We start from the raw sequence: 57,157 nt of genomic DNA, 5'->3' as shown, positions 1-57,157 counted from the left end.
GGAACTGCGGCTGCCATGGTGCGGCGCTTGCAGCCAGTGCGTCGGCAGCGCCAACGGACTTTCCAGCAAAACCCGTTCGGCAGCCGTGTCGATATCGCCGGTCAGCAGCAGCCGCTCGCCATTGGCATCGATCTGTAACACACAGGAGCGCTGATTGCTGTCATGGGCCGCCGACCATTGCCACAGCTGAAAACTGACCCCGTCCCACTGCCATTGACGTCCACTTTCACAGGCCTCGGCCTGCAGGATGGCGGGTAGCCCCGGCGGATCGCCGCTGATCACCCGCGTCACTTTCAAGCCCCGCGATACTGCCAACGCACCACCGGCATGGTCGGCGTCGGCATGACTGAGCAGCATCAAATCAATGCGCTCGACCCCCAGTTTGTGCAGCGCCGGCAGCACCACCCGCTCCCCCAGATCGAAATCGCCGAAGCGTGGACCGGCGTCGTAGAGCAACGCGTGATGGCGGGTGCGGATCAGGATCGCCAGGCCCTGACCGACATCGAGCTGCCAGACATCGGCCTGGCCCTCGGCCACCCGCTCGCGAGGCGGCGCCAGCAGAATCAACAGCAACGGCCAGCCCAACGGTCGCAATGGCACCCCGCGCGGCAACAGCAACAGCAAGGCGCCGAGACTGCCGAGCAGCAAAACCCACCACGGCAACGACGGCGAGATCCACGCCGGCCAAGCCCCGGCGATCAGCGACAAGCCACGAAACAGCCAGTCGATCAAACCACCGGCCAGCCACAACAAGCCTGCACCGACGTAAGGCACCGGCAACAACAGCGTGCCGAGCAGCGCCGGTGGCAGCACCAGCAGACTGACCCACGGCACCGCGAGCAGATTTGCCAATGGCCCGCTGAGGCTGATCGGCAGGTTCAGCGCCAGCAACAGCGGGCACAGACCCAGCGCAATCAGCCATTGCGCGCGGGTCCAGGTCTGCCACCATTTCCACGCACCGAGTCGCCCGCCGAAGGTGAAAATCAAAATCCCCACCGCGGCGAACGACAGCCACAAACCCGGACGCAAACTGGCTAACGGGTCGAGCAACAGCAACGCATCGAATGCCAGCAACAGCGGCCACCACGCGCCGAGATGGCGAAAGCGCAGGCGCCACAACAACACCAGCCCGACCATCACGCAGGCCCGTTGCACCGGCACGTCAAACCCGGCGAGCAAGCCGTAACCAAGCGCCGCGGCAAACGCCAGGCCGCAGGCCCATGGCAGCCATGGCCAGCGCAGCGGCCACCAGCCGTAGCGCGCCAGCCCGGCGACCAACAGATAGATGACCGCCGCCAACATCCCGATGTGTTGACCGGAAATCACCAGCAGATGCACGGTGCCGGTGTCCTGCAGGATCTGCCAATCCTCGCGACTGAGCCCGGAGCCGTCGCCGAGCACTAGCGCCGCCAATGCACCGCCCCGGCCTTGGGCATCGACTGCCATCAAGCGCTGACGAATGCTGTCGCGCCATGCCCAGTTTGCCTCGGCCAGGCGCTGACCATCCTTGATCGTGCCGGTCGCGCCGATGCGTTGCGCCAACAGCCAGGCTTCGTAATCGAAGGCGTCGGGATTGAGCAAACCACCGGGGCGCCTGAGCTTCACCGCCAGGCGCCAGCGCTCGCCGCTGTTGAGCGGCGGTCCGGCGTACCACGCCAGACGCATCAACGACGGCAATTTCTCGTGGCGCGAACGAGCATCGGCTAACTCGAAACGCACCACGCCCTCGCTGTTTTGCGGCAAACCTACCACCCGCCCCTCAACCCAACGGGTTTCGCCATCAAGCACTGCGGGCAGACGATCATTCAATGCCCATTGCGCACTGACGCACGCCCAGGTGAAACCGAACAGCAGAAACGCCAGGGGATAGCTGCGAAACGGCAGCAACATCAGTCCCACCAACGGCAACAACATCATCAACCCGACCGGCGGTAAAACCGGCAAAAAAACCGGAACCAGCAGACCGACTGCCAGCGCCATCATCCCTGTGCGCATAAGCCCGTCCTTGAGAGTTCGTGCATTAGGCGTAGCTGGTATGAGGGCGGGTCGTCGTCAACAATTGTCACAAAGTCTGAATGGGCGCTTCGTAGAATCCAGACATACTTGCCGCCTTAACCGACCGAGAAGCCTTATGCCCCGGCGCTTATTCAAACGTTACATGCCCGATCCGACGAGCATCAGGGAACACAAATCCTTACGCTTTCTCGGCAAGTTGCTGCATGACCCGAACCTCTGGCACCTCAATCGGCACTCGGTGGCCCGGGCGATGGCCGTCGGCCTGTTCGCGGCGTTCCTGCCGATTCCGGCGCAGATGCTGGTGGCGGCGGCACTGGCAATCACTGTGCGCGGCAACATGCCGATTGCCGTCAGCCTGGTCTGGCTGACCAACCCGATCACCATGCCGGCGGTATTTTTCTGCACGTACCAGACCGGGGCCTGGTTAATGAGTGTGCCCGCCCGCACCCTGCCCGATTCGTTGACCTGGGAATGGATCAGCGGAGAGTTGTCGACCATGTGGCAGCCGTTTCTGCTGGGATCGGTGGTATGCGGGCTGCTACTCGGCATCCTCGCCTACTTCACGGTCATGCTGTATTGGCGCTGGTGGGTGGCGCGGCAATGGGCGCGGCGCAAGAAAAGCCGCAAGCCTTGAATGCAAAACGGCCTCCGCAGTGGAGGCCGTTTTTTGTAGCGTCTGAATAGGCCCCATCGCGAGCAGGCTCACTCCTACATAGGAACGCGCCCTTCTGTAGGAGTGAGCCTGCTCGCGATGGCAGCGACGCGGTTTCGGATCAGGTCCGCATCCCGCGCCCACTCACCAGCAACCGCGCACAACCGAGGTACAACACCACCGTCGCCACCAGCATGAAGGTGATCGCGATGCCGATGCGGATATCCGATACGCCAAGAATGCCGTAACGGAAGGCGTTGACCATGTGCAGCACCGGGTTGGCCAGCGACACGGTCTGCCAGAACGGCGGCAGCAAGGTGATCGAGTAGAACACGCCACCGAGGTAAGTCAGCGGCGTCAGCACAAACGTCGGGATGATCGAGATGTCATCGAAGTTGCGCGCAAACACCGCGTTGATGAAGCCCAGCAGCGAGAAGATCGTCGCGGTCAGCACCACCACAAGGATGGTCACGCCGAGGTGATGCACCTGCAGATGAGTGAAGAACAACGACAGGATGGTCACGATGACCCCGACCATCAAGCCACGCAGCACGCCGCCAATGGTGAAGCCGATCAGAATCGTGTGCGGCGACACCGGCGAGACCATCAGTTCCTCGATGGAACGCTGGAACTTGCTGCCGAAGAAACTCGAGACCACGTTGCCGTAGGAGTTGGTGATCACCGACATCATGATCAGCCCCGGCACGATGTACTCCATGTAACTGAAGCCACCCATGCCGCCAATCTGCTTGCCGATCAGGTTACCGAAGATCACGAAGTACAGAACCATGGTGATCGCCGGCGGCAGCAGGGTCTGCGGCCAGATCCGCGTGAAGCGTTTGACCTCGCGATAAACGATGGTCTGGAGGGCGACGAGGTTGGGGCGGAACTCGGAACTCATACCGCCACCTTCGACAGATTCTTCTCTACCAGAGACACGAACAGCTCCTCGAGGCGATTGGTTTTGTTACGCAGGCTCAGCACTTCAATATTCTGCTGCGCCAATTGGGTGAACAGCGCGGTGATGCCCATGGATTTGTCGACCTGGACCTCCAGGGTATGGCCGTCGAGCAACCGAGCGGGATAGCCGATCAGTTGCGGCGCGGCGTGCAAGTCGTTTTTCAGGTCGAGCAGGAAGGTTTCGACGTGCAGCTGGCCCAGCAGCTGTTTCATGCTGGTGTTCTCGACAATGGTGCCGTGGTCGATGATGCCGATGTTGCGGCACAGCTGCTCAGCCTCTTCCAGATAGTGCGTGGTGAGGATGATGGTGATGCCTTTCTGGTTCAGCTCGGTGAGGAACGTCCACATCGAGCGACGCAGTTCGATGTCGACGCCAGCGGTCGGCTCATCGAGGATCAGCAGGCGCGGCTCATGCACCAGGGCACGGGCAATCATCAGTCGGCGTTTCATGCCGCCGGACAGCGAACGCGACGGCACATCGCGCTTGTCCCACAGGCCGAGCTGGGTCAGGTACTGCTCGGCGCGTTCCTTGGCGATCTTCGCCGGGATGCCGTAGTAACCGGCCTGGGTCACGACGATGTCGAAAGTCTTTTCGAACTGGTTGAAGTTGAATTCCTGGGGCACCACACCGATCGAGCGCTTGAGCGCGGCGGGGTTCTTGTCCAGGTCATGACCGAAGATATTCACCGTGCCGCTGGTCTTGTTGACCAGGGTCGAGAGAATGCCGATGGTCGTGGATTTGCCGGCGCCGTTGGGGCCGAGCAAGGCGAAAAAGTCACCTTCGGCGACGTCCAGATCGATACCACTCAAGGCCTGGAACCCGTTGCCGTAGGTTTTGGTTAGCTGCCGGATGGACAGAGCGGAACTCATATCGGATTTACGCACCAAGAAGGGAAGAAAAGGAAAGATTGGGCCGGGCGGCGAACAAAACAACCACGGCGCATGAGCGCAATGGTGCTTGCCGCCGCCACACAAGTACAGTCAAGAGTGTCGATAGTTATTATCAAGTCAACGCGGTCATGACTGCTTTTTGATAAGCCGGACGCTGCTTCAACCGTGCATACCACGCTTCCAGATGCGGCTGCGCGGCGCGTTCGATGGGCATCTCGAACCAGGCATAAATGAAACTGCCCAGCGGAATGTCGCCCATGCCGATTTCGCTGCCGGACAGGTACGGCTGGCTGGCGAGGGCCTGATCGGCCATGGCCAGCAGCGCGGTGCATTCCTTGATTGCGGCGTTGATCGCCGGCCAGTCCTGCTGGTCCGCTGGGGTACGCAATACGCCCCAGAACACGGTGCGGAACGGCCCGGCAAAACTCGAGGTGGTCCAATCCATCCACTTGTCCGCGATGGCCCGGGCTTGCAGGTCTGCCGGATACCAGGCGCTGTTCGGTGCATGCCTGGCCAGCAGGTAACGCACGATGGCATTCGATTCCCACAGCACGAAGCCGTCATCCTCGATCACCGGTACCCGGCCGTTCGGGTTCATCGCCCGGTATTCAGGCGTGTCGACCACACCGAAGGCGCCACCGGCGTCAATCGCCTCGTAGGCCAGGCCCAGTTCCTCGGCGGCCCACAGTGGCTTCCTGACATTCGATGAGTTTTTCCGTCCCCAGATCTTCAGCATGACCGCCTCTTTTCCAATGCGTGGGCAGGCAGCATACGCCGGATCAGACCCGACTCAAATCACTCTGCATATCGCCCAAGACCTTCGCCTGATGTTCGCCGAACAGATGCGGGTAGCACTTTTCCAGGTGTTCGAAAAAGAACTGCTCCGGCACATCGGTGAACTGGCCGTGATCGACCAGATACTCCATCAGCAGCGCGCCGTCACGGTTGTACGGGTGGAAAACGCTGTCATTGATCCCGTCAAAGTCCAACGGTGCGACGTTGAACAGTTCGCACAGTTGCTGATTGAAGGCCGGCGTGGCTTTGACCCAGCGCTCGTTGAGGAACAGCTCGGTGTAACCGTGCATGGCGAACACATCGCTGCGCAACAACTCCAGCAAACGCGGGGTCGACAGGTGATTCTTGACGTCGGCCAGACCGATGCGTGCGGGAATGCCGCAATGCCGTGCGCACCCGGCCAGCAATGTGGCCTTGGGCACGCAATAACTTTCCCCGGCCGCCAGCGCATGACTGCCGCACAGGGTCTGTGGGTCGAGGCTGAAGGTATAAGGGTTGTAGCGCACCGCTTCGCGCACGGCGTAATAGAGACTGATCGCCTGCGCGAGCGGGTCGCGGCTGGCACCACGCTGTTGTTCGGCGAACTCCACCACCGCCGGGTGGTCACTATCGATGAAGCGGCCGGGGCTCAGATACTCGCGCATGACGATGTTCTCCTGGGTAAGCCCCGAGTCTAGCGACAGCTCAAGCACAGAGATAACGACGTTTCGGCCAAACATGCACGCGAAGACGCGGGAGCGGCGAACGATTTCCCACGGGTGTTGCCCACCGAACCTACGAAAACCATCCGGGGTTTCCCACGAGTTCAATCACCATGTTCTGACCACCCCGTTTTACAGATGCCGTCTACGCTCTGAAGGGTCGGTTTGCCTTGGTTCACGGAGGATTACATATGCTGTTGTTGTGGATACTGGTTCTGATCGTCGGTGTGGCGTATCTCGCCCACCGCCGCATCGCCCCCCTGCCCGCGTTGGGTATCGTCGCCGTATACCTGCTGGCGATGGGCATTTTCAGCCATGCCCCGGGCTGGCTGCTGCTGGTATTTTGGGTGGTGCTCGCGGCGGTTGCCGCGCCGCTGCTGCTGCCTGACCTGCGCCGCAAACACTTCACCGCGCCGCTGTTCAACTGGTTCCAGAAAACCCTGCCGCCGATGTCGCAGACCGAACGCGATGCGATCGATGCCGGTACCGTGTGGTGGGACGGTGAGCTGTTCAGCGGCCGTCCGGACTGGGACAAGTTGTTGTCCTACCCGAAAGTGCAACTGACCGAAGAGGAACAGGCCTTTATCGACGGCCCCACCGAAGAACTCTGCGCGATGGTCACTGACTGGCAGATCGGCCAGTCGATGGACCTGCCGCCCGAAGCCTGGAGCCACATCAAGGAACACGGTTTCTTCGCCCTGATCATTCCCAAGGAATTCGGCGGCAAGGGCTTTTCGGCCTATGCCCACTCGCAAGTGGCGATGAAACTCGCGACCCGCAGCGGCGACCTCGCCTCCACCGTGATGGTGCCCAACTCCCTCGGCCCGGCCGAACTGCTGCTGCATTACGGCACCGATGAGCAACGCAACCACTACCTGCCGCGGCTGGCCCGTGGCGACGACATTCCGTGCTTCGCCCTCACCGGCCCACTGGCCGGTTCCGATGCCGGCGCCATGCCGGACACCGGGATCATCTGCAAAGGTGAATGGGAAGGCCAGGAAGTCATCGGTCTGCGCCTGAACTGGGAAAAACGCTACATCACTCTCGGCCCGGTCGCGACCCTGCTCGGTCTGGCCTTCAAAGCCTATGACCCGGAGCATCTGCTGGGCGACAAGGAAGATCTCGGCATCAGTCTGGCGCTGATCCCCACCGATACACCGGGTGTGGAAATCGGCCGTCGTCACCTGCCACTGGGTGCCGCGTTCATGAACGGCCCGAACTCGGGCAAAGACGTGTTCATCCCGCTGGACTACCTCATCGGCGGCCAGGACATGCTCGGCAAGGGCTGGATGATGCTGATGAACTGCCTGTCGGTCGGGCGTTCGATTTCGCTGCCGGCAGTCGGCACTGGCGCGGCCAAATTCACCAGTCTGGTGACCGGTCAATACGCGCAGATACGTGAGCAGTTCAACGTCCCGCTGTCGGCCTTCGAAGGCATTCAGGAAGCCATGGCACGCATCGGCGGCAACGCCTGGATGATGGACGCCGCGCGCATGCTCACCGCCAACGCGGTGGATCTGGGCGAGAAACCATCGGTGCTGTCGGCGATCCTCAAGTATCACCTGACCGAACGCGGCCGCGAGTGCATCACCCACGCCATGGACGTGCACGGCGGCAAGGCGATCATCATGGGGCCGAACAACTACCTCGGGCGCAGCTGGAACGGCGCGCCGATCTTCATCACCGTGGAAGGCGCGAACATCCTCTCGCGCAACCTGATGATCTTCGGTCAGGGCGCCATTCGTTGCCATCCGTTCGTCCTCAAGGAAATGGCCCTCGCCGGCCGTGAGGACAAGGAACAGGCATTGAAAGAATTCGATGGCCTGCTGCTCAAGCACATCGGTTTTGCCGTCGGCAACGCCGCCAGCACCCTGGTGCTGAACCTGGGCTTCGGCCACTTCGAACATGCACCCGGGGACAGGATCAGTCAGGGCTACTTCCGCGCACTCAATCGGCAGGCAGCGGCATTTGCCATGCTGGCCGACTTCAGCATGATGCTGCTGGGTGGCGAACTGAAGCGCCGGGAACGCCTGTCCGCACGTCTTGGCGATGTGTTGAGCAACCTGTATCTGGCCTCCGCTGCGCTCAAGCGTTATCACGATCTGGATTCGCCGGCGCATATGGAGCCGCTGTTCCGCTGGGCCATGGAAGAAAGCCTCGGCCAGTCGGAACGGGCGCTGGATGAGCTGCTGAGCAACTTCCCGAACAAAGTATTTGGCTGCCTGCTGCGGGTGATCGTGTTCCCGTTCGGCCGTCGCCACAAAGGCCCGTCGGACAAGCTCGGCGCCGAAGTGGCAGCGGTGATCGGTCGTGCCAAAGGCGATCCGACCCTCGAAGAACTGCTCGCCGGCTGCTATCGCCCGCAGTCCGTCGACGATGCCGTCGGTGCCCTGCAACACGCCAGCGATTTGCTGAATGCCGCCCAACCGCTGCACAAAAAACTGCACACCTCGCTCAAGAGCGGTCAGGTCAAACCGGTGGCTGGCGAACACGCCATCGACGCCGCACTGGAGGCCGGGGTGTTGCAACCGCAGGAAGCACAGACCCTGCGCGATGCCGAAGCGGCGCGGCGCAAGGTGATCGACGTCGATGATTTCGACAAGGAAGAACTGAAACAGGCTGAGGGCAAAGTCCGCTGATGCCGACGACCGTGTAGCTGTTTATTTGTGAAAAACGGGCACGAGAGCTTTATACTCCCGCGCCCGTTTTGCTCTTGAGGACTTATCTCGTGTCCAACGTCGTTGCCGATCATCTGGTTTTGCTCGACCATCTGCGCAGTATCCTGGTCGCCGTAGGTGAGGCCGAACAGGTTCCCGAAGAAAGCCATGCCTTGTTCCTGGAGCGCTTTGACGAACTGCTGGCGTCCCTGCCGATCGATCCGATCGAAAGCCAGTACCTGGGCCAGGACATCCTGACCCAAGTGATTACCCGTTATCCGCAAATTGCCCACCTGATTCCACGGGATCTGCTGTGGTTCTTTGCCGGCGACTGCCTGCACTACCTGTCCGATGAAGAAATCGACCTGTATCAGGCACTGGAAGAACGTCGCTACGAGGCCGAACAGAACGACGAACCGTTCGACTGGAATCAGGAAAAACAGTTGCTGGCGATGTCTGCTCAGGACAGCAAGCACTGATTTTCTGCCCGGTTGAGAAAAGGCCCGCATGGTGATTCATGCGGGCCTTTTTATTGTTCGGCGTTTACAACAATCCTTCGCTTTCGGGCAGCTCGTAGGCCATCGCCAGATTATTCGGCGCCCCCGCCTTGCCCGGCTTGCTCAACGTCGGCTCCTTTTCCAGGCACTCCACCAGATAGTCGATGAACACCCGTAGCTTCGGCGGCAGATAACGCGTGGGCGAATGCAGCAACCACAGACCACCGTGGTAGGAAGCGAGGAACGTCCACTCCGGCAACACCTGCACGATCAACTTCTGCTCAAGCGCATAACGCGCGGTGAAGTACGGCAAGCTGCCAATACCAATGTGCTGCAACACTGCCCCGAGCCGCACGCCGGTATGGTTGGCGGCATAGCGGCCACGTACGCCGACGGTCACCGCTTTACTGCCCTTCTTGAATTTCCAGCGTGCATCGCTTGGGGTTTCCCCCAGATAGATGCAGCTGTGATTGAGCAAGTCATGCGGGTGGGTCGGCGTGCCGTGTTCGGCCAGGTATTGCGGGGTGGCGCAGAGCAAATGGTCGATGGTCAGCAACTGCCGTCCGACCAGCCCGGCCGGCGGTCGATCAGTGATACGAATCGCCAGGTCGACATGATCGTCAATCAAATCAACCTGGCGGTCTTCCAGCAGCAACTCGACATCGACTTTCGGATAACGCCGCAGAAACTCAGGCATGTGCGGATGAATCACGAAACGCCCGACCGCTTTCGGCACACTGACCCGCACCAGCCCTTCCGCCTCGTGGGTGAACTGCCCACTGATCTCCATCACCGATTTGGCGGCGCTGACCATCTCCTGACAGCGCTTGAACACTTCCTCGCCACCGTCACTCAAGCGCAGTTTGCGCGTAGTGCGCTGCAGCAAACGCGTGGCCAGGGCCTTTTCCAGCCGGGAAATGCTGCGACTGATCGCCGACGGCGACGAGCCCAACTGGCGGGCCGCCTCGGAAAAACTGCCGGTCTCCACGACCTTGACGAAGATCGCCATTTCACCGAGCAGTGGCAGCGGAAGATTAATGCTCACAGCGCACAAGTCCTTTGATGTTTGAACGGATTATCACGTTATTGCACGATTCATATAATAAAAACAGACACTTTAATAAGGGCATGGAATATGACGCTTCGCCTCTTTTTCCATAGTGATGACCTCAAGGCTAATGTGGAAGTCCTCGACTGCACGCCCCACGAGAACGAATTTGCCGTGGTGCTGCGCGCCACGTTGTTTCATCCGCAAGGCGGTGGTCAGCCTTGTGACACCGGCATGATCGGCGAAAGCCAGGTGCTGCGCGTGGTGCAGGAACCTGACCGGATAGTGCATTACGTCGATCGTCCGGTAAAACCCGGCATGACCTGTATTCATGTGGATGAACAACGTCGCCGCTACAACACCCGCATGCATTCGGCCGGGCACCTGATCGGGCATTTCGTGCAGGCCATGGGCTGGACGCCGATCAAGGCACACCACTGGCCAGACGAAGGCCGGGTGCAATTCAAGCCGGGCGATGCCGCTCAGGAAGTCGACGCGCCAACCGTTCAACACGGTATCCGTCAGTGGATCGAACACGATCTGCCGCGCCTGACCTCACTGCGCGAAGGCGCGCGGGAAATCGGTTTTGGCGAGCTGCCGGCCTATGGCTGCGGTGGCACCCATGTACGCAGCCTGAAGGATTTGGGCACAGTCACGATCGCCTCGCTTTCGCAGAAGAAAGGCACGTTATCCGTCCACTACAGCGTGGATTAAGCTTCTCGGGCGCTGCTCTGCGCAGCGTCCGACGCCGGGGGAACCGCACTCGTCGGTTCCGTTGACTATCGATAGATGGACCTAAAAACAATGATGCTAGACGTCGAGCGTCTCGATGAGACGTGCATAAAAAAACTGGCCAACGAAGAAGTCCTCGCCATCCGCGTCAAAGGCTTCTTGCCCGAGCCGCTGGCGATCGAGATTGGCGACAAGATTCTTGCACCGGGCTTTGAGGGCTACATCAACGCGCCGAGCATCGGCCGGATCGGCATGGCGTTTTACGAGGCGGAAAACCAGCCGCTGCTGATCGAGGACTACTTCGAGCGCGCCACCCGCAACATCGCCGAACTGCGCGAGCGCTGTGCGCCCTATTCCTCGCCGGTCGACACCCTGCGCTGCATGCTCGACGAGTCGTGGCCGGCCGGCGCGCATCTGGAAAACCTCTATGGCCGCAAGATGTATGTCGGCCTGTCGCGGGTGGTCAAACCCGGTGTGTGCTTCCTTGCCCACCACGACATTTTCGCCAAGGACGCCCCGGACAGCTTTCAGGCCCGCAGCCTGGAGGCGCAGTTCGCCTGTAACGTCTACTTGAACATGCCGACCGAGGGCGGCGCACTGCAGATGTGGGACGACGACATCACCCCGGATCAGTTCGACCAGATGCGTGGCGACAGTTACGGCATCGACCCGGCGCTGCTCGGCCCACCGACCCTGGAAGTGCGGCCTGAGCCGGGCGATTTCATCATGTTCAATTCGCGCTGCATGCACTCGGTGACCCCGGGCGTGGCGGATCCGCGCTTGAGCCTTTCGTTCTTTGTCGGCTATCGCGGCAATGCTTCACCCCTGACCTTCTGGAGCTGAGATGTTATCGAACTACCTGGGCGAATTTCTGGCGCTGGCCACCATTCACTTTCTGGCCGTGGTCGCTCCCGGCCCGGACTTTGCCGTGACCATTCGCCAAAGCGTGCGCTTCGGCCGACTGGTGGGCATCTGCACCGCACTGGGCATCGGCACCGGCATTTCCGTGCACGTTCTCTACACCTTGCTCGGCGTTGGCGCCCTGATGCACACCACGCCGTGGTTGCTGACGGTGGCCAAGGTGATCGGTGGCGCATACATCTTTTACCTCGGCATCAGCCTGATCCGCAGTAAACCGAAGACCACGCTCGAAGGCGAAAAAAGCGCTGACGAACCGCTGGTCGAGCAGTCGCTGTTCAAGGCGTTCAGCACCGGTTTTCTGACCAATGCCACCAACCCCAAGGCCACGCTGTTCTTCCTGGCGATCTTCACCACGATCATCAGCGCCAGCACCCCGCTGAATATTCAGGCGCTGTACGGGGTGTGGATGTGCTTCGTCAATGCGCTGTGGTTCGTGATCGTCGCGCTGTTTTTCTCCAGCAGCCGGGTACGCACCCTGTTCATGCGCATGGGCCATTGGTTCGAGCGCAGCATGGGCGTGATCCTGATTCTGTTCGCCGGCAGGCTGGTGCTGTCGATGTAAAAACGACACCCAAAGACAAGGCCCGGTCAGTTGCACACTGCTCGGGCTTTTTTCGTTTGTGCGCCGCTTTTGCATTTCTGTGCGACGGATCCCACTTCAGGGGCTCCCCTTCAACACCTTCGCGGTGTTAGTTTGGAAAAGATTTGTTTCAACTTTCAAACACTTCCACTCAACTGCCTGCAAAGGAATGCCCACCGCAATGAATTTTTCTCTCAAGCGACTGGCCGCTACCAGCCTGATCCTGGCCAGCTTTTCTGCGTTCACCCTGCCCGCGCAGGCCAACATCACTCCGCAACAGAGCGCAGCCATTCTCAAGAGTTTCGATGAGGCGAGCCTCACCGACTTCCGTCAGTTTCTGGGTGCCGTAGGCAAGAGCGACCTGGGTAAAACCGACAACCTCGGCCCGGCGATCAACGCCTTTCTCGACAACAAGACCCCGAGCGCGGAACAGCAGAACGAGATCTACCGCCTGCTGGGCATCTACACCCGCGCCAAGTACGGCAAAGCCGCCTTGGAAACCCTGCGCGAACTGGTTGAAATCCCGACCTTCCAGAAAGAAGGCGTGGCCCAGCACGACAATCCGGAGTTCATCAAGATCGCCGAAAAGATCAAGAACCTCGCCGAATCGTTCAACCTGAAGTTCCGCAACGTCGACAACCGCGTCTATGAAATTTCCCTCGACGGCAGCGGCGACGAAGTCGTGGGCATTCACGCGCACGCCGACGTGGTGCCGGTCACCCCGGAAAACTGGGTGCTGAAGGACGGCACCAAACTCGACCCGTTCAAAGTCACGCTGATCGGCGACCGCATGTACGGTCGCGGCACCGAGGACGACAAGAACGGCATCGTCGTCGCGATGTACGCGATGAAAGTGATCAAGGAAGAAAAGCTGCCGCTGGCACGCAACTTCAAACTGCTGGTGGACACCACTGAAGAAACCACCGGCGACGCGATCCCGTATTACTTCGAACACAACCCGACACCGAACTACAACATGGCGCTGGACGGTGGCTACCCGGTGGTTATCGCCGAGAAAGGCTACGGCACGGTCATGGCCAACTTCCCGCTGCGCAAGGCTGAAGGCAGCGGCGCAGAAATCATCTCGATGACCGGCGGCCTGGCAACCAACCAGATTCCATCGGTCTCGGTGGCGACACTCGTCACCGACAAGCCTGAGCAACTGGCTGCGAGTCTGCAGAAAGCCGGCAGCGAATACGCGAAAAAACACGGTGGTGACTTCCAAGTCGCAGCCAAGGTTGACGGCAAAGACGTCAAGCTGAGCGTTACCGGCGTGTCAGCGCACTCCTCCGAGCCAGAGTCCGGCGTCAACCCGGTCGCGCGGATGCTCGACTTCATCAACAGCCTCGACGGCGAGGTGGCGCTCAAGCACAACCAGATCACCGACGCTGCACGCTATGCGTCCACCAACTGGGGCCTGGATTACCTCGGGAAAAAACTCGGCGTGGGCTTCTCAGATTCGTTCATGGGCCCGTTGACCACCTCGCTGACCTACGTTGGCGTGGACGACAAAGCCTTCAAACTGGCAGTCAACCTGCGTGTGCCGAAGGGCAAATCGCCAGAAGTGCTGAAGAAGCAAATCGCTGACAAGCTGGCGGCCTGGAGCAAGAAAACCCACGTTGCCGTGGACTTCACCTACTCGATCGCCGAGCCGATGTACCGCAATCCGGAAGGCGAATGGGTCAAAGCCCTGCTGGCTGTGGCCACTGAAAACCTTGGCATGAAGCACGAGTTCGGCACGTCTGCCGGCGCGACCTCAGTGCATGAACTGCCGAACGGCGTGCAATTCGGCCTGGCCCGGCCTGAAGTGAAATACACCGGGCATACCGATGGCGAGTTCAAGACGGTTGACCAGTTCCTGCTGGATCTGCAGATCGTTACTGAGATGATGGGCCGTGTCGGCCAGCTACCGAAGCTCTGATAAGGCATGGGCCCGTGATTCAGCGGGCCTGACGTGAAAACAAAAAAGGACCCGAAGGTCCTTTTTTGTTGCGCGCTGAATGCTGCACAAACAAAAACGCCGATCATCACTGATCGGCGTTTTTGTGAAATTGGAGCGGGAAACGAGACTCGAACTCGCGACCCCGACCTTGGCAAGGTCGTGCTCTACCAACTGAGCTATTCCCGCAATGGCGTCCCCTAGGGGACTCGAACCCCTGTTACCGCCGTGAAAGGGCGGTGTCCTAGGCCACTAGACGAAGGGGACAGGCTACAACTTTCACTAATAAAAACGCCGCTCACTGAGCGGCGCTTTTAGAATTTGGAGCGGGAAACGAGACTCGAACTCGCGACCCCGACCTTGGCAAGGTCGTGCTCTACCAACTGAGCTATTCCCGCAAATGGCGTCCCCTAGGGGACTCGAACCCCTGTTACCGCCGTGAAAGGGCGGTGTCCTAGGCCACTAGACGAAGGGGACACGCTACCCGGAACACATGGTGTGTGTTTCGGTGTCCAGACCCGCATCCGAAGACTTGGTTCTGGTTTCACTCAGCCCCGCCCTAGAGCAGTGCTGTTTAAAATTGGAGCGGGAAACGAGACTCGAACTCGCGACCCCGACCTTGGCAAGGTCGTGCTCTACCAACTGAGCTATTCCCGCATTGGCGTCCCCTAGGGGACTCGAACCCCTGTTACCGCCGTGAAAGGGCGGTGTCCTAGGCCACTAGACGAAGGGGACACGCTACAACATTCACTCCCTGCCGCGTTTCGCTGTGTGCTTTACGCTGCAAGTGGCGCGCATTCTATGGATGGTTTGAGAGGTCGTCAACCCCCGAATATAAATTTATTTAAATCAATGACTTCGACCTGCTTTACGGGAGCATTCGGGCTTTTCCGTCGCCCGACGATTGACGCCTATATTCCGCCACTCGCCAAGGCGTTATAGTCCGCAACACAATGATGGCAATCTGCGCACCTTGCGCCAGCATTCATATAAGCAGTGTGCAGCCGATATAGACAGAAGCTGCTGAATCAACTCGTCGAGCGGCGCTGGGCGCCTGAATGTCCAGCCACTACACTCGCATGCGAACCCTATAAAGAGGTCTTACCGGTGACACCACTCATGATCACCCTGCTAGTCATAGCCGGGATCGCAATTCTGATCGCCATTGGCTACATGAACCATGTGGTGGAAAACAACAAACTGGAGAAGGCCCGCACCAAAGTCGAACTCAACGACCGCCTGCGCCGCTGCGGTGAGCTGACCGAAACCTTCCCCGGCCAGTTCATGACCCCGGCACTCAAGCTGCTGCTGACCCGTCTGGAGCTGAACGTCTGCCAGCGCCTGCTGAACCTGGAAAAAACCAGCGCCACGACCAAGGCACGGATCACCGAACTCAGCGCACTGGTGGCCCAAGGCGAATCGATCCCGGTCAACAACCCGCCGGCACCGATCCTGACCGAAGCCAAAGCCAAGGACGTCCGCTTCCTGCTCGAAGCCCTGCACGGCCAGATCACCCGCGCCGCCCATGACGGCTTCCTGCCACCGAACGAAGCCAAACACTGGATCAAGGAAGTCCGCCACATCCTGGTCCTGCTGCACATCGAATTCTTCAACAACCTCGGCCAACAATCCCTGCAACAAAACCAACCCGGCCAGGCCCGCCTCGCCTTCGAACGCGGCGTGCAATACCTGCGCAAACAGCAAGACCCGCAGATGTACTCGGAACAACTGCAATACCTGGAAAAACTCCTGGCCCGTGCCAATGCCCAGGTCATGGACAAGATTGCTCCGGTTGAAGGCGAAGTCAACCAGTTGACCGAAGGCCTCAAAGAAGTCGAAGCCGATGCGGACTGGAAGAAGAAAGTGATTTACGACTGATGGTCGAGAGTTGAGAGAAGCCACCGGGAGGTGGCTTTTTTGTGGGTGATGGGCTGACTGCCATTGCGAACATTCAGTTAGAGATTGGTTGGCAGTAAGGCCGCCTTCGCGAGCAAGCCCGCTCCCACAGTGGGCATGAGTTTATTCAGTTGGAGACTGGTCGGCTGTCAGGCCGCCATCGCTGGCAAGCCAGCTCCCACAGTGGGATAGGGTGAGTGAGTTAGAAAACTTGTCGGCTGTCAGGCCGCCTTCGCGAGCAGGCTCACTCCTACAGAAGAGCGAGATAGTGCACCGCTTCGCTCTTCCCCACTCAAATGGCCGAGTGTCAGCTCGCCGAAAGCTCTTGATCTTGCCGTGCCGGCCCCGTCGGCAGGCTGAGTGGAGGGGTTCATCCGGGGGTGGGAGCGCAGCGACCGTTTGGCGCAGCCAAACACATCGAGAGCAGGTGCAGCGAAGCAAACCGGAGGCGATGCGCCCGGATGAATCCCGGAGCGAAGGAACCCGAGCCTAAGCGAGGGCCGAACGCCGGGGCCAAGCCTTTTGCTTACTTTTCGGCGTCTGGAAAAGTGAGCCGCTGTAAGAGCGGAACCATAAGAAGCCGTTACCGCAGCAACGGATATTCACCCAAAACCCCAAGAACCTGGTCGGCCCAGAGGCCGCCAAGTCAAAGCCGAAAATGCCCAACCATCCCCTTGAGCTCCCCTCCCAACCGCGCCAGCTCAACACTCGAAACCGCATTCCCCCGCATCGCCATCGAAGACTGATCCGCACTCGCACGAATACTCGTCACACTGCGATTGATCTCCTCAGCCACCGAACTCTGCTCCTCCGCCGCCGCCGCAATCTGCTGATTCATCTGCTGAATCAACGAAACCGCCGCCGCAATACTGCCCAGCGCACTCTCGGTCTGCAGCGCATCACTGACCGCCAGCTTCACCAAGTCACCACTGCTCTGAATCTGCTGCACCGACGAATGCGCCGCCGAACGCAACGCACTGACCAGCCGCTCGATCTCCTCGGTCGATTGCTGCGTACGCCGCGCCAACGCGCGAACCTCATCAGCCACCACCGCAAAGCCCCTGCCCTGTTCCCCGGCCCGCGCCGCCTCGATCGCGGCGTTGAGCGCCAGCAGATTGGTCTGCTCGGCAACGCTCTTGATCACATCCAGCACCGTACCGATGTTCTGGATCTGCGCACTGAGGCTTTCGATGCTCGAACTGGCTGATGTCGCCGAATCCGCCAGTTGCTCGATCCGCACCATGCTCTGGCGCACCACCTGCTGCCCGCTCTCGACCTTGGCATCCGCCGTTTGTGCGGCCAGCGCGGCCTCCTCGGCATTGCGCGCCACGTCATGCACGGTGGCGGTCATCTGGTTCATGGCCGTGGCCACTTGCTCGGTCTCTTCCTTCTGGCTGTTGACCTCAAGGTTGGTCTGCTCGGTTACCGCCGACAGCGATTGCGCGGAACTGGCCAACTGCTCGATGCCCGCCTGCAAACCGCTGACGATCGTGCTCAGCCCGGTGCCCATCTGCTGCATCGCCAGCATCAGTTGCCCGATTTCATCACGACGAGTGACCTCTATCCTCGCACTCAAATCCCCCGCCGCAATCTGCTGTGCGACCCGCATCACGCTGCGCAACGGCGTGACAATCAAACGGGTGATGAGCCACGCGGCAATCAGCCCGACCAGCAATGCCAGCGCCGAAGAACCGATGATCAACACCGAGTTCTTCTTCAATTCCGCCTGCATCGCGCCGTCCTCGGCGCCATACGCCTGATCCACACGCTCCATCACCTGCGCCGCACGCTGGTGCAACTGTTCGTAGACGGTTTTTTCCTGGGCCAGCAGGCCGGTGTACTCGGCGAGCTTGTCGTTGAAACCGGCGATGTGCCCGGACACTTCATTGAGTACCGTCAGATAGCCCTCATCCTTGACCGTGGTCTTCAACTGCTCGGCCTGAGCCTGCGCCTGGGCGGCCTGCTCGATATTGCCCTTACCGGCACTCTCGGCATCGCCCTTGCGGCTCTGGTCGAGACGAACCCGCGCCTCGTTCATCGCCTGCAACATCAGCCGCGACACCTGGCTGACCTGGCTGGCCTGTTCGATGAACTGTGCGCCGTCCTTGCCTTCGGTGTCCTTCAAGGTATACGCGCCATCATCGGCCAGACCGGCCTGCAATACGTCCAGGTTATTGGCCACGCTGGACACCGACCAACTGGCCATTTCCAGCGCCAGATCCTTGGCCTGGGTCAGCGAGACAAACTCATCGAAAGCCTTGCGATAAGCGCCCAATGCCTGTTCGACATCGCTCATCACCGCCACGTTGGCCGGGGATTGCGCCTTGAGTTGCGCGGCCTGGGCCAGCAAACCGTCTACGCCTTCGTGCAAGGCATCGACGGTTTTCGGGTTGCTGTGCAGCGCATAGTCCTGCTCCAGCAGCCGCACCTTGAGCAGTGCACTGTTGAGCGACGACATCTGCTTCAGCCCATCGAAGCGCTGACTGATGGTCTGCAGGGACCAGACACCAATGGCAGCCACCAGCGCAGTCAACAGCAGCACCAGCACGAACCCGATACCCAGTTTCTTCGCCATACCGAGGTTGGCAAAACGTCCTTGCACGGCGGAAATCATTGCGCGTAGTCCCCTGCCAAAGTCTGTTGCCGAAGATTCGCAACGGCCATGGAGCAGCACAAGTCTCTGGCGACGGAATAATGGCAAAAAGCTACGCACGCGTCGTTTTCAGAACGCTTGAGGTCGATTCACACCGGTACTGCGAAAAAACTGCCGGGCCCTGGGATCACAGGCATAGGCCACGTTGATCCGCTGCCACTCACTGGGTTCGCCACTCGGACTGAAGGCCCCCGGGTCGCAAAGGCTGACACCATTGCACTGCGCCTGACTGTGCAAGCGGCCAGTATCGCCCAGCGGGGCACGGGCCCAGATGAACAGGCCGCCACACGGCTTACCGAAAACCTCCCAGTCGGCGTCCTCCAGCGCCTGCAACGCGGCGACCCGATCGGTATTCAACCGTTGACGCTGGCGCTGGACCATTTTGCGATAGGCGCCATTGGCCAGAAGAGTGGTCAGCACCGCCTCATTGAAACTCGAAGCGCCCATGCTACTGATCATCTTGATTCGCCCCAGCCGCGCAATCAGCGCTGGCTCGGCGTACACAAACCCGACGCGCAGCGAGCTGCTCAGTGTCTTGGAAAAGCTGCCGACATAGATCACTCGCTCATCGAGTGCCGCCAGGCGTGTGCCATTGCCATTGTGCAGGTCGGCGTAGACATCGTCCTCGATCACTCGCACATCGTGAGCGTTGCACAACCGCAGGATCTGTTGGGCAACGCCAAGTGTCAGGCAAGAGCCGGTGGGATTGTGGTGGTGACTGTTGATGAAGATCGCGACCGGCCGGAACTGCCGCAACAGTGCTTCCAGCGCCTGGGGATCCGGCCCGCTCGGCGTGCGGCGCACTTCCAGCAACTGCACGCCGTACAGGCGCAACAGCTCGAACAGCGGCGCATAGCCCGGGGTTTCGACGACAACGCAGTCACCGGCCTTCAACAATGTGCGCGCGAGCAGATCAAGCGCCTGGCTCGCACCGGAGGTCGTCAGCACCTGTTCATCCAGAGCCTCGACGCCGATCAGCCTGAGGCGTTTGACGATCTGCTCGCGTAAAGCCGGCAGCCCCAGCGGGCTGCTGTAATTGAACAGACTCGCCATGTCGGTACGGGCCACCTGACGGATCGCATAACTCAGGTCGTCGGATTCACGCCAGCTCTGCGGCAAGCCTCCCTCGCCGAGTTTCAACCCGCTGTGTGCCTGCCCGCAGTCAATCCCGATCACCCCACGGCCCTGCGCGGCCACCATGAACCCGGCGCCCTGACGCGGGGCCAGAACGCCTTGCGCCACCAGCCGTTCGCAGGCTTCGGCCACACACGACTGACTCAGCAGATTGGAGCGCGCAATCTGCCTGACGGAGGGCAAACGCGTGCTCGGCGCCACACCGCTTCGCGAGATCCACTCAGTCATGCCATCAACAATCTGCTGTACGACCGGCACCATTGCCTGTCGGTCAATTCTCAATTCCATGAGCACGCAAACTCCTGTCCATTTTGCTGGCGGCAGTAAATCACAGCCGCGTCGCTCAGGCTGTGCGACAACGCCGTCAAAAGCAGCCGTTCTAACCGTTTGATACACATTGTTTAGCGGTTTAACGGAACGGGCGCCCAGCAACAGGAAAACCCGCACTGAGGCGGGTTCCAGAGTCTTGCCACTCGGCGTCAGAAAGCCGTGACGCCGCCATCCACGGCCAAGGAATGACCGGTGGTAAACGCCGCGCCATCGCTGCACAGATACAGCACGGCGCTGGCGATTTCCTCGACCTTGCCGATGCGCCCCACTGGGTGCATCGCGTTGGCGAATTCGCCTTTCTTCGGGTCAGCCTCGTAAGCGCGACGGAACATGTCGGTATCGATCACCGCCGGGCACACGGCGTTGACGCGGATTTTCTTCTTCGCGTATTCGATCGCCGCCGACTTGGTCAGGCCGATCACCGCGTGTTTCGACGCCGCATAAATGCTCATCTTCGGCGCCGCACCAAGCCCCGCCACCGACGCGGTGTTGACGATCGCCCCGCCGCCCTGAGCGAGCAACAACGGCAACTGGTACTTCATGCACAACCACACACCTTTGACGTTGACGCCCATGATCGCGTCGAACTCGTCCATCGAGCCGTCGGCCAGTTTGCCTTGCTCGATTTCGATCCCGGCATTGTTGAAGGCGTAGTCCAGACGACCGTAGGTATTGATCACCTCGTCCATCAGATTCTTCACTTCGCTTTCGACGGTAACGTTGCAGCGTACGAAGGTCGCTTCGCCGCCGGCTGTACGAATCAGCGCCACGGTGCCTTCGCCCCCTGCCGTGTCCAGGTCGGCCACCACCACTTTCAAACCTTCGGCGGCGAACGCCTGGGCGGTCGCCCGGCCGATACCGTTGGCCGCTCCGGTGACTACGACCACTTGGCCGGAAAACGTCATGCTCATTGTTATGTCCTCGAAGGGAGAGATGCAGGAGGGATTTGCAGACTCGCAGCATAGTCACCGGGGCCCGTCCCGAGTCAGCACTATCAGAAGGCTGTTTATGCCTTCATCCGTCGCAGTGATAAAAGCTGCCGTGGGACTATCACTGCACTGGATCATTGCGCATTCGCCGCATCAGCCAACCTTGCGGCATTGGCCTCGAGGGTCTATCAACTAGGCTTCATTCAGTTCGAGTGCCTGCCATGACCAGCCAGACCAATCGCCAGTTCCTCCTCGCCAAACGCCCGGTGGGGGCTGCGACCCGTGAGACCTTCACTTATCAGGAAGTCCCGGTCGGCGAACCGGGCGCAGGCCAGATCCTGGTGAAAAACCAATACCTGTCCCTCGACCCGGCCATGCGCGGCTGGATGAACGAGGGCAAGTCCTACATTCCGCCGGTGGCGATTTGTGAAGTCATGCGCGCCTTGGGCGTAGGTCAGGTCATTGCCTCGAACAACCCGGGCTTTGCAGTCGGCGACTACGTCAACGGTGCCCTCGGCGTGCAGGATTATTTCCTTGGCGAGCCCAGAGGTTTCTACAAGGTCGATCCGAAACTGGCGCCGCTGCCAGTGTATCTGTCCGCGCTGGGCATGACCGGCATGACCGCCTATTTCGCGCTGCTCGACGTCGGCGCCCCGAAGGCTGGCGACACGGTGGTGCTGTCCGGGGCTGCCGGGGCGGTGGGCAGCATTGCCGGGCAGATCGCCAAAATCAAAGGCTGCCGGGTGGTGGGCATCGCCGGGGGCGCCGACAAGTGCAAATACCTGATCGATGAGCTGGGCTTCGACGGTGCCATCGACTACAAGCACGAAGATGTACTGGCCGGGCTCAAGCGTGAGTGCCCGAAAGGCGTTGATGTGTATTTCGATAACGTCGGCGGCGAGATCCTCGACGCTGTGCTCAGCCGTCTGGCGCCGAAAGCCCGGGTGGTGATCTGCGGCGCCATCAGCCAGTACAACAACAAGGAAGCGGTCAAAGGCCCGGCCAACTACCTGTCACTGCTGGTCAATCGTGCGCGCATGGAAGGCTTTGTGGTGATGGACTATGCCGCGCAGTACGCCGGTGCCGCGCAGGAAATGGCCGGCTGGATGGCCAAGGGGCAGCTCAAGAGCAAGGAAGACATCGTTGAAGGTCTGGAGACCTTTCCGGAGACGCTGATGAAATTGTTCAGCGGGGAGAATTTCGGCAAGTTGGTGCTGAAAATCTGAAACTTAACGCGACAACCCCCTAAAACCACTGTGGGAGCGGGCTTGCTCGCGAAGAGGCCGGGTCAGTCGATATCAATTTCGACTGAACCACCGCATTCGCGAGCAAGCCCGCTCCCACATTATTGGATCTTGCGTGTTTGATCAGGCCAGTTCGGCCACGACCGACGCCAGTGCCTTGGCCGGATCCGCCGCCTGGCTGATCGGACGGCCGATCACCAGATAATCGGAACCGGCATCCAGCGCCTGACGCGGGGTCAGGATACGGCGCTGGTCATCTTGCGCACTGCCCGCCGGACGAATCCCCGGGGTCACCAGTTGCAGCGACGGGTGCGCCGACTTCAGTGCGGTGGCTTCCAGCGCCGAGCACACCAGACCGTCCATCCCGGCCTTCTCGGCCAGCGCAGCCAGACGCAGCACCTGCTCCTGCGGCTCGATGTCCAGACCGATACCGGCCAGATCCTCGCGCTCCATGCTGGTCAGCACGGTCACACCGATCAGCAACGGCTGCGGGCCGCTGCGCTTGGAAAGCTCTTCACGGCAGGCCGCCATCATGCGCAGGCCACCGGAGCAATGCACATTGACCATCCACACGCCCATCTCGGCAGCGGCTTTCACGGCCATCGCGGTGGTGTTGGGAATGTCGTGGAATTTCAGGTCGAGGAACACCTCGAAGCCTTTGTCACGCAGGGTGCCGACGATTTCCGCGGCGCAACTGGTGAACAGTTCCTTGCCCACTTTGACCCGGCACAGTTTCGGGTCCAACTGGTCGGCCAGCTTCAGTGCGGCGTCACGGGTGGGGAAATCCAGGGCGACGATGATAGGAGTCTGGCAGGCGGACATGGATGGGCTCTCAGGCAAGTCGAAATCGGCGCGCATTGTAGCGGAAGCGGCGCCAGCGCGGCACCCGATGATCGGTAAATCGTCGCCGCAAACGTGATCAGCATAGCGCTCGCGGCTATTGTGTCGAACCCGATACACAACCGACACGCCGCCAACAAGCGTGCGCGCTAGCCTCGCCAGCCGCAACACGTCCTTACATCAGCACTTCCCGCCTCACGGCAGGACGCCTATGCTGAAACCACCACCTCGCAGCCCATCTTTGTGGTTGGCGGCCTACTGGCAGATGAACAGCCCCATGCACAACACCCAGACCACCGTGACTGATGAGCATAAAGACGACAAGCGCTGGAGCATCCGTGCGCTGATCGTCGATGACGATGTGCCGATCCGCGAGCTGATGATCGACTACCTCGCGCGCTTCAACATCCACGCCAGCGGCGTCACCGACGGCGCAGCCATGCGTCAGGCGATGCAGGCCGAGCATTTCGACGTGGTGGTGCTCGACCTGATGCTGCCCGGTGAAGACGGCCTGTCGCTGTGCCGCTGGCTGCGCGCCGAATCGGACATCCCGATCCTGATGCTCACCGCCCGCTGCGAACCCACCGACCGCATCATCGGTCTGGAACTGGGTGCCGATGACTACATGGCCAAACCGTTCGAACCCCGGGAACTGGTGGCGCGGATCCAGACCATCCTGCGCCGTGTGCGCGATGACCGCACCGAACAGCGCGCCAACATCCGCTTCGACAACTGGCGCCTGAACAGTGTGTTGCGCCAGCTGATCGCCGACGATGGCCTCGTGGTGCCGCTGTCCAACGCCGAATTCCGCTTGCTCTGGGTCTTCATCGAACGCCCGCGCCGGGTACTCAGCCGCGAACAACTGCTGGATGCCGCCCGTGGCCGGTCGATCGAAGCGTTCGACCGCAGCATCGATTTGCTGGTGTCGCGCCTGCGGCAAAAACTCGGCGACGACCCGAAAGCCCCGCAGTTGATCAAAACCGTGCGCGGTGAAGGTTACCTGTTCGACGCGCGAGACATCGGCTAATGCGAGCGCGCTTCGACACGCTGTTCGGCCGTCTGTTTGGCATGCTGTTCGTGGCGATCGTCCTGGCGCACTTGCTGGCCTTTGCCTGGTTTCATCACTATGGGCCACCCCCACCGCCGCCCCCGCCGGAGTTTGCCGAGGGCGTCGACGGCCAACGGCCACCGCCGGATCCACGGTTCGCCCATCGCCCGCCGCGTCCGTGGTTCGGCGGGCCGCTGGTGCCGCTGACCTTCCAGTTCATCTCGCTGATGATCGCTGCGTGGTACGGCGCCAAACTGCTCAGCCGGCCGATCCAGCGCCTGAGCGATGCCGCCGAACGCCTCAGCGAAAACCTCGACAGCCCGCCGCTGGACGAGTCCGGCCCGCGTGAGGCACGACAGGCGGCGCACACTTTCAACCTGATGCAACAACGCATTCGTGAACAGGTGCAGCAGCGAGCACGCATGCTCGGCGCCGTCTCCCACGACCTGCGCACTCCGCTGTCGCGGTTGAAGCTGCGCCTGGAACAGATCGACGACGAAAAACTGCAAGGTCAGATGCGCCAGGACCTTAACGACATGATCGGCATGCTCGACGCCACTCTCACCTACCTGCACGAACAGCGCACCAGCGAAGCGCTGCAGTTGATGGACGTGCAGGCGCTGGTCGAATCGCTGTGCGAAAACGCTCAGGATCAGGGCGCCGACGTTGACGTCAGCGGCCATTGCGCACCGCTGCAAGTGCAGCCGATGGCGCTGCGCTCGTGCATCAACAACCTGATGGACAACGCCCTGCGCTATGCGGGGCAGGCGCGCATCGAATTGCAGGATCAACGCGAGCAATTGCTGATCCGCGTGATCGACCACGGCCCGGGGATTGCCGAAGACAAGCGCGAGGCGGTGTTCGAACCGTTCTTTCGCCTGGAAGGCTCGCGCAACCGCAACTCCGGCGGCGTCGGCCTGGGCATGACCATCGCCCGCGAGGCAGCGCAGCGTTTGGGTGGACAATTGAATCTGGAAGAAACCCCGGGGGGCGGCCTGACCGCAATCATCCGCCTGCCGCGCACTTGAGAAACACACCTATCCCCCGTGGGAGCGGGCTTGCTCGCGAAAGCGGTGTGTCAGTCGACTTCTGTGTTGAATGATCGGCCGCCTTCGCGAGCAAGCCCGCTCCCACAGGTTTCAGTGGTGTTCACTCCATCGTGTATACCCACCGGTACAAAGCCAAAACACCCAGGACATCTTGCCCCTTGAGTCTGCACAAGCCGGTACACCCACCGGTTTTACAGTCCAAGGAGTGAGCCCATGATCGGTAGCGTCAGCAATTACACGAGCTATACCAGCAACAGCAGCACCTCCACCCAGAACGCCCGCAGCCAACAACTGCAAAAGCAGCTGTTCGCCAAACTCGACAGCAACGGCGACGGCGCGGTGGACCAGGACGAACTGAAAAGTGCGCTGTCGCAGAAGTCCGACGATGGCCTGCTGGTCAACCTGCGCAAACAATTCGGTGATCTGGACAGCGACGCCAGCGGCAGCCTCAGCGCCGAAGAAATGACCGCAATGGCGCCCCCACCGCCACCGCAGGATCAAGCCCCCAACACCGATCTGGCCGACGCCCTGATCAGCGCCCTCGACGCCGATGGTGATGGCTCCATCAGCAGCGACGAACTGAGCAGCGGCCTGACCAGCGCCGGCAGCAGCGCCGACAGCAACCAAATCTTCTCGGCCCTGGACAAGAACAAGGACGGCACCGTCAGCCAGGACGAACTCACCGCCAGCCTCACCCCACCACCGCCACCGCCGCCGCAACAAGCCTCCAGCAACGAACTGTTCAGCCAACTGGATGCCGATGGCGACGGCAGCATCAGCGAGACCGAACTGAGCAGCGCGTTGCAAAGCAGCGACAGCGCCTCGCCGATTAGCACTGATACCAGCGCTGCATTGCTCAAGGTACTGGACAGCGACAGCAGTGGCGGCGTGAGCAGCGACGAACTGAAAGCGGCGCTACAGGCAGGTCGGGAACGCCCGCCCGAAGAACAGACCACCAGTACCCAGACCACCAGCGAAGCGCTGAACCGGATGATTGCCAACTTGAGCAAACAGTACTCGCTGGACAATGCTGCGTCGGTGGGCAAGTACCTGAATGTGGCGACCTGACCTTATGTCGTGATGGGTGATCGTTTCCATGCAGTGGTGTGGGAACGGTCATTTGGGTACAGCGGGAAGAGAGTGGTTGGTTGAGAAGGCCTCATCGCCAGCAGGCTGGCTCCTACAGTTGGATGGAGTGCATTCAGTTGGAGATTGGTTGGCTATAAGGCCGCCTTCGCGAGCAAGCCCGCTCCCACAGTGGGAATGGGGTTTATTCAGTTGGAAATTGGTCGGCTATAAGGCCGCCATCGCTGGCAAGCCAGCTCCCACAGGGATTCAAGGCATTCAGTTGGAAATTGGTCGGCTGTAAGGCCTCCATCGCCAGCAGGCTGGCTCCCACAATTTTGAACTGTATGCACCGTACGCGGCGAAGCCGCCCCACTCAATGGCCGAGTGTCAGCTCGCCGAAAGCTCTTGATCTTGCCGTGCCGGCCCCGTCGGCAGGCTGAGTGGAGGGATTTATCCGGGGGTGGGAGCGCAGCGACCGTTTGGCGCAGCCAAACACATCGAGAGGAGGTGCAGCGAAGCAAACCGGAGGCGATGCCCCCGGATGAATCCCGCAGCGAAGGAACCCGAGCCACGGCGAGGGCCGTACGTTGGGGCCAAGACCTTTGCTTCCTTTGGGGCGTTTGCCAAAGGGAGTCGCTGTAAGAGCGAAACCGTCAGCGGCAGCACCCGAAGCAACGGATATTCACCCAACCCCCCAGGAACCTGGTCGGCCCTAAGGCCGCCAAGTCCAACCTAAACCCGAGCCTGACTCTTGCTCCAATCCGTCAACAAACTATAAGCCACCGCCAACAACGTAGGCCCGATAAACAACCCGATAAACCCAAACGCAATCAACCCGCCAAACACCCCAAGCAACACAATCACCAACGGCAGATTCCCCCCGCGGCTGATCAGATAAGGCTTCAACACGTTATCCACGCCACTGATGATGAACGTCCCCCAGATCCCGAGAAACACCGCCATCCCGTACTCGCCCTTCCACGCCAGCCAGGCCGTGGCCGGAATCCACACCAACGGTGGCCCCATCGGAATCAGACTCAACAGAAAGGTCACGATCCCCAGCACCAGCGCCCCCGGAACCCCGGCAATCAGGAACCCGACCAACGCCAGAACCGCCTGCGCCGCCGCCGTACCGATCACCCCGTTGACCACCCGCTGTACGGTGCCGGCCACCAGCTCGATGTAATACCCGGCTCGCTCGCCGATCAGGCGCTGCAGCAGACCGTGCACAAACGCCGCCAAGCGCGGCCCGTCGCGATAGAAAAAGAACACAAAGACAATGCTCAGGGTCAGCTCGAGAATCCCGCCGCCGATCTGCGCACTGCGCGCCAGCAACCAGTTACCGACCTGCCCCAGATACGGTTTGATCGACACCATCAGCGCTGCGCCCTGCTGATCAATGCTGTTCCAGATCCCCACCAGCCGCTCGCCCACCAACGGTACGCTGCCGAGCCAGACCGGCGCCTCCGGCAGACCATCGACCTGCACATCCTTGATGAACGCCGTGGCGTCGCGCACATGATCCGCCAGGTTGAACCCCAGCCACACCAGTGGCGCCGCCACCAGCAACATCCAGCCCAGGGTCAAAATGGCCGCGGCAAGTGATTCGCGGCCATTGAGCCAGCGGGTCAGCAGACGCATCAGCGGCCAACTGGCGAACGCCAGCACCGCGCCCCAGAACAGCGCCGACCAGAACGGCGCCATCACCCACAGGCTGGCACCGAACAGCACCAGCAGGAGGATTTGCACCAACAGCCGATCGTTATTGAGCATGTACAGTCTCGAAGAAGTCAGTCGGTCAAAGAGTAGGCGAACACGCCGCGCGTGCACGCCCGATGCAGCTTACCGCAACAGATCGATGCGCAGGCCAGAGCCGTCGGCGCTCCCCGCCTCCATCCGTGCCGCCCGCACCCCCTGACCGATCAGCGCCTGACGCCAGGCCTCGGCCTTGGGTCCGGCAATCGTCACGCGTTGGGTGGTGTCGAGGTTCAAGCCACGGGAAATCAGTCGTAACCAGGTGTCATCCGGATCGCCGGTCAGCTTGGGAAAGTCCAGTTCACCGGTACTTTTGAGCTGTCGCAACAGCGTGGCCGAGGTCGGCAGCAGCTCGCCCAACGGTGCGCCCGCTTCGAACTGTTCGACATGCAGATAGGCTTTGCGATTGCCGCGGGTGATGCTGTAGAGCGCCACCAAGGTGTTGTCCTTCGGTGCGGCCAGACGCAACAGCAGATAGGCCTGTTGCTCGTCGGCGCCGTACAGCTTGGCGTTACCGAACACTTCATTGGCCCACAGGCTGCTTTCGCCACAATCGCGGGCCTGGCACCAGAACAGCAACTCGGCGTCCTGCTTTTGCAGGGCTTCGCGGGCGGCGGTGAAGGCTTCGGTGGCGGAATGCTCAGGCGGCAACTCGTAGGTGACCGAAGTGGTCTGGCCGCGCGCCGTGACCTGGCCGTCAAAGCGCAACTGGCCGCTGATCTTGCGGATCGAGCCCAGCGGATAGATCCGCTCAAGCTCCACAGGAGGGCGATAGTCGACGATCTGCGCATCGGCCAGACGCGGCACGATCTGCAAATCCTGGCTGCCGGGCACGTCGGCGGCGAACGAAACGGAACTGAACCAGCACAGCGCCAACAGACTGAGTGACCGCATAGTCAGGCTCATCGGATCGGCATGGCTTGGCGGGTCGGGGGCGCAGCGGTATAGAAATCCATCGAGTTTGTCTCCCATTTCAACCCGCCCAGCCTCGACAGTTGCCCGGTGCAAGTCAAGGAATGGCGAAGAAGCGATTGAAACAGTCTGCGACAAGGTCGGCACCGGACTCATCGTTCAGGTGCAAATGATGCCCGCCCGCCAGCTGTTCCTGGCTAAAGGGTAGACGCTCCAGCAACTCCGGATGTTTGGCCAGCATGCCGTCGGCGGCCACCACCAGTTGCGCCGGGCAGGTGATGCGCTGGACGAAAGCCATCGCCTGCTCTTGAGTCAGGCGCAGCGGTGACGGCAGGGTCAGGCGATTGTCGGTGCGCCAGGTATAACCGCCGGGCACCGGCATCAGGCCGCGTTGCGCCAGCAGTTCGGCGGCTTCGCGACTGACCGCCACCAAGCCCTTCATCCGTGCTTCGATAGCGCGGTCGAGGGTGTTGTAGACCGGCTTGCGCTTTTCGCGCAGATCCAGTTGCGCCTGCAGGGCCATGCCCATGCGCTCGGCAGCATTTTCGCCTTTGTCCGTAGGAGGAATCACCCCGTCGATCAACGCCAGGTGGCTGACGCGCTCCGGCAACGAACCGGCCAGCACCAGCGAAACGATCGCGCCCATCGAATGCCCGAGCAGGCCGAAGCGCTTCCAGCCCAATTGCTCGGCGACCTGCAACACGTCGTGCGCATAGTCCCACAACGCATAACCGGCGCCGTTGGGTCGATGCCCGGAATGCCCATGCCCGGCCATGTCCAGCGCGATGATGCGCAAACCTTTGAGCTTGGGCGCCAGGCGTGCAAAGCTGTTGGCGTTGTCGAGCCAGCCATGTAGGGCAATCACCGGCAGACCGTCCTCGGGGCCGAACAAGTGCGCCGCCAGTTCGATATGCGGCAGGCTCAAGCGCACTTCTTCAAAGGTCGGGCTCATGCGCAGTCCTTCTGTTGGCGGCGCTCCCAGCGCGTAAACAGCTCTTTGAGCAGGCGCGCCGTGTCTTGCGGACGTTCCAGCGGAAACATGTGCCCGCCCGGCATGCTCAGTGCTTCACCCTGCGGCAGGCGCCCGACGAATCGGCTGTGATGACGCATGACCACCCGACTCTTGTGCCCACGCACCACCGCCAGCGGCACTTTCAGCTGACGAGTGCGACCGGGACTGGTGTGCGGCACGCCGCGATAGATGCTGATTTCAGTGGCCGGATCAAAGCGCAGACGCAACTTGTCGCCAACCGTATGCAGCCCGTGCTGCAGGTAGGCATCGAAGCATTCCGGATCGAAACCGCGAAACAGGGTCTTGCCGGCAAAATAGCTGCGCGCCGTGTCGAGATCGGCGAACTCTTCGCGCCGCCCCAACGTACGTCCGGCCGGGGTCAGTTTGTCGATGAAGCCGAAGCGCTTGGCCGCGCGGATCACCCACTGGTCTGTGCGGGTCAGCACCGGCGAGTCGAGCATGACCACGCCGCGATACAGCTCAGGGCAACGCAACGCCGCGTGCAGGTGCAACACACCGCCAAACGAATGGCCGACGCCCCACACCGGCTGATCCTGCTGCTGCAGATGGTGGATCAGTTCGTCGACCAGGTTGTACCAGTTATCGTCCGCCGGAAACCGTGGGTCATGGGCATGCTGTTCCAGATGCGCGACCCGATACTCGGGCGCCAGCGCCGCGAACAACTTGCCATAGGTGCCCGAGGGAAACCCGTTGGCGTGGGCGAAAAAGATCGGTTGCGACATGCAGGTTTATCCATGAGCGGAAACATGCCGCTGATTGTCCGCAAGAGCGCGGCCCTGAGCAATGACCGTAACTGCCAGGAATGATGACAGTCCGGTCATGGCGATGGCGCATCTGACCTCAACGCGCCGGCGGCTGCTCGCCCAATGGCACCACCGCCATGGTCAAACGCGACACACAACTGGCCTTGCCTTCATCGCTGGTCAGGCGGATGTCCCAGACATGCGTGGTGCGACCGATGTGAATCGGTTTGGCCACCGCGGTCACCCGCCCGCTGCGCAAACCGCGCAAATGGTTGGCATTGATCTCCAGCCCCACGCAGTAGAACTTGCTGGCATCGATGCACAGATAACTGGCCATCGAACCGACGGTTTCCGCCAGCACCACCGAGGCGCCGCCGTGCAGCAGACCGTAAGGCTGGTGGGTGCGGTGGTCGATGACCATGCTCGCCGTCAGCGATTCCTCGTCGAAGGACTCGAAACGGATATCCAGCACTTCGCCGATGGTGTTTTTCTGGATTGCGTTCAACTGCTCGATGTTCGGAGTGGTGCGCCACAAGCTCATCGCAGGCTTCCTTTGTTGTTTTGGTGGTCACTCAATCCTGCCACAGCACCGCCTCGTTGCGCGCGCTCCATTCTTCAAACCGCGCGCCATAGGTGTCTTCGATGACATTGCGTTTGATCTTCAAGGTCGGGGTGAGAAAACCGTTTTCCACCGCCCAACTGTCCTTCACCACCACCAGCCGCCGCAGGCGCTCGTGCTTGTCGAGCACGGCGTTGACCTCTTCGAGCAGTTTTTCCAGGCTCGAATGCAGGCTGGCCCGCCCCTCCTCCTGATTGACCGTCGAGAGCACGCACAAGCCCAGCGGCGCACTCAGGCCATCGCCGACCACACAGACCTGTTCGATCCGTGAGTGCACTGCCAGCCGGTTTTCAATCGGCGCCGGGGCCACATATTTGCCTTTGCTGGTCTTGAAGATCTCCTTGAGCCGGCCGGTCAGGCGCAAGCGCCCCTCGGCATCCTGCTCGCCCTTGTCGCCGGTACGCAGGAAGCCGTCCTCGGTGAGGGTCTCGGCGGTTTTCTGCGGCTCCTTGAAATAGCCGAGCATGTTCGCCTGACTGCGCACCTGCACCTCGCCGGACTCGTCGATCCGCACCTCGACCTCCGGGCACGGTTTGCCGATCCAGCCCTGTTTGTATTGGCCCGGCAGGCAGATGTGCGAGTAGCCGCAACTCTCGGTCATGCCATAGACCTCCAGCACATCGAGGCCGAGTTTCTGATACCAACTGAGCAAGGTCTGTGGTACCGGCGCCGCGCCAGACAGGGCGACGCGCAAGGCATCAAGCCCCAGCCCGGCCAGCACCTTGTGCCCGACCCGCTTGCCAATGAATGGCAGGCCGAGCAGGAAATCCAGACGCTTGGCCGGAATCTTGCCGTACACGCCCATCTGGAATTTGGTCCAGATGCGCGGCACGCCAAACATCGCCGTGGGCCGCGCCCGGCGCAGATCGGTGATGAAAGTGTCGAGGCTTTCCGCAAAGAACACCGTTTGCCCGGTGTAGATCGAGGCCAGCTCAACGAACATGCGTTCGGCGACATGGCACAGCGGCAGGTACGACAGCAACCGGTCTTGCTCGTCAAGCCCGAACAGTTGCGTGCCGCGAGTCGTGGCGAACCCCAGATTGGCAAAACTGTGCATCACGCCTTTGGGCAACCCGGTGGTGCCGGAGGTGTAGATGATGGTTGCCAGTTGCTCCGCCGCAGGACGCGGATCGTCCTGGATCGGCGAGCTTTTTTGCAGGTCATCCCAACTGAAATCGAACTCGCCGGGCGGGTGCAGCGGCAGGCTGATGGTCGGCAAATCCGCCGGCACACCGACGGACATGCCCGGCCAGTCATCGAGTTTGCCAATGAACGCCAGCACACTTTGCGAATGCGTCAGCACCTGATTCACCGAGTCGGCGGTGAGGTTGGGATACAGCGGCACCGAGACGTGCCCGGCCATCCAGATCGCCAGATCGGCAATGATCCAGTGCGCGCAGTTTTTCGAGATCAGCGCGATATGGCTGCCCTGCGGTAATTCCCGCGCGCGCAGCCAGTGCGCGGCGCAACGGGCCTGATGACCGACATCGGCCCAGGTCAGGGTCTCGACCTGCCCGCCGCCGATGGGCTGCACCAGAAAACGCTGGCGCGGGTGCCGGGCCTCTCGCTCATAGAACACGTCCAGCGGCAAACGGAAGGCGGCAGACATGCGACTCGCTCCTGTTTTTTGGGTCTGGAGCAAGCGTAGTCAACCAAGCAAGTGCTTGGTTGGAAAATTCAAACAAATAATTTCAACTGAAAATGAGGGCACTGTGGGAGCGGGCTTGCTCGCGAATGCGGTCTATCAGTGACATTTACAGTGACTGACACAGCGCATTCGCGAGCAAGCCCGCTCCCACAAGGATCAGCGTCAGGGGTGCTTGAGGCTGTTGAGGGTCATCGAGCCAATCAGCAATTCAGGGCTTTCCAGCTCGGCAAGGCCAGCGGTGCCGACCTTCTCCGGCGGATACCCGGCGCCGTGCTGCAGATAACTCAACAGATTGCCCACCAACGGGTTATGGCTGACCAGCAGCACATTGCTCACCGACACCAGTTGATCGGTGACCTTGTCCGGATCGGTCTCCGGGGTCAGCCATTCGACGGTACGAATCTCCGGCTCGAAGCCCAGCGCCTCGCGGACAATCTGCGCGGTCTGTTGCGCACGCAGATAAGGGCTGGCATAGATCGCCGTCAGTGGCTGACCGATCAATCGGGCTGCACTGTTCAAGGCCTCTTTGCGACCCTGCTCGGTCAACGCCCGCTCGGAATCGGGGCACGAGCCGTAAGGCACCGCCTCGCCGTGACGCAACACCCAGAGTTTCATAGCTTGGGTTCCTCATCGCGGGCCGGATGCGGCGCTGGCGGCACGGCGTGCGGTGCTTCGCCTTCCGGGGCACGCGGGGTTGGCCAGTCGGCAAACGGCCAGGGTTTCTGGTCGCTGTGAAAGCTGCCGAAGCGGCCGATCTGCGCGAGGAACTGGCTCAGGCTATCGCCGAAATTCATCAGGCTGGCGCTCGGCGCGCCGTAAATCAAACGATAGATCAGTTGCACCAGCACCACGGCGCCGAGGATGAACTGCGCCACTTGCCAGACCAGCACGTAGACGATCATCCACAGCACCCGCAGGAGAATGGATTCGTACTTGGCTTCGGTTTTCGGATCGTTCATGGCTCGCTTCCTGTTGAATCAGTTGAAACCGCTGGTGGAAATAAAGTCGACGTCGGTTTTCGGTTCGGCACGCATCAGTAGACCGATCACCTGCTCCAGCGTGCGTCCTTCAAACAGAATCGCATGCAGCCCGGCGACCAGCGGCATGTACACGCCAACCTCCTGGGACTTGGCCTTGAGCACCTTCAGGGTGTTCACGCCTTCGGCGACTTCGCCCAGACGCGACACCGCTTCATCAAGGCTCAAGCCCTGACCGAGGGCAAACCCGACCTGGTAGTTGCGGCTCTTCGGCGACGAGCAGGTGACGATCAGATCACCGACCCCGGCCAGACCGAGGAAGGTCATCGGGTTGGCACCCTGGTTCACCGCGAACCGGGTCATCTCGGCCAGGGCGCGAGTGATCAGCATGCTCTTGGTGTTCTCGCCCATCTCCAGCGCCACCGCCATGCCGGCGATGATCGCGTAAACGTTTTTCAACGCCCCACCCAGCTCGACACCGAAACGGTCAGCACTGGCGTAAACGCGGAAGGTGCGACCATGCAACGCAGCCTGTACCGCTTTGCAGAGTTCTTCGTCTTCGCTGGCGACCACGGTGGCGGTCAGCGCGTGTTCAGCGATCTCCCGCGCCAGGTTCGGCCCGGACAGCACACCGATGCGCGCCTGCGGGGCGATCTCTTCGAGAATCTGGCTCATCAGTTTGAAGGTGTGCGCTTCGATGCCCTTGGTCAGGCTGACCAGCATCTTGCCGCTCAGGCGCTCGGCGTGGGCGGCCAGCACCGTGCGCAATGCGCTCGAGGGCAGCGCGACGAAGCACAGCTCGCAGGCATCGAGGGTGGCCTGCAGGTCAGTGACCGCAGTCACTCCCGGCAGAATCTTGATGCCTTTGAGGTAACGCGGATTCTCGCGGTTGACCCGGATGGCCTCGGCCTGCTCGGGGTCACGCATCCACTGCCGGACTTGATGGCCGTTCTCGGCCAATAGATTGGCCACGGCGGTACCAAAACTTCCGCCTCCCAGGACCGCAATCGGGCGCTGTTCAGTCATATGCAATCCGTTAATCCATACCAGTGGCGATGCCGGCATTATACGGGGCGGCCGGAGCGCGGCCAGCCCCTGCGTCAATTACCGACACTTGTAGGAAGAAGACCAATAAAGCCGAGGAAAATGCCCGCATCGTGACTGGAAAAGTCACTGTCCTCGGTTAACATGCGCGCCAATTCTTTGCGATCAAGGCCGTGCCGTGTCTTTTGGCTCTCCCCCCTCGCGTTCGTCACTGCTGCTGGCGCTGCTGTTCAGCCCGGTGTTGCAGGCGGACGACCTGTTTGTCGACAGCGAAACGCTGCCGCAGGTGCTGACGGCTACGCGCCTGAAACAGACACCGGCGGAAGTGCCGGGGAGCATGACCGTGCTTGACAGTGAGCTGATCAACGCCAGCGGCGCGCGGGACATCAGCGAGTTGCTGCGGCTGGTGCCGGGGATGATGGTCGGCAACATCAGCGGCAATCAGGCGGCGGTCAATTATCACGGGACCAATGCCAGTGAAGCGCGGCGCATGCAGGTGCTGATCGATGGCCGCTCGGTGTACCGCGCAGGCCTGGCCACGGTGGACTGGAGTGACATTCCGGTGGCCATGGAAGACATCGAGCGGATCGAGGTTTTCCGTGGGCCGAACACCGTCAGCTACGGCGCCAACGCGCTGATGGCGGTGGTCAACATCATCACCCGCAACCCGGCGGACAGCCACGGCACGCGCCTGAAGGTCACCCGAGGCCAGCGCGGCATCAACGATTTCTATGCCAGCCAGGGCACGGGGTGGAATGGCGGCGACCTGCGTCTGTCGTTGTCCGGCCAGGAAGACGATGGCTTCGACAGCGACCGCACCGGCGCCGATTACCGTGACAGCCGCCGCTTGAACCGCTTCAGCCTCGCCGTCAGCCAGACCCTGAGCGACAACCAGAGCCTCGACTGGCAGATCAACGCGAAGGACGGCAGCAACCAGCGGCCCTACACCTACCACCCGGTGTTCTCGGGGATTACCGCTGCCGGGAACAATTCCGACGTGGTCGCCAAGGATTACGCCGGCTCGGTGCGCTGGAATCTCGACATCAATCCCGAACACAGCCTTTATATACAAGGTTCGGCCCAGCACTGGGATCGCCAGCAAGTGTGGCGCGCCTGCGATGCCGAAGTGTCGTTCAGCCCGCAACTGACCCAACTGTGGCAACTCAACCCGAACTACACCGAACGCCTGGCGCGCAACATCACCCGCTTCACCGGCCCCGGTCCGGAAGCCGGAACGCCGCAGGAAATGGCCCTCGCCAATCAGGTGCTGAATCAGTGGCGCAACGGTGCCAGCCAGACCTTGTGTGGCGACATCGATCAAAGCGCCCGCGAATCACGCTACGACCTCGAATTGCAGGACACCCTCAGCCTGTCCGACAACCTGCGACTGGTCAGTGGCCTGAACTATCGTTACGACCGGGCCGACTCCGAGACCTACTTCAACGGCACGCTGGACGACACCACCTGGCGCGCGTTCGGCCAACTGGAGTGGCGCGCCAGTGAACACTGGCTGTTGCAGGGTGGCGCCATGTTCGAAAACACCCAATTGATCGGCAGTTCGCTGACGCCCCGGTTCGCCGTCAACTACCTGATCAACCCACGCCATGGCCTGCGCGCGGTGTACTCCGAGGCGATCCGTTCGCCGGACATGTTCGAGAACAACGTCAACTGGAGCTATCAGGTGAGTAACCTGCGACCGTCCGCCTATGGCCAGTCTTCGGCGCGCTACTTCGTCAAAACCCGTGGCCCGGGCAATCTCGATCAGGAACACATGCGCTCGCGCGAACTGGGCTACAACGGCTATTTCGCCGAGCTAGGGCTGGCTGTGGACGTGAAGCTGTTCTACGACGAAATCACCGGGATGATCAGCGAGCCGCTGCGCAACAACCAGTACATCGCCAGCAACGCCAACAGCTCACGCTTTCGCGGCAGCGAAACCCAGCTCGACTGGCGCCTGAGCATGATCGATCGCCTGCGCTTCACTTACGCTTTCGTCGACGCCGAAGCGAGCAATCCGCTGGATCAGCAATTCACCTCGCGCAACAGCGGTTCTGCCGGCTGGCTGCGTGATTGGGGCCACGGCTGGAACAGCGCGCTGTTCTATTACGGCGACAACGCGCTCAACGGCTACCGCTTCGAGCGCGTCGACACGCGCATCGCCAAACGCATCCCGCTGGGCAAGGCACAACTGCAACTGGCCGGCGTGCTGCAGCAGCGGCTCGACAATGAACCGACCACTTTCGTCGACAACAATTACGACGAACGCCGGGTGCTGTACTTCAGCGCCGAGCTGGAGTTCTAGGGTGCGCTACGCCACGCCAAACAAGACGCCAACCCTTGGCCACTGGCTGGCGGGTGTCTGTCTGTTTTTGACCGCGTGGCTGCACGGCGTGGCGGTGCAAGCCGCCGATATTCTGTTGACCGGCGCCGAAGAAAGCCCCGGGGTGCAAGCCTTCGTCCAGGCCCTGAGCGAGCTGCGTCCCACCGACAACGTGCGGTTCCAGCCGCTGGCCAGCCTGCCGGCGCCGGGCAAGTTGCCGAGCAATCTGCGGATGATTCTGCTCGACCTGCCCAGCCTCGACTGGCGCCTGCAGGAGCCCCAGGGCCCGGCGACGCTGGTGTTGCGCATCAGCCGACTGCAAGCGCGGCAACGCCTGGGTGGCGCACAACCGCCGCACTTGAGTCTGCTGTGGAGCGACCCGCCGCTGGGGCGGCAACTGCAACTGATTCGGCGGATTCTGCCGCAGGCGCGCCGGGTCGGCGTGCTGTTCGACCAACACAGCGAATTCCTGCTCAAGGAGCTGCACCAGGCCGCAGCGCCGCTGAATCTGCAAATCGTCAGCCAGCGTTGGGACAACACCCAGGACAGTCGCCCGTTGCAAAGCGTGCTGAGAAACAGTGATGTGTTGCTGGGCCTCGACGATCCCGATCTGTACAACCCGAAAACCGCGAAAAACCTGTTGCTCAGCAGTTACTCCCGGCAAGTGGCGCTGGTCGGGCCGAACGCGGCGTTCGTGCGCGCCGGCAGCCTCGCCAGCACTTACAGCGATCAGCCCGACTGGCTGGCGATCCTTGACCAGTTGCTCGATCGCCCGCCGGCGACGTGGCCGCGCACGCTCTACCCCGATCGCTTCAAGGTCTCAAGTAATGTGCAGGTCGCTCGTTCCTTGGGTATCGAGCCAATCGATGAAGCGTCTGTTGCCCGCCAGTTGGCTGAAGGAGAAAGCCACCCATGAATCTGCGTCGCCGCTGGGACATCAACACCCGCACGCAATTGATCAGCCTCGGCCCGGCCCTGCTACTCACGCTGCTGCTGATCAGTTTCTTTACCTTCGTGCGAATTCAGGATTTACGTCAGGAGCTCAATCACACCGGGCAACTGATCGCCAACCAACTGGCGCCTGCCACCGAGTACGGAGTGATTTCCGGCAACAACGAAGTGCTGGAAAGCCTGCTCAAAGCGACCCTGGCCACACCGAACGTGCGCTTTCTGGAAGTGCAGGACAGCGCCAACCGGATTCTGGCCTACGTTGAGCAAGCCGCCGATGCGCACAACCGCCCGCATCAGGTCGAGGTGTTCCAGGCCCCGGTGCGCCTGCAACGAATCGCCCTCAACAGCGATTTTTTCCACGACGCCAAAGCCAGCAACAACGTGACCAGCGAGGATTACCTGGGCCGGGTAATCGTCGGTCTGTCCAACGATGCCTTCAGTCAGCGCCAACAGGAAATTCTGTTCAAGGCCGGGATTCTGGCGTTGTTTGCCCTGCTCTTCACCTTTGTTCTGGCGCGGCGTCTGGCCGGCAGTCTGTCAGCGCCGATTCGCGATATCGGCAACGCGGTCAAGGCGATTCAGCAAGGCGACTACAAGACTCCGCTGCCGATCGTCGATGACACCGAGTTGGGCGCGCTGTCGCAGCACATCAACAACCTCGCCCAGGCACTGGAGCAGGCCAGCCGCGAACAGCATCAGGCGATGGCGCAACTGATCCAGACCCGCGAGGAAGCGGAAAAAGCCAACAATGCCAAATCCGATTTCCTGGCGATGATGAGCCACGAACTGCGCACACCCATGAACGGCGTGCTGGGCATGTTGCAGTTGCTGGAAACCACGGACATGACCGAGGAGCAGATCGAGTACGCGGCGCTCGCGTCCGAGTCCACCGAACACCTGTTGAAAGTCATCAATGACATTCTCGACTTCTCGCGGATCGAACGCTCGGAGCTGGAGCTTGAGCACATTCCGTTCAACCTCGCCGACCTGATCGGCGCGTGTGCCCAGTCGTTCCAGCACAGCGCGGTGCAGCGTGGCCTGGACCTGAACCTGCGGATCCCCGAGGACATGCGCGCCTTGCAGGTGCAGGGCGACCCGACGCGGATCCGGCAGATTCTGGTCAATCTGGTGGGCAACGCGTTGAAGTTCACCGAGCGTGGCCGGGTCAGCATCGAGGCGCAGTGGCAGTCGCTGGATCACGAGTTGCTGTGGTTCACCTGTTCGGTGCGCGACAGCGGCATCGGCATCTCCTCGGAAAGTCTGGAGTTGATGTTCAACGCCTTTCAGCAGGCCGACAGCTCGATTTCCCGACGCTATGGCGGCACTGGCCTCGGCTTGCCGATCGCCCGCACCCTGGCCGAACGCATGGGCGGGACGTTGCGCGCGCAAAGTGAAGAAGGCCTGGGATCGGTGTTCACCTTGGAAATCCCGCTGGCCTTATATAAGCAGACGTTGCCGCAACTGGCTGCACCGCGCGCGGCCAATGGCAACGGGCATGGTGAGGGGCGCAATGTGTTGCTGGTGGAGGACAACCCGGTCAACCAGACGGTCATCGAAGCCATGCTGCGCAGCCTCGGCTTTACTGTCAGCGTCGCCACCGATGGCGCGCAAGCGGTGCGCAGCGCCGAAGGCAATGATTTCGAAGTGATTCTGATGGACTGCCGCCTGCCGATCATCGACGGTTACGAGGCGACTCGGCAGATCCGTCAACTGCCCGGACGCGGCGAGGTACCGATCATCGCGCTGACCGCCAACGCCTTGCAGGGCGACCGCGAAACCTGTCTGTCGGCGGGCATGAACGATTACCTGGCCAAGCCGTTCAAACGCAATGACCTACAACAGATTCTGCAACGCTGGGTGCAGTAGTGACGGTTTTTCGACCATCTGCGACTGGCGTGAAAAGCGAAAGTGCGGCAGTCTTAGGCACCCGAACGAGCCTCAAAAGAGGCTTGAATAAAAATTTCAGTGCACAAGTGTACATTCATGTCCTTGGTGCTGTGACTTTCACCACAACGCAATAGTCTATGAGTAGGCTGCCGGTACGAGGCATGAACGCGTCGATCGGCCGGGAAGATTTGCCCCACCTGCCGCATGGGATTATTGAGGAGCTCGCATGACCAAACAAAACGCCTTTACTCGGGAAGACCTGCTGCGCTGCAGTCGCGGTGAGCTGTTCGGCCCAGGTAACGCGCAACTGCCCGCCCCGAACATGCTGATGGTGGATCGCATCACCCTGATCAGCGAAGAAGGCGGCAAGTACGGCAAAGGTGAATTGGTCGCCGAGCTGGATATCAACCCTGACCTGTGGTTCTTCGCGTGCCACTTCGAAGGCGATCCGGTAATGCCGGGCTGCCTGGGTCTGGACGCCATGTGGCAACTGGTCGGCTTCTTCCTGGGCTGGCAAGGTCTGCCGGGCCGTGGCCGTGCGCTGGGTTCGGGCGAAGTGAAATTCTTCGGCCAGGTCCTGCCGACCGCCAAGAAAGTCACCTACAACATTCATATCAAACGCGTCCTCAAGGGCAAGCTGAACCTGGCCATCGCCGACGGTTCGGTGACTGTCGACGGTCGCGAAATCTACACCGCCGAAGGCCTTCGCGTCGGCGTGTTCACCTCCACTGACAACTTCTAAGGGTTATTCGCATGCGCCGCGTCGTTATCACTGGTCTGGGCATTGTTTCGTGCCTGGGCAATGACAAAGAGACCGTCTCCGCTAACCTGCGTGCAAGCCGCCCTGGCATCCGGTTCAACCCGGAATATGCTGAAATGGGTCTGCGTAGCCAGGTTTCCGGCTCCATCGACCTCAACCTTGAAGAACTGATCGATCGCAAGATCTATCGTTTCGTCGGCCACGCAGCGGCTTACGCCTACCTGGCCATGAAAGACGCGATCACTGACTCCGGCCTGACCGAAGAGCAAGTGTCCAACCCGCGTACCGGCCTGATCGCCGGCTCGGGCGGCGCGTCGACTCTGAACCAGATGGAAGCGCTGGACATCCTGCGCGAGAAAGGCGTGAAACGCGTTGGCCCATACCGTGTAACGCGGACCATGAGCAGCACCGTTTCCGCGTGCCTGGCCACGCCGTTCAAGATCAAGGGCCTGAACTACTCCATCGCTTCTGCCTGCGCCACTAGTGCTCACTGCATCGGTACCGCCATGGAACAGATCCAGATGGGCAAGCAGGACATCGTCTTCGCCGGTGGCGGTGAAGAAGAGCACTGGAGCCAGTCGTTCCTGTTCGACGCGATGGGCGCCCTGTCCAGCAAGCGCAACGACACCCCGGAACAAGCCTCCCGCGCCTACGACGCCGACCGTGACGGTTTCGTCATCGCTGGCGGTGGCGGAATGGTCGTGGTTGAAGAGCTGGAACACGCTCTGGCCCGTGGTGCCAAGATCTACGCTGAAATCGTTGGCTACGGCGCAACGTCCGACGGCTACGACATGGTTGCCCCAAGTGGCGAAGGCGCGATCCGCTGCATGCAGATGGCAATGTCCACCGTCGACACCCCGATCGACTACCTGAACACCCACGGCACCTCGACTCCGGTCGGCGACGTCGCGGAAATGAAAGGTGTGCGTGAAGTATTCGGCGACAAGGCTCCTGCGATCAGCTCGACCAAGAGTCTGTCCGGTCACTCCCTGGGCGCCGCCGGCGTTCACGAAGCGATCTACTGCATGCTGATGATGGAAGGCAACTTCATCGCCGGTTCCGCCAACATCGACGAACTGGACCCTGAAGTGGCCGATCTGCCGGTGCTGACCAAGACCCGCGAAAACGCCACCATCAACACCGTGATGAGCAACAGCTTCGGCTTCGGCGGCACCAACGCCACGCTGGTGCTCAAGCGCTGGGAAGGCAAGTAAGCCCCCGCTGCTGAGCCACACATGAAAACGCCCCGACTGGTTCGGGGCGTTTTTTTTCGTCTGAAGAAAGTCGCCAGGCACTCCGCTTTCCCTTGTGGGAGCGGGCTTGCTCGCGAAAGCGCTGGGTCAGGTATGAAGGCGGCGACTGACACTCCGCTTTCGCGAGCAAGCCCGCTCCCACAGGGGATATCAGTGCGCCTGAAAATGAAACTTCTGTCATGAAACTTCCCGCCATGCGACCGAATGTCGCGGATTACGCGGGCTGCAGCACTGTTGCAAAAACCGCAACAACACCTTGCGCAAATCAAGCGTTTACTTAGCAAGCTAACAAATCATATAAAAGAGTCCTGCACACGCCTTGCTGCAGATAACTTGAGATTTGGAGCTAGCAGATGACTGTAAAAGTAACTGAACGCGACGATTCACACATGTCCCACGAAGGCGTAGCCGCCGGTATCCGCATCTGGGATGTGCATCAACAAGACTTGCTGGTCGGCATGTTCCACAACGAGATTGACGCCCACAATTACAAGGCCGAACTTGAACTGCAGGAAAAGCAGCGGGATCTGAAATCCGCCTGAAGCAACCACAGCATTGAAAACGACAAACCCCGCCATGAGCGGGGTTTGTCGTTATTACAGCTTTATCGGTTTACCACATCAGGTCATCCGGGATCTGATAGGCCGCGTACGGATCGTCTTCGGCATTGACCTCTTCGGTCTGCACGTTGAGCTGCACGATACGTTGCGGGTCGCGCTCCTGGATCTTCAGGGCCGCTTCACGAGGGATCACTTCGTAGCCGCCGGCATGGTGCACGATCGCCAGCGAGCCGCTGCTGAGCTTGTTGCGCATCAGCGTATTGACCGAGATGCGCTTGACCTTCTTGTCGTCGACGAAGTTGTAGTAGTCCTCAGTGGTCAGCTTCGGCAGACGCGAGACTTCGATCAACTGCTTGACCTGCGCGGCACGGGCCTTGGCCTCGGCTTTCTCCTGCTGCTGACGGTTCAACTCCTGGTCGCGTTTGACCTTCTCGGCCATGGCTTCCTGAGCGGCGCGCTGCTGCGAATCATCCAGCTCGGCCTGCCCTTTGTGGGCCAGACGTTGCTGCTTCTGCTTGTCTTTGCTGACCTGCTTGGCCTGCTTTTGGTTGACCAGGCCTGCTTTGAGCAACTGGTCGCGAAGGGAAAGGCTCATTAATGCTTACTCACTTGGGCAACGGCTCAGCCGCAGCTGGGCAAATTCTTTTCCTGACGTTTGGCTTCACCCCACAGGGCGTCCAACTCTTCGAGGGTGCAATCTTCCATGGGACGACGGGTGTCGCGCAATGCCTGTTCGATAAAACGGAAACGTCTTTCAAACTTGGCGTTGGCGCCACGCAGCGCGGTTTCCGGATCGACCTTCAGGTGCCGGGCCAGATTGACCACGGAAAACAGCAGGTCACCGATCTCGTCAGCCACCGCTTGCGGATCGTTTTCGGACATGGCTTCGAGCACTTCGTCGAGCTCTTCGCGCACTTTGTCCAGCACCGGCAACGCATCCGGCCAGTCGAAACCGACATGCCCGGCACGCTTTTGCAACTTGGCTGAACGCGACAGTGCCGGCAGCGCGGCAGGTACATCATCGAGCAGTGACAGCTGCTCGGGCGCGGCGGATTTCTCGGCGCGTTCTTCGGCCTTGATCTCTTCCCAGCGCTGCTTGACCTGCTCTTCGCTCAAGCGTGGTACGTCCAGCGGCGCATACAGATCGCCGGTGGGGAACACGTGCGGATGGCGGCGGATCAGCTTGCGGGTGATGCTGTCGATCACCCCGGCGAATTCGAAGCGCCCTTCTTCCTTGGCCAACTGGCTGTAATAAACCACCTGAAACAGCAGATCACCCAGCTCGCCCTGCAAGTGATCGAAGTCACCACGCTCAATGGCGTCGGCCACTTCGTAGGCTTCTTCGAGGGTGTGCGGGACGATGGTCGCGTAGGTTTGCTTGATGTCCCACGGGCAACCGTACTGCGGATCGCGCAGACGGCTCATCAGGTGGAGCAGGTCTTCAAGTGAATACATCTGTCATGCCTCTACACAAAACCAATGTGGGAGCGGGCTTGCTCGCGAATGCGGTGTGTCATTCAGCGCAAATATCGACTGACACGCCCTCTTCGCGAGCAAGCCCGCTCCCACCTTCGAACGAAGCTATCTTCACGGGGTACGGTTACGCCGCGTCTCGATGATGTTCGGCAACTGCGAAATCCGTCCCAGCAAGCGCCCCAGCGCATCCAGCCCCGGGATCTCGATGGTCAGCGACATCAACGCAGTGTTGTCTTCCTTGTTCGAGCGGGTGTTGACCGCCAGCACGTTGATCCGCTCGTTGAGCAGCACCTGCGAGACGTCCCGCAGCAGACCGGAACGGTCGTAGGCGCGGATGACGATGTCCACCGGATAGGTGAGCACCGGCACCGGGCCCCAGCTGACCTGGATGATCCGCTCCGGCTCGCGCCCGGCCAGTTGCAGCACCGAGGCGCAGTCTTGCCGGTGAATGCTCACGCCGCGGCCTTGGGTGATGTAGCCGACGATCGCGTCGCCCGGCAGCGGCTGGCAGCAGCCGGCCATCTGCGTCATCAGGTTGCCGACACCCTGGATCTGAATGTCGCCGCGCTTGCCCGGCTTGTAGCCAGTGGCTTTGCGCGGGATCAACTCCAGCTGTTCGTTGCCGCGTTCCGGCTCGACCAGTTGCTGTGCGAGATTGACCAGTTGCGCCAGACGCAGGTCGCCGGCACCGAGGGCGGCGAACATGTCTTCGGCGGTTTTCATGTTGGCCTTTTCGGCCAGCTTGTCGAAGTCCACCGCCGGCAGACCGAGGCGATTGAGTTCGCGCTCGATCAGGGTTTTACCGGCCGCGACGTTCTGGTCACGGGCCTGCAACTTGAACCAGTGAACGATCTTCGCCCGCGCCCGCGAGGTGGTGACGTAACCCAGGTTCGGGTTCAGCCAGTCACGGCTCGGCGTACCGTGTTTGCTGGTGATGATCTCGACCTGCTCACCGGTCTGCAGGCTGTAGTTGAGCGGCACGATCCGCCCGTTGATCTTCGCGCCACGGCAGTTGTGCCCGATTTCGGTGTGCACGCGGTAGGCGAAGTCCAGCGGCGTCGCGCCCTTCGGCAAGTCGATGGCATGACCGTCCGGGGTGAAGATGTAGACCCGGTCCGGTTCGATATCGACCCGCAGCTGTTCGGCCAGACCACCGATATCGCCCAGCTCCTCGTGCCACTCCAGCACCTGACGCAGCCAGGAGATTTTCTCTTCGTAGTGGTTCGAGCCGGATTTGACGTCGGTGCCCTTGTAGCGCCAGTGCGCGCAGACGCCGAGCTCGGCTTCTTCGTGCATCGAGTGCGTACGGATCTGTACTTCCAGCACCTTGCCTTCCGGACCGATTACCGCGGTGTGCAGCGAGCGGTAGCCGTTCTCTTTCGGATTGGCGATGTAGTCGTCGAATTCCTTCGGGATGTGCCGCCACAGGGTGTGGACGATGCCGAGCGCGGTGTAGCAGTCGCGCATTTCCGGCACCAGCACACGCACGGCGCGCACGTCGTAGATCTGGCTGAATTCCAGACCCTTGCGCTGCATTTTGCGCCAGATCGAATAGATGTGTTTGGCCCGGCCGCTGATGTCGGCGTCGACGCCGGTGGCCTGCAATTCGTCCTTGAGCTGGGTCATCACATCGCTGATGAACCGCTCACGGTCCAGCCGTCGCTCGTGGAGCAGCTTGGCGATCTGTTTGTATTGATCGGGTTCCAGGTACCGGAAGGACAAGTCCTCCAGTTCCCACTTGATATGACCGATGCCGAGTCGGTGCGCGAGCGGCGCATAGATGTCGAAGACTTCCCGGGCGACGCGGTTGCGCTTCTCGTCGTCAGCGGTTTTCACCGCGCGAATGGCGCAGGTACGTTCGGCCAGTTTGATCAGCGCGACACGAACGTCGTCGACCATCGCCACCAGCATCTTGCGCAGGTTTTCCACCTGGCCCTGAGTGCCCATCACCATCGACTGGCGCGGGCTGAGGCTGGCACTGATTGCCGCCATGCGCTGCACGCCGTCGATCAGTTTGGCCACGACGGGACCGAAGCGCTGGCTGACCGCCGCGAGTTCGATCTGACCTTCGCGGACGCCGCGATACAGCACCGCCGCGACCAGCGAATCCTGATCGAGTTTGAGGTCGGCGAGGATCTCGGCGATCTCCAGTCCCGTGCTGAAACTGCCGGAGCCTTCGGCCCACAGATTCTTCTTGGCATTGGACTGCTGTTCGGCCTCGCGAGCGAACTCGCAGGCTTCTTTCAAGGCTTCGCGATCCAGTGCCATGTCGACACTGACCGCGTGATCGAGCCAAGCCTCGAGATTGATACTGCCGTCAGTGTTGATCGGCTGGTGTGCTCTCACCTGTACCATGCTGCTTTACCTTCCCTACGACGCAGATTCAATGCGTCAAATCGCTGACCCTCAACGCCCGTATGCGCTCGCGGGGCTAAAGCGAGCGCCGCCCGGACAGGTCAGACGGATTCAGACGAGCCATCCTGGCTCGCTTCAAATAACGCCATGGCCTCGACATGTGCCGTCTGAGGAAACATATCGAGAATCCCGGCACGTTTTAACCGGTAGCCCTGCCTGATCAATTCGACCGTATCGCGCGCCAGAGTTGCAGGGTTGCACGATACATACACCAACCGTTTGGCACCCAGGGTCGCGAGCTTGCGCACCACCTCGAAAGCACCGTCACGCGGTGGGTCCAAGAGTACCGCAGAAAAGCCGTTTCCGATCCACTGAGCATCGGTCAAAGGCTGGGATAAATCGGCTTGAAAAAACTTTGTGTTATGCAAATTGTTGCTAGCGGCATTCGCAGCGGCGCGGTCGACCATGGTCTGCACGCCCTCCACCGCCACCACTTCGCGCACGCCTTTGGCCAGCGGCAAGGCGAAGTTGCCCAGACCGCAGAACAGGTCGAGTACGCGCTCGTCACCGGTCGGCTTCAGCCAGTCCAGCGCCTGAGCGACCATGGCCTCATTGACCCCGGCGTTGACCTGAATGAAATCCCCCGGCCGCCAGGCCAGATCCAGATCCCACTGCTCCAGGCGATAGCCCAGCGACTGCGTGGCATCCTCCGGTTGCGGCTCGCCTTCGCCATGCAGCCACAGTTGCGCCTGATGGAACTGGCAAAAATCCTTGAGGATCGTCAGGTCGGCTTCCGACAGCGGCGCCATGTGCCGCAGCAATATCGCCAGCGATGAACCACTGAACAACTCGACATGCCCCAACGCCTGCGGTTTGCTCAAACGACGGAGCATCTCCGGCAAACGGGTCATGATCGGTTGCAAGGGCTGTACCAGCACCGGGCATTCGTTGATGGCGACGATGTCCTGGCTGCCGGCAGCGCGGAAACCGACTTCAAGCTGCTTGGCTTTCATGTCCCAGCGCACGGCGATCCGCGCGCGGCGGCGATAGCCGAATTCCGGGCCAGTCAACGGCGCAGCCCATTCGTCAGGCGCGACCCCGGCGACCTTCGACAGCTGCTCGGCGAGCATGCGCTGTTTCAGGGCAAGCTGCTCGGCGTGGGGCAAGTGTTGCACGCTGCACCCGCCGCAGCGGCCGGCATGCTGACAGGCTGCCGGGCGACGCAACTCGCTGGCCTTGAACACGCGCTCGGTGCGCGCCTCGACCACTTTGCCGTGCGCGCCAAGTACCCGCGCCTCGACCTCTTCACCGGCAAGGGCGCCGAGGACGAACCAGGTTTTGCCTTCGAAAAACGCGATGCCGCGACCGTCATTGGCCAGGCGCTCGATGTTCAAGCGCTGTTTTTTGCCGGTCGGAATTTGCGCGGCCTTGCTGCCGCCGGTGGGCTGGAAGCGCAGGCCTCTCTCGTGCTTGGCCATCAGTTGGGCGCGTCGAAAATGCCGGTCGACAGATAACGGTCGCCACGGTCGCAGATGATCGCGACGATCACCGCGTTTTCAACTTCTTTGGACAGGCGCAGCATCGCTGCCACCGCACCACCCGAGGACACGCCACAGAAGATGCCTTCTTCGCGAGCCAGACGCCGGGTGACGTCCTCGGCTTCGCTTTGCGCCATGTCGACAATGCGGTCGACGCGGTCGGCCTGATAGATCTTCGGCAGGTATTCCTGCGGCCAGCGACGGATACCGGGAATGGCCGAGCCTTCCATCGGTTGCAGCCCGATGATCTGCACGCTGTCGCTCTGCTCTTTCAAGTAGCGCGAGACGCCCATGATGGTGCCGGTGGTGCCCATCGAACTGACGAAATGGGTGATGGTGCCCTGGGTCTGACGCCAGATTTCCGGGCCGGTGGTGGTGTAATGCGCTTCCGGATTATCGCCGTTGGCGAACTGATCGAGCACCTTGCCACGGCCTTCGGCTTCCATCCGCTGGGCGAGATCGCGAGCGCCTTCCATGCCCTCTTCCTGACTGACCAGAATCAGCTCGGCACCGTAAGCGGTCATCGCCGCTTTACGTTCGGCACTGGAGTTGTCCGGCATGATCAGGATCATCTTGTAACCCTTGATCGCGGCGGCCATGGCCAGCGCAATCCCGGTGTTGCCCGAGGTCGCTTCGATCAGCGTGTCACCGGCGTGGATCTGCCCGCGCAGTTCGGCACGGGTGATCATCGACAGCGCCGGACGGTCCTTGACCGAGCCCGCCGGGTTGTTCCCTTCGAGCTTGAGCAATAGGGTGTTGCTGGTGGCACCGGGCAGGCGCTGCAAACGCACCAGCGGAGTGTTGCCGACGCAATCGGCGATGGTTGGGTACTGCAGGGTCATGGCGTATTCGCAATCCAGACGTGCGGGGGCGCCTATCATACCGGCAAACGTTCGCAGGCCATATCACGCAAAGTGCGGTGCTTATGGTTTCTGGGAATAAGCAGATGAATGTCGCACCGGTGGTGCGACTTTTGAGTTCAGCGGTGAATCGAAGGGCCCCTTCGCGAGCAAGCCCGCTCCCACAGGAGGGTGGCGGTGTTGGTTATACAATCTGCGGACGACACACATCCAAAGTGGGAGCGGGCTTGCTCGCGAAGGCGTCAGCCGTCACGCCGCCGTCATCGGCAATCAGCCGAAAATTCAAGCGCAACCCCGCCCCACCATTCTCCGCCCACAACATCCCACCCTGCCTTTGCACTGCATTCCTCGCAATGCTCAACCCCAGTCCAAACCCGCCATCCCCCGGACGCGAGCCGTCGAGGCGGGTGAAGGGCAAGAAGATCCGTTGCAGATCGCCCTCGGCCACACCGCCGCCCTGATCCTCCAGCCACAAATGCCAGTAATCGCCGTCACGCCGTCCATCGAGGCGCACGATGCCGCCCTCGGGCGAATGACGGATGGCGTTGCGCAGAATGTTCTCCAGCGCCTGCGCCAAAGTATTGAGGTTGCCGCGCACCCAGCACGACGCCGGCACCGCGCACTGCAATTGCAGGCTCGGCCAGCCACTTTCATAACAGGCATTGTCGGTGAGCATTTCCCACAAGGCCTGAATCTGGATCGCCTCGTCCGGCAGCGGCGCACGCTCGGTGTCGAGCCACGCCAGTTGCAGAGTGTCTTCGACCAGTCGTTGCATGCCGTCGACTTCACGGCTGATGCGCTCGCGCAGTTGCCGTAGATCCTGTTCGCTTTCACTGGCCACCCGCAGCCGGCTCAGCGGCGTGCGCAGTTCATGGGACAGGTCGCGCAGCAATTGCTGTTGCAAGGCGACGGTGGATTGCAGGCGTTCGGACATTGAATCGAAGGCCCGCGCCAGTTCACCGAGTTCGTCCGGGCGCTGGGTAATGCCGCTCGACAGACGCACATTCAATTGGTCGGCACGCCACGCATTGGCCTGCTTGCGTAGATTGTTCAGCGGCACCACCAGCAAGCGATACAGACCGACACACAGCAGCAAGGTGAACAGCCCCGGAATCACGCCATTGGTGATCACCCGCCAGAACACCCGGTATTTCCCCGGCAGGAAGCGCTCGGGCAACTCGATCACCAGACTGCCGGCAGACGGATTCTGCGGAAACTGCACACGCAGCCACGGCCGGCCCTTCTTGTGGATCGGCCAGTCGAGGCCGCGTAAAAAGGTCAGGTGCTGGATTTCCTGTTCATTCAGCGGATCGCTGCTCAACGACTGCAGATTGCGGTCGATCACCCCGACCCAGGCGGCCTCACGCAGCTCCATGCTCTGCAACCAGTTATCGACCCCGTCACGCTCACCGCGCTGCCACGCCCGCTCGGCTTCGCCGGCATAGCGGCTGAGAGTGCCGCGCGCCTCGTCGGAGAGATACTGGTTGCGCTCTTCCATGTAGCGGCCCCAGGACCAGCTCAGCCAGATCATCAACAGACAGAACGCTACCAGCAGACACGCCAGTTTCCAGAACAGCGAATGCCGCCCCGGCAGGTCAGAGATTTTCATCGGTGGCACTCAGCACATAACCCTTGCCCCACACCGTGCGCACTTCCCGTTCGGCGTAACCGATGGCCTTGAGTTTGCGGCGGATCTGGCTGATGTGCATGTCGAGGCTGCGGTCGTGGGCCGCATAGCCGCGTTGCAGCACATGCTGATAAAGGAAGGCCTTGCTCAGCACTTCTTCGTCGTTGCGATTGAGGATTTCCAGCAGACGGTATTCGCTGCGAGTCAGACCGGCAGCATGCTGGTTATAGAAGACTTCGCACTGTTCGTCGTCGAAGCGCAGCGCGCCGTGGATCGCAGCCGGGGCAATCGCTGCCGGACGTCGATCCAGCGCCACCCGGCGCAGGATCGCTTCGATCCGCACATGCAACTCGGCGATGCTGAACGGCTTGGGCAGGTAATCATCAGCCCCCAGACGAAAACCACTGATGCGATCGGCCTCGGCGCCCAGCGCCGACATCAGCAGCACCGGCGTCGAATGGCTCTGGCGTAACTGCGTCAGCACCTTCAAGCCATCGAGCCCCGGCAGCAGAATGTCCATCAGCACCACGTCGAACGGCTGGTGACGCGCAATGTTCAGCCCTTCCTGACCGTTCTGGCACCAGGTCACCGCAAAGCCGCTGCGGCCCAGATGCTCGTGAACATAGGCGCCCAGCACCGGGTCGTCCTCAATGGCGAGAATGCGTGGCAGGTCGGTGGAAACAGGAGTCATGAGTATCTGCTAATAATTCTCAGTTGGCCGATTATTCAAGATTGCCCGCCATCGGGCAACCCAAGCTTGACCGGCCGGACAAACGCGCCAGGCCGCGCCGACCAATGGCGACATGATTTTTCCGAAGATTGCCCGCCTGCAAATCGCTACACTGCGCCAATGTCGCGTGCCGGACGCACGTGCGAGTCAACAGTTCAGCGGGATGCAGGAGATGGGTGTGCTCAAGAAACTGGGAATCAAAGGTCGCGTGTTGTTGCTGACCCTGTTGCCCACCAGCCTGATGGCGTTGGTGCTCGGTGGCTATTTCACCTGGATGCAACAGTCCGATTTGCAGACCCAATTGATGCAGCGCGGTGAAATGATCGCCGAACAACTGGCGCCGCTGGTGGCGCCCGCCATGGGCCACGGCAACACCGATCTGCTCGAACGCATCGCCACCCAGTCCCTCGAACAACCTGACGTGCGCGCCGTCACCTTCCTCGCCCCCGACCGCACACCGCTGGCGCACGCCGGCCCGACCATGCTCAATCAGGCGCCCAGCGGTGACAGTGCACAACTGCAACGGCGCAGCGGCAATGACGCTACCCGTTACCTGATGCCGGTGTTCGGCAAGCATCGCAACCTCGCTGGTGATCTGATCCCCGAAGAATCCGACCGTCTGCTCGGCTGGGTCGAACTGGAGCTGTCGCACAACGGCATGCTGCTGCGCGGTTATCGCAGCCTGTTTGCCAGCCTGCTGCTGATTGCCGCCGGTCTGGCGGGCGCGGCCCTGCTCGCGTTGCGCATGGGCCGCACCATCAACCGCCCGCTGAGCCAGATCAAACAGGCGGTTGCCCAGCTCAAGGACGGTCATCTGGAAACCCGCCTGCCACCGCTCGGCAGTCAGGAACTGGACGAGCTCGCCTCGGGCATCAACCGCATGGCCGGCACCCTGCAGAACGCTCGCGAAGAACTGCAGCACAGCGTCGATCAGGCCACCGAAGACGTGCGGCAGAATCTGGAAACCATCGAGATCCAGAACATCGAACTGGACCTGGCGCGCAAAGAAGCACTGGAGGCGAGCCGGATCAAATCCGAGTTCCTCGCCAACATGAGCCACGAGATCCGCACGCCGCTCAACGGCATTCTCGGTTTCACGCATCTGTTGCAGAAAAGCGAGCTGACCCCGCGTCAGCTCGACTATCTGGGCACCATCGAAAAGTCCGCTGACAGCCTGCTGGGGATCATCAACGAGATCCTCGATTTCTCGAAGATCGAGGCCGGCAAACTGGTGCTCGACCATATCCCGTTCAACCTTCGCGACCTGTTGCAGGACACCCTGACCATCCTGGCGCCGGCAGCCCACGCCAAGCAATTGGAGCTGGTGAGTCTGGTTTATCGCGACACGCCGCTGTCACTGGTCGGCGACCCGCTGCGCCTCAAGCAGATCCTCACCAACCTGGTCAGCAACGCGATCAAATTCACCCGCGAAGGCACCATCGTCGCCCGCGCCATGCTTGAAGAAGAACACGAAGACAGCGTGCAGTTGCGCATCAGCATTCAGGACACCGGCATCGGCCTGTCGAGTCAGGACGTGCGCGCGTTGTTCCAGGCATTCAGTCAGGCCGACAACTCGCTGTCGCGCCAACCCGGCGGTACCGGTCTGGGTCTGGTGATCTCCAAGCGTCTGATCGAACAGATGGGTGGCGAAATCGGCGTCGACAGCACCCCGGGCGAAGGCTCGGAATTCTGGATCAGCCTGAGCCTGCCGAAAACCCGCGACGACAGCGAAGACCTGCCGGGCCCGCCACTGCTCGGGCGTCGCGTGGCGGTGCTGGAAAATCACGAACTGGCACGTCAGGCGCTGCAGCATCAACTGGAAGACTGCGGCCTCGACGTCACGCCGTTCAATACGCTGGAGAGCCTGACCAACGGCGTCACTGGCGCGCACCAGACCGATCAGGCGATCGATCTTGCGGTGCTCGGCATCACCAGCAACGACATGCTCCCGGAGCGCCTGAACCAGCACATCTGGGATCTCGAACACCTCGGTTGCAAAGTGCTGGTGCTGTGCCCGACCACCGAACAGACGCTGTTCCATCTCTCGGTGCCCAACCCGCACAGCCAGCTGCAAGCCAAACCAGCCTGCACGCGCAAACTGCGTCGGGCGCTGGCGGATCTGGCCAATCCACGCCAGCCGCGCAACGAGCCGGGCGAACCGCTGTCGAGCCGTGCACCGAAAGTGCTGTGCGTCGACGACAACCCGGCCAACCTGTTGCTGGTGCAGACTCTGCTCGAAGACATGGGCGCCAAGGTTCTGGCCGTGGAAAGCGGCTACGCAGCAGTCAAAGCGGTGCAGAGCGAATCCTTCGATCTGGTGCTGATGGACGTGCAGATGCCGGGCATGGACGGACGCCAGACTACCGAAACCATCCGCCAGTGGGAAAGCGAACGGCATAGCACACCGCTGCCGATCGTCGCCCTCACCGCCCACGCCATGGCCAACGAGAAACGCGCCCTGCTGCAAAGCGGCATGGATGACTACCTGACCAAACCGATCAGCGAACGGCAACTGGCGCAAGTGGTGCTGAAATGGACCGGTCTGGCCTTGCGCAATCAGGGATCTGAGCGGGCCAGCGACAGCGCGGCGGGCAGCAGCGAACTGCCAGTGCTCGACCACGAGGAAGGCCTGCGTCTGGCCGCCGGTAAGGCGGATCTCGCCGCCGACATGCTGGCCATGCTGCTCGCCTCGCTGGAAGCCGACCGCGAAGCCATTCGTGCCGCCAGTGAAGCCCGGGATCAGAACGCACTGATCGAACGCGTGCATCGCCTGCACGGTGCGACCCGATATTGTGGCGTGCCGCAGTTACGCGCGGCCTGTCAGCGCAGTGAAACCCTGCTTAAACAGGGCGATCCGAAAGCAGTGGTGGCGCTGGAAGAACTGGAGCGGGCGATCAATCGACTCGCGACGCAAGCCAGGATCAGCGCCTGATCCACGGCAATGCCGGCAGCGGCATCCGCCGTTAAAGTGGTGGCCGTCAACGCTGACTCGCCACCCCGTTCCAGGAGGAATTCATGCGCACGCTCGTTTTCAGCAGCCAGACCTATGACCGCGACAGCTTCCTCGGCGCTGAATGCCCGGCCGGGATAGAACTGCACTTTCAGCCGGCCCGGCTCAGTCTCGACACCGCCGCCCTGGCCGAGCAGCACGAGGTGGTCTGCGCCTTCATCAATGACGATCTCAGTGCGCCGGTGCTGGAGCGCCTCGCCGCCGGTGGCACACGGCTGATCGCCCTGCGCTCGGCGGGCTACAACCATGTCGATCTGCTCGCGGCAAAACGCCTCGGACTGGCCGTGGTGCGGGTCCCGGCCTACTCGCCGCATGCGGTGGCCGAACACGCGGTGGCGCTGATTCTGGCGCTCAACCGGCGTCTGCACCGCGCCTACAACCGCACCCGCGAAGGTGATTTCACGCTGCACGGCCTGACGGGTTTCGATCTGGTGGGCAAGACCGTGGGGATTGTCGGCACCGGGCAGATCGGCGCGACGTTCGCGAAAATCATGCACGGTTTCGGTTGCCAATTGCTGGCCTACGACCCGTACCCAAACCCTGAGGTCGTGGCGCTGGGCGCCCGTTACCTGAGCCTGCCGGAGCTGCTCGCGCAGTCGCGGATCATCAGCCTGCACTGCCCGCTCAACGCCCAGAGCAAACACTTGATCAACCGCGAGTCACTGGCACACCTGCAACCGGGGGCGATGTTGATCAACACCGGACGCGGCGGCCTGGTCGACACGCCGGCGCTGATCGACGCCTTGAAGGACGGCCAACTGGGCTATCTGGGACTGGATGTGTATGAAGAAGAGGCGCAGCTGTTTTTCGAGGATCGCAGCGACTTGCCGTTGCAGGACGACGTATTGGCGCGGCTGCTGACCTTCCCGAACGTGATCATCACCGCGCATCAGGCGTTTCTGACCCATGAAGCGCTGGGCGCGATTGCCGCGACCACCCTGCACAACATCGCGACCTGGGCCGCAGGCGCGCCGCAGAACCAGGTCGAAGGTTGAAGGCTGCCGGTTTACTTCGGCGACAGCGACGAGGCCAGGATCAGCAACGCCAGCCAGCCAAAACCGAAAAAGCGCTGCTTCATCGAATGACCGTTACGCAGCAGGAACCAGACAAAGACCATCGGTAGCAGGAACACCATGATCTTCAACCAGCCTTCCACCGGCCGCGAACCGTCGGCGTTGGGCTGAAGTTGAGGTGCGGGTTCCGGTTGCCGACGGCGGCGACCGACCGCCGCCGGTGAAACGCGCGGCGCGGGCTCAGGGGCTGCTGGCGGGATAAACGCCTCGGGCACGGATTTGTTGCGCGGCAGGCTGCCAAATGAAATCGTCGCGGCGGCGGCCTGCGCCGGTGTGTGCTCGTGCTGCTGCGCCATCGGAGCACCACAATGAATGCACGCCTTTGCTTCCGAGCTGATGCTCCGCTTGCATTCATAACATTCGATCAGCGCCATGTTCCGTTCCCTCAGAGTGAAGGGCGGCAGTTTGCCATGAGCGCCGGACGATTTGAACCGGATCGAAGGTCGCACGTGTACGCCATCCTGCAATCCAGCCCGTGCTAGCATGTCGCGCAGATTTGGAGGACCCATGGTCGAACACGATTTCCGCTACACCCTGATGAACCCGCAACACACCCTCACCGAATGCCGCGCCCTCGTACCGGGCCGCTATCAGGTCACCGGCAACGGTGGCTCGATCCGCAACGGTGATGTCCTGTTGGTCACCCTCAAAGGCAGCAAGGACTTGTCCATGCGCCTGACCGTCGACACCGTGCGCCACCTGATCAATCCGCCGGGCCAATGGACCGCGATGACCACCGGCCCGGTCTTCGGCGAACTGGCGATCCACACCTGGCAGGTCAACTGCGACAGCTGCGCCAAAGAGCTGAACTTCGAGTTCGCGGTGGACGCCAAGCTGGGCAAGACCGCCGAGAAACCGGCCGCCACGGCGCGCATCGCCGAGCTGGGCTGGAAAGCCGTCGGCGACAAGCACCTGTGCCCGAAATGCCAGGAGCCTGCGTGATGAAACGCCTTGCCCTGCCGCTGCTGGTCGGTGCCGCTCTGGTGGGCTGCGCCGCAGAGCCTGTGCAATTGCAGCAGAACCGCAGCTACATTCTGGAGTGGATCGGCGAGCGGCCATTGATGGATTACAGCCATCTGACCGTGACCCTTGGTGACGATGGCCGCGCATATGGCAACGGCGGTTGCAACCACTGGTTCGCGCCGTACACCCTCGACGGCGACAAGCTGAGCTTCGGCCCGATCGGCAAGACCCGCAAACTCTGCGCGCCGGCGCTGATGGAGCAGGAACAACGCTTCCTGCAGGCGCTGCAAGGCGTTGAGCGCTGGGACATCTCGCCGATCGAGCAGATGCGCTTCTGGCCGGCCGAAGGCAAGCCGTTGCGTTGGTGGCTGGAAGAGGGCTGATCGTTCAGCCGCAAAAAAGATCGCAGCCTGCGGCAGCTCCTACAGGTGTACACATGACCTTGTAGGAGCTGCCGCAGGCTGCGATCTTTTTTCTGAACGC

Annotated in this window: 49 protein-coding genes, 6 tRNA genes and 1 pseudogene (1 of these 56 only partly in view); 22 read left to right on the top strand and 34 right to left on the bottom strand. The window is 61.3% G+C overall.

The window, feature by feature from the left end:
* Positions 1 to 1,995: the 5' portion of a DNA internalization-related competence protein ComEC/Rec2 gene (locus VLA07_RS07815; RefSeq protein ID WP_333988973.1), read on the bottom strand. 219 nt of this gene lie to the left of the window's left edge; only the first 1,995 of its 2,214 coding nucleotides appear in the window; the start codon lies at positions 1,993 to 1,995; the stop codon falls past the left edge of the window.
* Between the two features lie 136 nt (positions 1,996 to 2,131).
* Here VLA07_RS07815 and VLA07_RS07810 point away from each other — a divergent pair, with 136 nt between their 5' ends.
* Positions 2,132 to 2,650 carry a DUF2062 domain-containing protein gene (locus VLA07_RS07810; protein ID WP_333988972.1) on the top strand — a complete coding sequence of 173 codons (519 nt, stop codon included), beginning with the start codon at positions 2,132 to 2,134 and terminating at the stop codon, positions 2,648 to 2,650.
* A 139-nt stretch (positions 2,651 to 2,789) separates the two neighbouring features.
* Here the strand turns inward: VLA07_RS07810 and VLA07_RS07805 are convergent, their stop codons facing one another.
* The 4 genes from VLA07_RS07805 to VLA07_RS07790 form a co-directional block, all read right to left on the bottom strand.
* Positions 2,790 to 3,569 (bottom strand): ABC transporter permease, encoded by a 780-nt coding sequence (locus tag VLA07_RS07805; protein ID WP_027612336.1) that lies wholly within the window; start codon positions 3,567 to 3,569, stop codon positions 2,790 to 2,792.
* Positions 3,566 to 4,498, bottom strand: coding sequence for an ABC transporter ATP-binding protein (locus VLA07_RS07800; RefSeq protein WP_027612335.1), 933 nt, complete (start codon positions 4,496 to 4,498; stop codon positions 3,566 to 3,568). The genes VLA07_RS07805 and VLA07_RS07800 overlap by 4 nt, the downstream gene beginning before the upstream one ends.
* A gap of 133 nt (positions 4,499 to 4,631) precedes the next feature.
* A complete protein-coding gene (locus tag VLA07_RS07795; protein WP_123588805.1) occupies positions 4,632 to 5,255 on the bottom strand; it encodes a glutathione S-transferase family protein in 624 nt (207 codons plus the stop codon).
* A gap of 43 nt (positions 5,256 to 5,298) precedes the next feature.
* Complete coding sequence (locus VLA07_RS07790; RefSeq protein ID WP_333988971.1) at positions 5,299 to 5,958, bottom strand: transglutaminase-like domain-containing protein; 660 nt, start codon at positions 5,956 to 5,958, stop codon at positions 5,299 to 5,301.
* A 248-nt stretch (positions 5,959 to 6,206) separates the two neighbouring features.
* Between VLA07_RS07790 and VLA07_RS07785 the strand changes: the two genes are divergently transcribed.
* Positions 6,207 to 8,654, top strand: coding sequence for an acyl-CoA dehydrogenase (locus tag VLA07_RS07785; protein ID WP_333988970.1), 2,448 nt, complete (start codon positions 6,207 to 6,209; stop codon positions 8,652 to 8,654).
* Between the two features lie 89 nt (positions 8,655 to 8,743).
* Positions 8,744 to 9,151 (top strand): PA2817 family protein, encoded by a 408-nt coding sequence (locus VLA07_RS07780; RefSeq protein WP_007967565.1) that lies wholly within the window; start codon positions 8,744 to 8,746, stop codon positions 9,149 to 9,151.
* A 64-nt stretch (positions 9,152 to 9,215) separates the two neighbouring features.
* Here the strand turns inward: VLA07_RS07780 and VLA07_RS07775 are convergent, their stop codons facing one another.
* A complete protein-coding gene (locus tag VLA07_RS07775) occupies positions 9,216 to 10,214 on the bottom strand; it encodes a LysR family transcriptional regulator (RefSeq protein WP_025112989.1) in 999 nt (332 codons plus the stop codon).
* Positions 10,215 to 10,304: 90 nt separating this feature from the next.
* On the opposite strand from VLA07_RS07775, the gene VLA07_RS07770 reads away from it, so the two are divergent.
* From VLA07_RS07770 to VLA07_RS07755, 4 genes are all read left to right on the top strand, one after another.
* On the top strand, positions 10,305 to 10,931 hold the full coding sequence (locus VLA07_RS07770) for a serine-tRNA(Ala) deacylase AlaX (protein ID WP_027612330.1): 627 nt from the start codon (positions 10,305 to 10,307) through the stop codon (positions 10,929 to 10,931).
* Positions 10,932 to 11,021: 90 nt separating this feature from the next.
* On the top strand, positions 11,022 to 11,792 hold the full coding sequence (locus VLA07_RS07765; RefSeq protein WP_047600411.1) for a 2OG-Fe(II) oxygenase: 771 nt from the start codon (positions 11,022 to 11,024) through the stop codon (positions 11,790 to 11,792).
* A gap of 1 nt (position 11,793) precedes the next feature.
* Positions 11,794 to 12,432, top strand: a complete 639-nt coding sequence (locus VLA07_RS07760) for a LysE family translocator (protein ID WP_333988969.1) — start codon at positions 11,794 to 11,796, stop codon at positions 12,430 to 12,432.
* 199 nt (positions 12,433 to 12,631) lie between these two features.
* Positions 12,632 to 14,371, top strand: coding sequence for a dipeptidase (locus VLA07_RS07755; protein ID WP_333988968.1), 1,740 nt, complete (start codon positions 12,632 to 12,634; stop codon positions 14,369 to 14,371).
* 131 nt (positions 14,372 to 14,502) lie between these two features.
* On the opposite strand, the gene VLA07_RS07750 is transcribed toward VLA07_RS07755, so the two are convergent.
* The 6 genes from VLA07_RS07750 to VLA07_RS07725 form a co-directional block, all read right to left on the bottom strand.
* Positions 14,503 to 14,578, bottom strand: a tRNA-Gly gene (locus VLA07_RS07750).
* 2 nt (positions 14,579 to 14,580) lie between these two features.
* Positions 14,581 to 14,656: transfer RNA gene (locus VLA07_RS07745), tRNA-Glu, on the bottom strand.
* Between the two features lie 55 nt (positions 14,657 to 14,711).
* Positions 14,712 to 14,787 (bottom strand) — tRNA-Gly (locus VLA07_RS07740).
* Positions 14,788 to 14,790: 3 nt separating this feature from the next.
* Positions 14,791 to 14,866 (bottom strand) — tRNA-Glu (locus VLA07_RS07735).
* Positions 14,867 to 14,970: 104 nt separating this feature from the next.
* Positions 14,971 to 15,046: transfer RNA gene (locus VLA07_RS07730), tRNA-Gly, on the bottom strand.
* A 2-nt stretch (positions 15,047 to 15,048) separates the two neighbouring features.
* Positions 15,049 to 15,124, bottom strand: a tRNA-Glu gene (locus tag VLA07_RS07725).
* Between the two features lie 384 nt (positions 15,125 to 15,508).
* On the opposite strand from VLA07_RS07725, the gene VLA07_RS07720 reads away from it, so the two are divergent.
* Positions 15,509 to 16,267, top strand: a complete 759-nt coding sequence (locus VLA07_RS07720; protein ID WP_171061878.1) for a hypothetical protein — start codon at positions 15,509 to 15,511, stop codon at positions 16,265 to 16,267.
* Between the two features lie 664 nt (positions 16,268 to 16,931).
* Here the strand turns inward: VLA07_RS07720 and VLA07_RS27190 are convergent.
* The 4 genes and pseudogenes from VLA07_RS27190 to VLA07_RS07705 all read right to left on the bottom strand — a co-directional run bounded on the left by VLA07_RS27190 (position 16,932) and on the right by VLA07_RS07705 (position 21,313).
* Complete coding sequence (locus VLA07_RS27190; protein ID WP_414889529.1) at positions 16,932 to 17,636, bottom strand: methyl-accepting chemotaxis protein; 705 nt, start codon at positions 17,634 to 17,636, stop codon at positions 16,932 to 16,934.
* Between the two features lie 204 nt (positions 17,637 to 17,840).
* Positions 17,841 to 17,894, bottom strand: a pseudogene (locus VLA07_RS27185) (hypothetical protein); the annotation flags it as partial.
* Positions 17,895 to 19,007: 1,113 nt separating this feature from the next.
* Positions 19,008 to 20,360, bottom strand: a complete 1,353-nt coding sequence (locus tag VLA07_RS07710) for an aminotransferase-like domain-containing protein (RefSeq protein WP_333988966.1) — start codon at positions 20,358 to 20,360, stop codon at positions 19,008 to 19,010.
* Between the two features lie 191 nt (positions 20,361 to 20,551).
* Complete coding sequence (locus VLA07_RS07705) at positions 20,552 to 21,313, bottom strand: SDR family oxidoreductase (RefSeq protein WP_027612323.1); 762 nt, start codon at positions 21,311 to 21,313, stop codon at positions 20,552 to 20,554.
* A 239-nt stretch (positions 21,314 to 21,552) separates the two neighbouring features.
* Between VLA07_RS07705 and VLA07_RS07700 the strand changes: the two genes are divergently transcribed.
* Positions 21,553 to 22,557, top strand: coding sequence for an NADP-dependent oxidoreductase (locus VLA07_RS07700; protein WP_333988965.1), 1,005 nt, complete (start codon positions 21,553 to 21,555; stop codon positions 22,555 to 22,557).
* Positions 22,558 to 22,698: 141 nt separating this feature from the next.
* Here the strand turns inward: VLA07_RS07700 and pyrF are convergent, their stop codons facing one another.
* Entirely contained in the window at positions 22,699 to 23,397 is a 699-nt protein-coding gene (gene pyrF, locus VLA07_RS07695) for an orotidine-5'-phosphate decarboxylase (protein WP_047295723.1), read from the bottom strand.
* 295 nt (positions 23,398 to 23,692) lie between these two features.
* On the opposite strand from pyrF, the gene VLA07_RS07690 reads away from it, so the two are divergent.
* From VLA07_RS07690 to xopAW, 3 genes are all read left to right on the top strand, one after another.
* Positions 23,693 to 24,442, top strand: coding sequence for a response regulator (locus tag VLA07_RS07690; protein WP_047600365.1), 750 nt, complete (start codon positions 23,693 to 23,695; stop codon positions 24,440 to 24,442).
* Positions 24,442 to 25,491 (top strand): sensor histidine kinase, encoded by a 1,050-nt coding sequence (locus tag VLA07_RS07685; protein WP_027612320.1) that lies wholly within the window; start codon positions 24,442 to 24,444, stop codon positions 25,489 to 25,491. The genes VLA07_RS07690 and VLA07_RS07685 overlap by 1 nt, the downstream gene beginning before the upstream one ends.
* Positions 25,492 to 25,725: 234 nt before the next feature.
* On the top strand, positions 25,726 to 26,580 hold the full coding sequence (gene xopAW / locus VLA07_RS07675; RefSeq protein WP_333988964.1) for a XopAW family type III secretion system calcium-binding effector: 855 nt from the start codon (positions 25,726 to 25,728) through the stop codon (positions 26,578 to 26,580).
* Positions 26,581 to 27,312: 732 nt separating this feature from the next.
* Here the strand turns inward: xopAW and VLA07_RS07670 are convergent.
* The 9 genes from VLA07_RS07670 to VLA07_RS07630 all read right to left on the bottom strand — a co-directional run bounded on the left by VLA07_RS07670 (position 27,313) and on the right by VLA07_RS07630 (position 35,293).
* Complete coding sequence (locus VLA07_RS07670; RefSeq protein WP_027612318.1) at positions 27,313 to 28,353, bottom strand: AI-2E family transporter; 1,041 nt, start codon at positions 28,351 to 28,353, stop codon at positions 27,313 to 27,315.
* Between the two features lie 69 nt (positions 28,354 to 28,422).
* Positions 28,423 to 29,229 carry a DUF4892 domain-containing protein gene (locus tag VLA07_RS07665; protein WP_115989134.1) on the bottom strand — a complete coding sequence of 269 codons (807 nt, stop codon included), beginning with the start codon at positions 29,227 to 29,229 and terminating at the stop codon, positions 28,423 to 28,425.
* Positions 29,230 to 29,344: 115 nt separating this feature from the next.
* Positions 29,345 to 30,199: an alpha/beta hydrolase gene (locus VLA07_RS07660; protein ID WP_095137174.1), complete on the bottom strand. Its 855-nt coding sequence runs from the start codon at positions 30,197 to 30,199 to the stop codon at positions 29,345 to 29,347.
* Complete coding sequence (locus VLA07_RS07655) at positions 30,196 to 31,002, bottom strand: alpha/beta fold hydrolase (protein ID WP_027612315.1); 807 nt, start codon at positions 31,000 to 31,002, stop codon at positions 30,196 to 30,198. Before VLA07_RS07655 ends, VLA07_RS07660 begins: the two co-directional genes overlap by 4 nt.
* A 118-nt stretch (positions 31,003 to 31,120) precedes the next feature.
* Complete coding sequence (locus VLA07_RS07650; protein ID WP_027612314.1) at positions 31,121 to 31,564, bottom strand: hotdog fold thioesterase; 444 nt, start codon at positions 31,562 to 31,564, stop codon at positions 31,121 to 31,123.
* A 31-nt stretch (positions 31,565 to 31,595) separates the two neighbouring features.
* Positions 31,596 to 33,251 (bottom strand): AMP-binding protein, encoded by a 1,656-nt coding sequence (locus VLA07_RS07645; RefSeq protein ID WP_333988963.1) that lies wholly within the window; start codon positions 33,249 to 33,251, stop codon positions 31,596 to 31,598.
* Positions 33,252 to 33,452: 201 nt separating this feature from the next.
* A complete protein-coding gene (gene sixA, locus VLA07_RS07640) occupies positions 33,453 to 33,905 on the bottom strand; it encodes a phosphohistidine phosphatase SixA (RefSeq protein WP_135296348.1) in 453 nt (150 codons plus the stop codon).
* On the bottom strand, positions 33,902 to 34,249 hold the full coding sequence (locus VLA07_RS07635) for a DUF4389 domain-containing protein (protein ID WP_007968953.1): 348 nt from the start codon (positions 34,247 to 34,249) through the stop codon (positions 33,902 to 33,904). The genes sixA and VLA07_RS07635 overlap by 4 nt, the downstream gene beginning before the upstream one ends.
* Positions 34,250 to 34,267: 18 nt before the next feature.
* On the bottom strand, positions 34,268 to 35,293 hold the full coding sequence (locus tag VLA07_RS07630) for an NAD(P)H-dependent glycerol-3-phosphate dehydrogenase (protein WP_027612311.1): 1,026 nt from the start codon (positions 35,291 to 35,293) through the stop codon (positions 34,268 to 34,270).
* A 196-nt stretch (positions 35,294 to 35,489) separates the two neighbouring features.
* Between VLA07_RS07630 and VLA07_RS07625 the strand changes: the two genes are divergently transcribed.
* The 6 genes from VLA07_RS07625 to VLA07_RS07600 all read left to right on the top strand — a co-directional run bounded on the left by VLA07_RS07625 (position 35,490) and on the right by VLA07_RS07600 (position 43,024).
* On the top strand, positions 35,490 to 37,613 hold the full coding sequence (locus VLA07_RS07625; RefSeq protein WP_333988962.1) for a TonB-dependent receptor plug domain-containing protein: 2,124 nt from the start codon (positions 35,490 to 35,492) through the stop codon (positions 37,611 to 37,613).
* A 1-nt stretch (position 37,614) separates the two neighbouring features.
* The gene (locus VLA07_RS07620) at positions 37,615 to 38,547 is read left to right on the top strand and encodes an ABC transporter substrate-binding protein (protein WP_103368740.1); all 933 of its coding nucleotides are present in this window, start codon (positions 37,615 to 37,617) and stop codon (positions 38,545 to 38,547) included.
* The gene (locus VLA07_RS07615) at positions 38,544 to 40,448 is read left to right on the top strand and encodes a response regulator (protein WP_096796787.1); all 1,905 of its coding nucleotides are present in this window, start codon (positions 38,544 to 38,546) and stop codon (positions 40,446 to 40,448) included. The genes VLA07_RS07620 and VLA07_RS07615 overlap by 4 nt, the downstream gene beginning before the upstream one ends.
* 247 nt (positions 40,449 to 40,695) lie before the next feature.
* Positions 40,696 to 41,211, top strand: coding sequence for a 3-hydroxyacyl-[acyl-carrier-protein] dehydratase FabA (gene fabA / locus VLA07_RS07610; protein ID WP_003227150.1), 516 nt, complete (start codon positions 40,696 to 40,698; stop codon positions 41,209 to 41,211).
* Between the two features lie 11 nt (positions 41,212 to 41,222).
* Complete coding sequence (gene fabB, locus VLA07_RS07605; protein WP_007968959.1) at positions 41,223 to 42,443, top strand: beta-ketoacyl-ACP synthase I; 1,221 nt, start codon at positions 41,223 to 41,225, stop codon at positions 42,441 to 42,443.
* A gap of 392 nt (positions 42,444 to 42,835) precedes the next feature.
* Complete coding sequence (locus VLA07_RS07600) at positions 42,836 to 43,024, top strand: hypothetical protein (RefSeq protein ID WP_027612307.1); 189 nt, start codon at positions 42,836 to 42,838, stop codon at positions 43,022 to 43,024.
* Positions 43,025 to 43,094: 70 nt separating this feature from the next.
* Here the strand turns inward: VLA07_RS07600 and VLA07_RS07595 are convergent, their stop codons facing one another.
* The 7 genes from VLA07_RS07595 to VLA07_RS07565 form a co-directional block, all read right to left on the bottom strand.
* Entirely contained in the window at positions 43,095 to 43,637 is a 543-nt protein-coding gene (locus VLA07_RS07595; RefSeq protein ID WP_007968960.1) for a DUF2058 domain-containing protein, read from the bottom strand.
* A gap of 26 nt (positions 43,638 to 43,663) precedes the next feature.
* Complete coding sequence (gene mazG / locus VLA07_RS07590; protein ID WP_333988961.1) at positions 43,664 to 44,497, bottom strand: nucleoside triphosphate pyrophosphohydrolase; 834 nt, start codon at positions 44,495 to 44,497, stop codon at positions 43,664 to 43,666.
* Between the two features lie 132 nt (positions 44,498 to 44,629).
* Entirely contained in the window at positions 44,630 to 46,873 is a 2,244-nt protein-coding gene (gene relA, locus VLA07_RS07585; protein ID WP_027612305.1) for a GTP diphosphokinase, read from the bottom strand.
* A 101-nt stretch (positions 46,874 to 46,974) separates the two neighbouring features.
* Positions 46,975 to 48,351 carry a 23S rRNA (uracil(1939)-C(5))-methyltransferase RlmD gene (rlmD, locus tag VLA07_RS07580; protein ID WP_333988960.1) on the bottom strand — a complete coding sequence of 459 codons (1,377 nt, stop codon included), beginning with the start codon at positions 48,349 to 48,351 and terminating at the stop codon, positions 46,975 to 46,977.
* Positions 48,351 to 49,253, bottom strand: a complete 903-nt coding sequence (gene cysM / locus VLA07_RS07575) for a cysteine synthase CysM (RefSeq protein WP_027612303.1) — start codon at positions 49,251 to 49,253, stop codon at positions 48,351 to 48,353. The genes rlmD and cysM overlap by 1 nt, the downstream gene beginning before the upstream one ends.
* A gap of 202 nt (positions 49,254 to 49,455) precedes the next feature.
* Positions 49,456 to 50,880 (bottom strand): sensor histidine kinase, encoded by a 1,425-nt coding sequence (locus tag VLA07_RS07570; protein ID WP_333988959.1) that lies wholly within the window; start codon positions 50,878 to 50,880, stop codon positions 49,456 to 49,458.
* Entirely contained in the window at positions 50,867 to 51,589 is a 723-nt protein-coding gene (locus tag VLA07_RS07565) for a response regulator transcription factor (RefSeq protein ID WP_333988958.1), read from the bottom strand. Before VLA07_RS07565 ends, VLA07_RS07570 begins: the two co-directional genes overlap by 14 nt.
* Positions 51,590 to 51,806: 217 nt before the next feature.
* Here VLA07_RS07565 and VLA07_RS07560 point away from each other — a divergent pair, with 217 nt between their 5' ends.
* Together VLA07_RS07560 and VLA07_RS07555 are read left to right on the top strand one after the other, a co-directional pair.
* Complete coding sequence (locus VLA07_RS07560) at positions 51,807 to 54,560, top strand: response regulator (RefSeq protein WP_330206667.1); 2,754 nt, start codon at positions 51,807 to 51,809, stop codon at positions 54,558 to 54,560.
* 83 nt (positions 54,561 to 54,643) lie between these two features.
* Positions 54,644 to 55,633 carry a 2-hydroxyacid dehydrogenase gene (locus VLA07_RS07555; protein WP_333988957.1) on the top strand — a complete coding sequence of 330 codons (990 nt, stop codon included), beginning with the start codon at positions 54,644 to 54,646 and terminating at the stop codon, positions 55,631 to 55,633.
* Between the two features lie 11 nt (positions 55,634 to 55,644).
* Here VLA07_RS07555 and VLA07_RS07550 read toward each other — a convergent pair whose 3' ends face one another.
* The gene (locus tag VLA07_RS07550; RefSeq protein ID WP_095137159.1) at positions 55,645 to 56,085 is read right to left on the bottom strand and encodes a hypothetical protein; all 441 of its coding nucleotides are present in this window, start codon (positions 56,083 to 56,085) and stop codon (positions 55,645 to 55,647) included.
* A 133-nt stretch (positions 56,086 to 56,218) separates the two neighbouring features.
* On the opposite strand from VLA07_RS07550, the gene VLA07_RS07545 reads away from it, so the two are divergent.
* Both VLA07_RS07545 and VLA07_RS07540 read left to right on the top strand, forming a co-directional pair.
* Positions 56,219 to 56,653, top strand: a complete 435-nt coding sequence (locus VLA07_RS07545) for a hypothetical protein (RefSeq protein ID WP_025112952.1) — start codon at positions 56,219 to 56,221, stop codon at positions 56,651 to 56,653.
* Positions 56,653 to 57,057, top strand: a complete 405-nt coding sequence (locus VLA07_RS07540; protein ID WP_007968709.1) for an META domain-containing protein — start codon at positions 56,653 to 56,655, stop codon at positions 57,055 to 57,057. The genes VLA07_RS07545 and VLA07_RS07540 overlap by 1 nt, the downstream gene beginning before the upstream one ends.
* Positions 57,058 to 57,157: the final 100 nt, after the last annotated feature.

Origin of the sequence: Pseudomonas sp. S3(2024), from assembly GCF_036861315.1 — a bacterium.
GTDB classification, from domain to species: domain Bacteria; phylum Pseudomonadota; class Gammaproteobacteria; order Pseudomonadales; family Pseudomonadaceae; genus Aquipseudomonas; species Aquipseudomonas putida_A.
This window is presented reverse-complemented; position numbering and strand designations above follow the sequence as displayed.

What these genes read in the sequence shown, in the direction of transcription:
- VLA07_RS07595 (WP_007968960.1), bottom strand. Translation starts at nt 43,637, where the DNA reads ATGAGCCTTTCCCTTCGCGACCAGTTGCTCAAAGCAGGCCTGGTCAAC.
- VLA07_RS07615 (WP_096796787.1), top strand. Translation starts at nt 38,544, where the DNA reads ATGAATCTGCGTCGCCGCTGGGACATCAACACCCGCACGCAATTGATC.
- VLA07_RS07710 (WP_333988966.1), bottom strand. Translation starts at nt 20,360, where the DNA reads ATGGAATTGAGAATTGACCGACAGGCAATGGTGCCGGTCGTACAGCAG.
- relA (WP_027612305.1), bottom strand. Translation starts at nt 46,873, where the DNA reads ATGGTACAGGTGAGAGCACACCAGCCGATCAACACTGACGGCAGTATC.
- VLA07_RS07665 (WP_115989134.1), bottom strand. Translation starts at nt 29,229, where the DNA reads ATGCGGTCACTCAGTCTGTTGGCGCTGTGCTGGTTCAGTTCCGTTTCG.
- fabB (WP_007968959.1), top strand. Translation starts at nt 41,223, where the DNA reads ATGCGCCGCGTCGTTATCACTGGTCTGGGCATTGTTTCGTGCCTGGGC.
- mazG (WP_333988961.1), bottom strand. Translation starts at nt 44,497, where the DNA reads ATGTATTCACTTGAAGACCTGCTCCACCTGATGAGCCGTCTGCGCGAT.
- VLA07_RS27190 (WP_414889529.1), bottom strand. Translation starts at nt 17,636, where the DNA reads ATGACCGCCACCGTGCATGACGTGGCGCGCAATGCCGAGGAGGCCGCG.
- VLA07_RS07690 (WP_047600365.1), top strand. Translation starts at nt 23,693, where the DNA reads ATGCACAACACCCAGACCACCGTGACTGATGAGCATAAAGACGACAAG.
- VLA07_RS07685 (WP_027612320.1), top strand. Translation starts at nt 24,442, where the DNA reads ATGCGAGCGCGCTTCGACACGCTGTTCGGCCGTCTGTTTGGCATGCTG.
- cysM (WP_027612303.1), bottom strand. Translation starts at nt 49,253, where the DNA reads ATGACCCTGCAGTACCCAACCATCGCCGATTGCGTCGGCAACACTCCG.
- xopAW (WP_333988964.1), top strand. Translation starts at nt 25,726, where the DNA reads ATGATCGGTAGCGTCAGCAATTACACGAGCTATACCAGCAACAGCAGC.
- rlmD (WP_333988960.1), bottom strand. Translation starts at nt 48,351, where the DNA reads ATGGCCAAGCACGAGAGAGGCCTGCGCTTCCAGCCCACCGGCGGCAGC.
- VLA07_RS07760 (WP_333988969.1), top strand. Translation starts at nt 11,794, where the DNA reads ATGTTATCGAACTACCTGGGCGAATTTCTGGCGCTGGCCACCATTCAC.
- VLA07_RS07795 (WP_123588805.1), bottom strand. Translation starts at nt 5,255, where the DNA reads ATGCTGAAGATCTGGGGACGGAAAAACTCATCGAATGTCAGGAAGCCA.
- VLA07_RS07645 (WP_333988963.1), bottom strand. Translation starts at nt 33,251, where the DNA reads ATGTCTGCCGCCTTCCGTTTGCCGCTGGACGTGTTCTATGAGCGAGAG.
- VLA07_RS07800 (WP_027612335.1), bottom strand. Translation starts at nt 4,498, where the DNA reads ATGAGTTCCGCTCTGTCCATCCGGCAGCTAACCAAAACCTACGGCAAC.
- fabA (WP_003227150.1), top strand. Translation starts at nt 40,696, where the DNA reads ATGACCAAACAAAACGCCTTTACTCGGGAAGACCTGCTGCGCTGCAGT.
- VLA07_RS07805 (WP_027612336.1), bottom strand. Translation starts at nt 3,569, where the DNA reads ATGAGTTCCGAGTTCCGCCCCAACCTCGTCGCCCTCCAGACCATCGTT.
- VLA07_RS07785 (WP_333988970.1), top strand. Translation starts at nt 6,207, where the DNA reads ATGCTGTTGTTGTGGATACTGGTTCTGATCGTCGGTGTGGCGTATCTC.
- VLA07_RS07635 (WP_007968953.1), bottom strand. Translation starts at nt 34,249, where the DNA reads ATGAACGATCCGAAAACCGAAGCCAAGTACGAATCCATTCTCCTGCGG.
- VLA07_RS07790 (WP_333988971.1), bottom strand. Translation starts at nt 5,958, where the DNA reads ATGCGCGAGTATCTGAGCCCCGGCCGCTTCATCGATAGTGACCACCCG.
- VLA07_RS07765 (WP_047600411.1), top strand. Translation starts at nt 11,022, where the DNA reads ATGATGCTAGACGTCGAGCGTCTCGATGAGACGTGCATAAAAAAACTG.
- VLA07_RS07670 (WP_027612318.1), bottom strand. Translation starts at nt 28,353, where the DNA reads ATGCTCAATAACGATCGGCTGTTGGTGCAAATCCTCCTGCTGGTGCTG.
- VLA07_RS07810 (WP_333988972.1), top strand. Translation starts at nt 2,132, where the DNA reads ATGCCCCGGCGCTTATTCAAACGTTACATGCCCGATCCGACGAGCATC.
- sixA (WP_135296348.1), bottom strand. Translation starts at nt 33,905, where the DNA reads ATGAAACTCTGGGTGTTGCGTCACGGCGAGGCGGTGCCTTACGGCTCG.
- VLA07_RS07755 (WP_333988968.1), top strand. Translation starts at nt 12,632, where the DNA reads ATGAATTTTTCTCTCAAGCGACTGGCCGCTACCAGCCTGATCCTGGCC.
- VLA07_RS07600 (WP_027612307.1), top strand. Translation starts at nt 42,836, where the DNA reads ATGACTGTAAAAGTAACTGAACGCGACGATTCACACATGTCCCACGAA.
- VLA07_RS07555 (WP_333988957.1), top strand. Translation starts at nt 54,644, where the DNA reads ATGCGCACGCTCGTTTTCAGCAGCCAGACCTATGACCGCGACAGCTTC.
- VLA07_RS07700 (WP_333988965.1), top strand. Translation starts at nt 21,553, where the DNA reads ATGACCAGCCAGACCAATCGCCAGTTCCTCCTCGCCAAACGCCCGGTG.
- VLA07_RS07660 (WP_095137174.1), bottom strand. Translation starts at nt 30,199, where the DNA reads ATGAGCCCGACCTTTGAAGAAGTGCGCTTGAGCCTGCCGCATATCGAA.
- VLA07_RS07565 (WP_333988958.1), bottom strand. Translation starts at nt 51,589, where the DNA reads ATGACTCCTGTTTCCACCGACCTGCCACGCATTCTCGCCATTGAGGAC.
- VLA07_RS07705 (WP_027612323.1), bottom strand. Translation starts at nt 21,313, where the DNA reads ATGAGCATGACGTTTTCCGGCCAAGTGGTCGTAGTCACCGGAGCGGCC.
- VLA07_RS07540 (WP_007968709.1), top strand. Translation starts at nt 56,653, where the DNA reads ATGAAACGCCTTGCCCTGCCGCTGCTGGTCGGTGCCGCTCTGGTGGGC.
- VLA07_RS07550 (WP_095137159.1), bottom strand. Translation starts at nt 56,085, where the DNA reads ATGGCGCTGATCGAATGTTATGAATGCAAGCGGAGCATCAGCTCGGAA.
- VLA07_RS07770 (WP_027612330.1), top strand. Translation starts at nt 10,305, where the DNA reads ATGACGCTTCGCCTCTTTTTCCATAGTGATGACCTCAAGGCTAATGTG.
- VLA07_RS07655 (WP_027612315.1), bottom strand. Translation starts at nt 31,002, where the DNA reads ATGTCGCAACCGATCTTTTTCGCCCACGCCAACGGGTTTCCCTCGGGC.
- VLA07_RS07630 (WP_027612311.1), bottom strand. Translation starts at nt 35,293, where the DNA reads ATGACTGAACAGCGCCCGATTGCGGTCCTGGGAGGCGGAAGTTTTGGT.
- pyrF (WP_047295723.1), bottom strand. Translation starts at nt 23,397, where the DNA reads ATGTCCGCCTGCCAGACTCCTATCATCGTCGCCCTGGATTTCCCCACC.
- VLA07_RS07720 (WP_171061878.1), top strand. Translation starts at nt 15,509, where the DNA reads ATGATCACCCTGCTAGTCATAGCCGGGATCGCAATTCTGATCGCCATT.
- VLA07_RS07545 (WP_025112952.1), top strand. Translation starts at nt 56,219, where the DNA reads ATGGTCGAACACGATTTCCGCTACACCCTGATGAACCCGCAACACACC.
- VLA07_RS07650 (WP_027612314.1), bottom strand. Translation starts at nt 31,564, where the DNA reads ATGAGCTTGTGGCGCACCACTCCGAACATCGAGCAGTTGAACGCAATC.
- VLA07_RS07570 (WP_333988959.1), bottom strand. Translation starts at nt 50,880, where the DNA reads ATGAAAATCTCTGACCTGCCGGGGCGGCATTCGCTGTTCTGGAAACTG.